This window comes from Paenibacillus sp. GXUN7292, assembly GCF_050864975.1.
In the GTDB taxonomy this organism is placed as follows: Bacteria; Bacillota; Bacilli; order Paenibacillales; family Paenibacillaceae; genus Pristimantibacillus.
Genome location: NZ_JBOZWO010000001.1, coordinates 460,521 through 518,191 on the forward strand (window position 1 = coordinate 460,521; position 57,671 = coordinate 518,191).

60 protein-coding genes (2 of these 60 cut by a window edge) are annotated in these 57,671 nt (G+C 45.3%); 59 read left to right on the forward strand and 1 reads right to left on the reverse strand.

Annotated elements, in window-relative coordinates:
- The 4 genes from ACRRU2_RS02110 to ACRRU2_RS02125 all read left to right on the forward strand — a co-directional run.
- A protein-coding gene (locus ACRRU2_RS02110) for a ribonuclease HII (protein ID WP_331698286.1) crosses the window boundary here: on the forward strand, window positions 1-491 show its 3' portion. It extends 118 nt beyond the left edge of the window; only the last 491 of its 609 coding nucleotides appear in the window; its start codon lies beyond the left edge, outside the window; the stop codon is at window positions 489-491.
- A 1,190-nt stretch (window positions 492-1,681) separates the two neighbouring features.
- Window positions 1,682-3,742, forward strand: coding sequence for a hypothetical protein (locus tag ACRRU2_RS02115; RefSeq protein WP_432499794.1), 2,061 nt, complete (start codon window positions 1,682-1,684; stop codon window positions 3,740-3,742).
- Window positions 3,739-4,056, forward strand: a complete 318-nt coding sequence (locus ACRRU2_RS02120; protein WP_432499795.1) for an EscU/YscU/HrcU family type III secretion system export apparatus switch protein — start codon at window positions 3,739-3,741, stop codon at window positions 4,054-4,056. The genes ACRRU2_RS02115 and ACRRU2_RS02120 overlap by 4 nt, the downstream gene beginning before the upstream one ends.
- Window positions 4,043-4,408: a YraN family protein gene (locus ACRRU2_RS02125; protein WP_432499796.1), complete on the forward strand. Its 366-nt coding sequence runs from the start codon at window positions 4,043-4,045 to the stop codon at window positions 4,406-4,408. The genes ACRRU2_RS02120 and ACRRU2_RS02125 overlap by 14 nt, the downstream gene beginning before the upstream one ends.
- Here the strand turns inward: ACRRU2_RS02125 and ACRRU2_RS02130 are convergent.
- Window positions 4,405-5,964, reverse strand: coding sequence for a YifB family Mg chelatase-like AAA ATPase (locus tag ACRRU2_RS02130; RefSeq protein ID WP_432499797.1), 1,560 nt, complete (start codon window positions 5,962-5,964; stop codon window positions 4,405-4,407). The genes ACRRU2_RS02125 and ACRRU2_RS02130 overlap by 4 nt on opposite strands.
- Window positions 5,965-6,393: 429 nt before the next feature.
- Here ACRRU2_RS02130 and sucC point away from each other — a divergent pair, with 429 nt between their 5' ends.
- The 55 genes from sucC to ACRRU2_RS02405 all read left to right on the forward strand — a co-directional run.
- Entirely contained in the window at window positions 6,394-7,554 is a 1,161-nt protein-coding gene (gene sucC, locus ACRRU2_RS02135; RefSeq protein WP_331698281.1) for an ADP-forming succinate--CoA ligase subunit beta, read from the forward strand.
- A 56-nt stretch (window positions 7,555-7,610) separates the two neighbouring features.
- Window positions 7,611-8,543, forward strand: coding sequence for a succinate--CoA ligase subunit alpha (gene sucD / locus ACRRU2_RS02140; protein WP_331698280.1), 933 nt, complete (start codon window positions 7,611-7,613; stop codon window positions 8,541-8,543).
- Window positions 8,544-8,821: 278 nt separating this feature from the next.
- Complete coding sequence (gene dprA / locus ACRRU2_RS02145) at window positions 8,822-9,964, forward strand: DNA-processing protein DprA (protein WP_432499798.1); 1,143 nt, start codon at window positions 8,822-8,824, stop codon at window positions 9,962-9,964.
- A gap of 42 nt (window positions 9,965-10,006) precedes the next feature.
- Window positions 10,007-12,109, forward strand: coding sequence for a type I DNA topoisomerase (topA, locus tag ACRRU2_RS02150; protein ID WP_331698278.1), 2,103 nt, complete (start codon window positions 10,007-10,009; stop codon window positions 12,107-12,109).
- A gap of 103 nt (window positions 12,110-12,212) precedes the next feature.
- Window positions 12,213-13,529: an FADH(2)-oxidizing methylenetetrahydrofolate--tRNA-(uracil(54)-C(5))-methyltransferase TrmFO gene (gene trmFO / locus ACRRU2_RS02155; protein WP_432499799.1), complete on the forward strand. Its 1,317-nt coding sequence runs from the start codon at window positions 12,213-12,215 to the stop codon at window positions 13,527-13,529.
- A gap of 44 nt (window positions 13,530-13,573) precedes the next feature.
- Window positions 13,574-14,119: an ATP-dependent protease subunit HslV gene (hslV, locus tag ACRRU2_RS02160; RefSeq protein WP_331698276.1), complete on the forward strand. Its 546-nt coding sequence runs from the start codon at window positions 13,574-13,576 to the stop codon at window positions 14,117-14,119.
- A 23-nt stretch (window positions 14,120-14,142) separates the two neighbouring features.
- Window positions 14,143-15,546 carry an ATP-dependent protease ATPase subunit HslU gene (gene hslU, locus ACRRU2_RS02165; RefSeq protein ID WP_331698275.1) on the forward strand — a complete coding sequence of 468 codons (1,404 nt, stop codon included), beginning with the start codon at window positions 14,143-14,145 and terminating at the stop codon, window positions 15,544-15,546.
- 30 nt (window positions 15,547-15,576) lie between these two features.
- Window positions 15,577-16,344, forward strand: coding sequence for a GTP-sensing pleiotropic transcriptional regulator CodY (codY, locus tag ACRRU2_RS02170; RefSeq protein ID WP_331698274.1), 768 nt, complete (start codon window positions 15,577-15,579; stop codon window positions 16,342-16,344).
- A gap of 229 nt (window positions 16,345-16,573) precedes the next feature.
- Window positions 16,574-16,990, forward strand: coding sequence for a flagellar basal body rod protein FlgB (gene flgB, locus ACRRU2_RS02175; protein WP_331698273.1), 417 nt, complete (start codon window positions 16,574-16,576; stop codon window positions 16,988-16,990).
- A gap of 3 nt (window positions 16,991-16,993) precedes the next feature.
- The gene (gene flgC / locus ACRRU2_RS02180; RefSeq protein WP_331698272.1) at window positions 16,994-17,446 is read left to right on the forward strand and encodes a flagellar basal body rod protein FlgC; all 453 of its coding nucleotides are present in this window, start codon (window positions 16,994-16,996) and stop codon (window positions 17,444-17,446) included.
- A 30-nt stretch (window positions 17,447-17,476) separates the two neighbouring features.
- Window positions 17,477-17,782: a flagellar hook-basal body complex protein FliE gene (fliE, locus tag ACRRU2_RS02185; protein WP_331698271.1), complete on the forward strand. Its 306-nt coding sequence runs from the start codon at window positions 17,477-17,479 to the stop codon at window positions 17,780-17,782.
- 41 nt (window positions 17,783-17,823) lie between these two features.
- Window positions 17,824-19,395: a flagellar basal-body MS-ring/collar protein FliF gene (fliF, locus tag ACRRU2_RS02190; protein WP_432499800.1), complete on the forward strand. Its 1,572-nt coding sequence runs from the start codon at window positions 17,824-17,826 to the stop codon at window positions 19,393-19,395.
- Between the two features lie 23 nt (window positions 19,396-19,418).
- Window positions 19,419-20,420, forward strand: a complete 1,002-nt coding sequence (fliG, locus tag ACRRU2_RS02195) for a flagellar motor switch protein FliG (protein ID WP_432499850.1) — start codon at window positions 19,419-19,421, stop codon at window positions 20,418-20,420.
- On the forward strand, window positions 20,413-21,252 hold the full coding sequence (locus ACRRU2_RS02200; protein WP_432499801.1) for a FliH/SctL family protein: 840 nt from the start codon (window positions 20,413-20,415) through the stop codon (window positions 21,250-21,252). Before fliG ends, ACRRU2_RS02200 begins: the two co-directional genes overlap by 8 nt.
- Window positions 21,245-22,564, forward strand: a complete 1,320-nt coding sequence (gene fliI / locus ACRRU2_RS02205; protein WP_331698267.1) for a flagellar protein export ATPase FliI — start codon at window positions 21,245-21,247, stop codon at window positions 22,562-22,564. Before ACRRU2_RS02200 ends, fliI begins: the two co-directional genes overlap by 8 nt.
- 7 nt (window positions 22,565-22,571) lie before the next feature.
- Window positions 22,572-23,018: a flagellar export protein FliJ gene (gene fliJ / locus ACRRU2_RS02210; protein WP_331698266.1), complete on the forward strand. Its 447-nt coding sequence runs from the start codon at window positions 22,572-22,574 to the stop codon at window positions 23,016-23,018.
- A gap of 41 nt (window positions 23,019-23,059) precedes the next feature.
- Window positions 23,060-23,968, forward strand: a complete 909-nt coding sequence (locus tag ACRRU2_RS02215; protein ID WP_331698265.1) for a magnesium transporter MgtE N-terminal domain-containing protein — start codon at window positions 23,060-23,062, stop codon at window positions 23,966-23,968.
- Between the two features lie 38 nt (window positions 23,969-24,006).
- Entirely contained in the window at window positions 24,007-25,365 is a 1,359-nt protein-coding gene (locus tag ACRRU2_RS02220) for a flagellar hook-length control protein FliK (protein ID WP_432499802.1), read from the forward strand.
- A gap of 43 nt (window positions 25,366-25,408) precedes the next feature.
- Entirely contained in the window at window positions 25,409-25,915 is a 507-nt protein-coding gene (locus tag ACRRU2_RS02225) for a flagellar hook capping FlgD N-terminal domain-containing protein (protein WP_331698263.1), read from the forward strand.
- Entirely contained in the window at window positions 25,912-26,289 is a 378-nt protein-coding gene (locus ACRRU2_RS02230; RefSeq protein ID WP_331698262.1) for a TIGR02530 family flagellar biosynthesis protein, read from the forward strand. The genes ACRRU2_RS02225 and ACRRU2_RS02230 overlap by 4 nt, the downstream gene beginning before the upstream one ends.
- 86 nt (window positions 26,290-26,375) lie before the next feature.
- Window positions 26,376-27,191 (forward strand): flagellar basal body rod protein FlgG, encoded by an 816-nt coding sequence (gene flgG / locus ACRRU2_RS02235; protein ID WP_331698261.1) that lies wholly within the window; start codon window positions 26,376-26,378, stop codon window positions 27,189-27,191.
- A gap of 53 nt (window positions 27,192-27,244) precedes the next feature.
- Window positions 27,245-27,472 (forward strand): flagellar FlbD family protein, encoded by a 228-nt coding sequence (locus ACRRU2_RS02240; RefSeq protein ID WP_331698260.1) that lies wholly within the window; start codon window positions 27,245-27,247, stop codon window positions 27,470-27,472.
- Window positions 27,469-27,936 (forward strand): flagellar basal body-associated FliL family protein, encoded by a 468-nt coding sequence (locus ACRRU2_RS02245; RefSeq protein WP_331698259.1) that lies wholly within the window; start codon window positions 27,469-27,471, stop codon window positions 27,934-27,936. The genes ACRRU2_RS02240 and ACRRU2_RS02245 overlap by 4 nt, the downstream gene beginning before the upstream one ends.
- A gap of 36 nt (window positions 27,937-27,972) precedes the next feature.
- On the forward strand, window positions 27,973-28,974 hold the full coding sequence (fliM, locus tag ACRRU2_RS02250) for a flagellar motor switch protein FliM (RefSeq protein WP_331698258.1): 1,002 nt from the start codon (window positions 27,973-27,975) through the stop codon (window positions 28,972-28,974).
- Entirely contained in the window at window positions 28,964-30,190 is a 1,227-nt protein-coding gene (gene fliY, locus ACRRU2_RS02255; protein WP_432499803.1) for a flagellar motor switch phosphatase FliY, read from the forward strand. Before fliM ends, fliY begins: the two co-directional genes overlap by 11 nt.
- 30 nt (window positions 30,191-30,220) lie before the next feature.
- Window positions 30,221-30,583 carry a response regulator gene (locus ACRRU2_RS02260; RefSeq protein ID WP_331698256.1) on the forward strand — a complete coding sequence of 121 codons (363 nt, stop codon included), beginning with the start codon at window positions 30,221-30,223 and terminating at the stop codon, window positions 30,581-30,583.
- Window positions 30,584-30,588: 5 nt separating this feature from the next.
- Window positions 30,589-31,200, forward strand: a complete 612-nt coding sequence (locus ACRRU2_RS02265) for a flagellar biosynthetic protein FliO (RefSeq protein ID WP_331698255.1) — start codon at window positions 30,589-30,591, stop codon at window positions 31,198-31,200.
- 37 nt (window positions 31,201-31,237) lie between these two features.
- Complete coding sequence (gene fliP, locus ACRRU2_RS02270) at window positions 31,238-31,942, forward strand: flagellar type III secretion system pore protein FliP (protein WP_432499851.1); 705 nt, start codon at window positions 31,238-31,240, stop codon at window positions 31,940-31,942.
- Between the two features lie 21 nt (window positions 31,943-31,963).
- Window positions 31,964-32,233 (forward strand): flagellar biosynthesis protein FliQ, encoded by a 270-nt coding sequence (fliQ, locus tag ACRRU2_RS02275; RefSeq protein ID WP_331698254.1) that lies wholly within the window; start codon window positions 31,964-31,966, stop codon window positions 32,231-32,233.
- Between the two features lie 16 nt (window positions 32,234-32,249).
- The gene (fliR, locus tag ACRRU2_RS02280; RefSeq protein ID WP_331698253.1) at window positions 32,250-33,050 is read left to right on the forward strand and encodes a flagellar biosynthetic protein FliR; all 801 of its coding nucleotides are present in this window, start codon (window positions 32,250-32,252) and stop codon (window positions 33,048-33,050) included.
- Between the two features lie 11 nt (window positions 33,051-33,061).
- Window positions 33,062-34,159 (forward strand): flagellar biosynthesis protein FlhB, encoded by a 1,098-nt coding sequence (gene flhB / locus ACRRU2_RS02285; protein WP_331698252.1) that lies wholly within the window; start codon window positions 33,062-33,064, stop codon window positions 34,157-34,159.
- Window positions 34,160-34,180: 21 nt separating this feature from the next.
- Complete coding sequence (gene flhA / locus ACRRU2_RS02290) at window positions 34,181-36,211, forward strand: flagellar biosynthesis protein FlhA (protein ID WP_432499804.1); 2,031 nt, start codon at window positions 34,181-34,183, stop codon at window positions 36,209-36,211.
- Window positions 36,208-37,431: a flagellar biosynthesis protein FlhF gene (gene flhF, locus ACRRU2_RS02295; RefSeq protein WP_432499806.1), complete on the forward strand. Its 1,224-nt coding sequence runs from the start codon at window positions 36,208-36,210 to the stop codon at window positions 37,429-37,431. The genes flhA and flhF overlap by 4 nt, the downstream gene beginning before the upstream one ends.
- Complete coding sequence (locus ACRRU2_RS02300; protein ID WP_432499807.1) at window positions 37,424-38,290, forward strand: MinD/ParA family protein; 867 nt, start codon at window positions 37,424-37,426, stop codon at window positions 38,288-38,290. Before flhF ends, ACRRU2_RS02300 begins: the two co-directional genes overlap by 8 nt.
- Window positions 38,291-38,316: 26 nt before the next feature.
- A complete protein-coding gene (locus ACRRU2_RS02305; protein ID WP_432499808.1) occupies window positions 38,317-39,618 on the forward strand; it encodes a protein-glutamate methylesterase/protein-glutamine glutaminase in 1,302 nt (433 codons plus the stop codon).
- A gap of 16 nt (window positions 39,619-39,634) precedes the next feature.
- Entirely contained in the window at window positions 39,635-41,707 is a 2,073-nt protein-coding gene (locus ACRRU2_RS02310; RefSeq protein WP_432499852.1) for a chemotaxis protein CheW, read from the forward strand.
- Between the two features lie 12 nt (window positions 41,708-41,719).
- Window positions 41,720-42,181, forward strand: coding sequence for a chemotaxis protein CheW (locus tag ACRRU2_RS02315; protein ID WP_331698245.1), 462 nt, complete (start codon window positions 41,720-41,722; stop codon window positions 42,179-42,181).
- Window positions 42,182-42,185: 4 nt separating this feature from the next.
- Entirely contained in the window at window positions 42,186-42,806 is a 621-nt protein-coding gene (locus ACRRU2_RS02320) for a chemotaxis protein CheC (protein WP_331698244.1), read from the forward strand.
- Complete coding sequence (locus ACRRU2_RS02325; RefSeq protein ID WP_331698243.1) at window positions 42,803-43,297, forward strand: chemotaxis protein CheD; 495 nt, start codon at window positions 42,803-42,805, stop codon at window positions 43,295-43,297. Before ACRRU2_RS02320 ends, ACRRU2_RS02325 begins: the two co-directional genes overlap by 4 nt.
- A gap of 1 nt (window position 43,298) precedes the next feature.
- A complete protein-coding gene (locus tag ACRRU2_RS02330) occupies window positions 43,299-43,757 on the forward strand; it encodes a hypothetical protein (protein ID WP_432499809.1) in 459 nt (152 codons plus the stop codon).
- 4 nt (window positions 43,758-43,761) lie between these two features.
- Window positions 43,762-44,547 (forward strand): FliA/WhiG family RNA polymerase sigma factor, encoded by a 786-nt coding sequence (locus ACRRU2_RS02335; protein WP_331698240.1) that lies wholly within the window; start codon window positions 43,762-43,764, stop codon window positions 44,545-44,547.
- Between the two features lie 51 nt (window positions 44,548-44,598).
- The gene (locus ACRRU2_RS02340; RefSeq protein WP_331698352.1) at window positions 44,599-45,996 is read left to right on the forward strand and encodes a DUF342 domain-containing protein; all 1,398 of its coding nucleotides are present in this window, start codon (window positions 44,599-44,601) and stop codon (window positions 45,994-45,996) included.
- Between the two features lie 24 nt (window positions 45,997-46,020).
- Window positions 46,021-46,344: a hypothetical protein gene (locus ACRRU2_RS02345; RefSeq protein WP_331698239.1), complete on the forward strand. Its 324-nt coding sequence runs from the start codon at window positions 46,021-46,023 to the stop codon at window positions 46,342-46,344.
- Between the two features lie 50 nt (window positions 46,345-46,394).
- Window positions 46,395-46,931 (forward strand): DUF6115 domain-containing protein, encoded by a 537-nt coding sequence (locus ACRRU2_RS02350; protein WP_432499810.1) that lies wholly within the window; start codon window positions 46,395-46,397, stop codon window positions 46,929-46,931.
- Window positions 46,924-47,556 (forward strand): hypothetical protein, encoded by a 633-nt coding sequence (locus tag ACRRU2_RS02355; RefSeq protein ID WP_432499811.1) that lies wholly within the window; start codon window positions 46,924-46,926, stop codon window positions 47,554-47,556. The genes ACRRU2_RS02350 and ACRRU2_RS02355 overlap by 8 nt, the downstream gene beginning before the upstream one ends.
- Window positions 47,557-47,741: 185 nt before the next feature.
- Window positions 47,742-48,440 carry a 30S ribosomal protein S2 gene (gene rpsB, locus ACRRU2_RS02360; protein WP_331698235.1) on the forward strand — a complete coding sequence of 233 codons (699 nt, stop codon included), beginning with the start codon at window positions 47,742-47,744 and terminating at the stop codon, window positions 48,438-48,440.
- 209 nt (window positions 48,441-48,649) lie between these two features.
- Window positions 48,650-49,300, forward strand: coding sequence for a translation elongation factor Ts (tsf, locus tag ACRRU2_RS02365; RefSeq protein ID WP_331698234.1), 651 nt, complete (start codon window positions 48,650-48,652; stop codon window positions 49,298-49,300).
- A 127-nt stretch (window positions 49,301-49,427) separates the two neighbouring features.
- Window positions 49,428-50,156 carry a UMP kinase gene (gene pyrH / locus ACRRU2_RS02370; protein ID WP_331698233.1) on the forward strand — a complete coding sequence of 243 codons (729 nt, stop codon included), beginning with the start codon at window positions 49,428-49,430 and terminating at the stop codon, window positions 50,154-50,156.
- Entirely contained in the window at window positions 50,156-50,710 is a 555-nt protein-coding gene (gene frr, locus ACRRU2_RS02375) for a ribosome recycling factor (protein ID WP_331698231.1), read from the forward strand. The genes pyrH and frr overlap by 1 nt, the downstream gene beginning before the upstream one ends.
- 111 nt (window positions 50,711-50,821) lie before the next feature.
- Window positions 50,822-51,586, forward strand: coding sequence for an isoprenyl transferase (locus ACRRU2_RS02380; RefSeq protein WP_331698229.1), 765 nt, complete (start codon window positions 50,822-50,824; stop codon window positions 51,584-51,586).
- A 25-nt stretch (window positions 51,587-51,611) separates the two neighbouring features.
- Window positions 51,612-52,406, forward strand: a complete 795-nt coding sequence (locus ACRRU2_RS02385) for a phosphatidate cytidylyltransferase (protein ID WP_331698228.1) — start codon at window positions 51,612-51,614, stop codon at window positions 52,404-52,406.
- 17 nt (window positions 52,407-52,423) lie between these two features.
- Window positions 52,424-53,563 (forward strand): 1-deoxy-D-xylulose-5-phosphate reductoisomerase, encoded by a 1,140-nt coding sequence (locus ACRRU2_RS02390; protein WP_432499853.1) that lies wholly within the window; start codon window positions 52,424-52,426, stop codon window positions 53,561-53,563.
- Window positions 53,564-53,653: 90 nt separating this feature from the next.
- Entirely contained in the window at window positions 53,654-54,916 is a 1,263-nt protein-coding gene (gene rseP / locus ACRRU2_RS02395; RefSeq protein ID WP_331698226.1) for an RIP metalloprotease RseP, read from the forward strand.
- A gap of 10 nt (window positions 54,917-54,926) precedes the next feature.
- A complete protein-coding gene (proS, locus tag ACRRU2_RS02400; RefSeq protein WP_331698225.1) occupies window positions 54,927-56,375 on the forward strand; it encodes a proline--tRNA ligase in 1,449 nt (482 codons plus the stop codon).
- A gap of 43 nt (window positions 56,376-56,418) precedes the next feature.
- Window positions 56,419-57,671: the 5' portion of a PolC-type DNA polymerase III gene (locus ACRRU2_RS02405; RefSeq protein WP_432499812.1), read on the forward strand. 3,064 nt of this gene lie beyond the right edge of the window; the window shows 1,253 of its 4,317 coding nt (coding positions 1-1,253); it begins with the start codon at window positions 56,419-56,421; the stop codon falls past the right edge of the window.

Genomic DNA, 57,671 nt, shown 5'->3' on the forward strand with positions numbered 1-57,671 from the left:
CGGGATTGATTATTGAAGGCATAAATGATTCCAAAAAGTTAACAGAGCGCAAGCGTGAACAGCTGTATGAAGAAATTATTGCAGAGTGCATCGCTTGGTCTGTAGCAAGAATTGACGCATCGGAAATTGACCGGATCAACATTAAGCAAGCGTCCAGGCTTGCAATGAAGATTGCGGTGGAGTCGCTGGAGCCGGCGCCTGACTATGTATTAATAGATGCTGAAAAGCTGGATATTGCAGCGCCGCAGCAATCTTTAATAAAAGGTGATGCGATCAGCCAGACGATTGCTGCCGCCTCAATTGTTGCAAAAGTGACCCGAGACAAATTATGTGTCAATGAATGGGAAGAGAAATTTCCCGGATATGGGATCGCGGTACATAAAGGATATGCAACTAAGCTTCATCGCGAGCAGCTTCTGCTAAGAGGACCTAGCTCTGAGCATAGAGCGACATTTTTGAAAAAAATTTTTAGCGAGACAAGCAAAGTTTAGCGAGACAAGCAAAGCATAGACTGCGAAAGACTCGTCTGTAATGCTTGCCCATCATGGGGCGGCGTTAGGGGCGAGTTTTTTATAGGTCATTAATATAGTTCGTTAATATAGGTGATAAATGTGACAATGTGGAATTTCTCAGGCTGTTGAAAAACCGCAACACACGCTTTGCGACGACGGCTAACTCTGTTATGTGGTAAGAGCACTCACGCGCTTGTGCTAACTTTTGTGTAACAAGTACTCGCGCGCTAAAGCTAACTGTATTTCATCAGGCTGTTGAAAAAGCTCCGCAACAGCTTAATAGCCCGGAAAACAGACCAAAAGCAGTAAGCGGGGAAGCCGTCGATTCGTTGTAGTAGTTAAATAACCGAGCAAAAGTCGTAATGCCATCTGTTTAGAATTGTAACGGAACTGATAGGCTCTATTTAGCAATAAAAAGGTGTTTTAAAACTGTAACGGAACTGTGGAGCGCTATAGTGATCTTTCCCCCGTTTAGGTAGTGAATTTGAGTAAAAAAGGTTTCTCAGTTCCTTTAGATTTTAGAATAAGCTGATTTCCGTACAATAGCGTGTCTCAGTTCCGTTAGCGTTTTTCAACAGCCTGATTTCATGCGCTTAGATTCAAGAAATTTGGCTTTTTTGTGGTTCTAAGGGGAAGAACTACATCTAGTTTGGCACAATTCGCAAAAAATAGAGTAATTCAATAAAACTAGATGCATGAAATCCATTTAGAATCATTTATTCGATAAAAAAGAAAATCTAGAGCACAAAATGTACTTAGTTTCCACGAGCTGAATGTAGACTTATCTATTCTCCATACTATACTTTATCAATAAGCTCAATTTCGCACAATGAGACTCACGACACGCCTCAGTTGCGCAGTTTATATGGTTTTTCGTACAAAGTGATTCCCGACACGCCTCAGTTGCGCAGTTTGTATGGTTTTTCGTACAAAGTGACTCACGACACTCAACAGCCGCGATAGTTTGTATGTTTTTTAGCACAATAATGTTTTTCGAGTTATTTCGGTTTATTCTATGAAATTTCGAATTAAACTTTCCCCATAAAAGTGTAGCAGTAGTGTTCACTAGGACGGCAGATTTCAACTTGCTTGCAGCTCGCTCTTCATGGAACAGCCTTATAAGCCGATATAAAGATAGAGTGAGAAATGCCTCTGAAAGGAACGAGCTTATGAATATCAGTCACTTAATGAGAAGCTTACTCGGCGAACAGACGGTTGGCGATTCGCGGACGCTGGAATTAAAAGTTGGTCAAACAGTACGCGGCGTAGTATCGCAGCTGCTTGATAATAACGAAGCGATCGTTCAAATACAAGGAGTGCAGGTTAGAGCAAAGCTTGAATCTCCGTTGCAAGCAGGCCAGACTGCCTTTTTGCAGGTTCAGCCGCAGTCAAGCGGCTCTACAATTATTATGAAACAGGTGGATCCGGTTGCCGCCGGCATGCTGGATGATACCTTTAGAGATATTGCTAAAAAGCTTGGACTGCCTGATCAAAAATGGGCTGTCGAGCTAGTAAAGGATTTACGGCAGGAGGGTTTTACTTTTAACCGGGCTACTGCTGCCGCTTTTCAGCAGGCAGCCTCCTTGCTGCCTCCTGGCGCTAATATGGAGCAGTGGATGCAAGCTGCCGCTGCTGCATTTAAACGCGGCATGCCATTGACTGCTGCAACGATCTCCGCCATGCAGCAAATTATGTTCGGCCAGCCGCAGCATGAATTGCTGCAATCATTGCGCAACATGCTAAGCGGGGCTTTGGCCAATCAATCTGCATCACTCGTTTCTTCAGGAGCGGGCTCCGCAGCCTTCCTTCAAGCTGCAGCGAAAGTATTGTCTTTGCTTGATGCCGGTAATTCTTTTTTGCAAGGATTAACGAGTAGTGGAAAAGGTGTAACAAGCGGTATGGCAGCAAGCTTACAGCAAGCTGGCAGCGCGGGTGGTACGCTGAATCATTTCCAAGGTGAGGGCAATGTGCCAGGTCAAGGAGGAGGGACAGCACAATCTGCCCAAGCCAGCCAGTCTCAACCGGCGAACTGGCTTGGCGGCATGATGAAGTGGTTGGGGGTCGATCATGAGCTGCAGCTTGCCAAACAAGCTACGAAGCAATATTCAGAGCAGCTGCAGCAGGCTTCCTCGAGCGGAAGGGGCGGGTTGCAAGCTGCAGCTCAAGCTCCAGCTCAAGCAGCAAACACTCCCAACGCTGCCATTTTGAATAATGGTGCAGCGCAGCAAGCGACCGCAGCAACAGTTCCGCAGCCGCAAGCTGGCCCGCAGGCTCCATCTGCGATGACAGCGCAGATGACAAATCAAGCGGGCGCTTCCTCCAGCAGCGGCGGCGCTCAGCAGTCTGCTTTTCAGCCTCCAGCACAAAGCCTTCAGGCGCAGCCAGGGCAGCAGCAGGCGACTGCTGCTGTACAAGCGAACACGGCGAATACGTCAGCGGTCGCGTCTGGCGGCTCGCAAGCGATGCAGACTGACCTGCAGCCGTCTGCCCCGAGCGGCAGCGTATCACAGCATCAGCAAGCTGCTGCTCCGGCATCGCCTGCGCATGCAAGCGGCCATCCGCTTGCAGCCGATGCGCGTGTGCTGCAGAATAGTCATGAGGCAGCTGCAGTTATGCAGCGCTCAGCAGCACATGCCGAGCCTATTCAAGCTGCTGAATCGCTCAAAGGAGCACTGCTGCAGCTGATTGCTGCGGCCGATGCGCCGGCGGCTGCCAAAGAGCTTGCCAATCAGCTTGTATCTCAAATAACCGGCCAGCAGCTTATGCTGACAGCGGAGCGCAACAATTCCTTATTCACACATATAACGATGTATATTCCGCTCCAGGATCAAGAAGGCGGTCAGACAGCCTCTGTCCATGTTCAGACGAGAAGGGGCCGCAAAGGCGAGCTTGATGCAGAAAATTGCAGACTGTTGTTTAATTTGTCAATGAAGACAATTGGAGAAACGATTATTGACGTATTTGTAGCTGATAGAATGGTAAGCTTGCATATTTGGAATGATCATCCCGCAACGGCTGAATTGACTGAGGCGACCAGGCTGACTATGGCAGAGCGTATGCAGCAGATCGGTTACCAGCTATCCTCTCTTAAGGTAACAGCTATGCCTGATGAGTCGAAGCAGGAGGAAGCTGAGGCTGCAGTTGAGAGCAAGCACAAGCCAAAGCTTGCGCCTCCAGATTCCTCTTTATTCTCGGCAACTCGTTACAAAGGAGTTGATTTCAAAGTATGAGCAAGGAGCAGCTGGATGAAGCAGCAGAAAGAACGGCGCCGCGGAAAGCTGTAGCGCTCAAATACGAGCCGGAGAAAGGTACGGCGCCTGTCTTAATAGCGAAAGGGAAAGGCGAGCTTGCAGATCGAATATTGGCTTTGGCAAGTGAGAATAATGTACCAATCCAGGAGGATGCCTCTTTGGTCGAGGTATTGTCCAAGCTCGATGTCGAGCAAGAAATACCTGCGGAGCTGTTTACATTAGTAGCAGAAATATTATCCTTTGTATACCAATCAGATCGTAAAGCGAGGGATTGGCAGCATGAGCTTGGATAAAAAGCAGACAGGCCAGCTGGGCGAGCAGCTGGCCATAGCTTATTTCATCGAGTCCGGCTATCATATCCTGCATACCAATTGGAGATGCAAGACAGGAGAAATTGATATTATAGCCGAGAATGATGGCAGAGTTATTTTTGTCGAAGTCCGTACGCGAACAGGCAGCGGCAAATACGGCACAGCTGCCGAATCTGTACATAACCGAAAGCAGCAGCGCATCAGATTGAATGCACAATATTATTTGCAATCAAAGAAGTGGAATGACCGCCCTGTAAGATTTGATGTCATTGCAATAGAGCTTGGTAATACTGCTCAATCGCACCAATTGAAACATATCGAAGGAGCATTTTAACGATTGTCGGTTGTTTTTTCTTCCAGTTTTCTATACTGTATCGCTTCGGCAATATGTTCAGCAGTAACGGTCTCCATTTGCTCGATATCGGCTATCGTTCTGGCGAGCCGTAACAGCCGATCATAAGCACGCATGCTGATACTTAACTTTTGGAATGCATAATCAAGCAGGCGGGCTGCGGATATATTCATATTGGCAGCTTTTTTTAATGCTGCTCCGGCAAGCTGGCTGTTATAGCGTACGCCATATATGCTGTTGCGCTGCCAGGCCAGCTCTCTTGCTTGCTCGACAAGTCTTTTCATATCAGCTGAGTTATTATATTGTTTGGCGGTTGAATCTGCGGAAGCCGCTTCTTCTCGCAGGCTGGCTGGGCGGGAAATCTCCAGCTGCAGATCAAAACGGTCAAGCAGCGGACCCGACAGCCTCGATAAGTAACGAGCGATAGCCGCCGGGGAACAGGTGCACAGCTTACTGCCATATTCTTGATTTCTGAACCCGCATGGACATGGATTATACGATGCGGCAAGAATAAAGCTCGCTGGAAATTGAATCGTTGCTCTAGACCTGGCAATCGTCACCTGCCTGTCCTCAAGCGGCTGGCGCAGCATCTCCAGCACACTGCGTGGAAATTCAGCAAGCTCGTCAAGGAACAACACGCCGTGATGAGCTAGTGTAACTTCGCCCGGCTTCGGAATAGAGCCGCCTCCTATTAAACCTGCGGCGGAAATCGTATGATGAGGAGCGCGGAAGGGCGGGGCTGACATTAACCCGCTTATCTTCTGCGGGAGTTTGCCTGAAACGCTGTATATTTTCGTCACCTCGAGTGCTTCTTCCTCTGTAAGTGAAGGTAGAATAGTCGGTAATCTTCTAATCATCATCGTTTTACCAGTGCCTGGCGAACCGCACAGCAGCATATTATGCTTGCCTGCAGCTGCGATCAGCATAGCTCTTAAGGCTAGCTGCTGACCTATAATTTCAGCATAATCCTCCATAGCATTGGCTTCATGACAGTCAGCAGGCTGGGCGAGGCTGTCCAGGCTTTCAATAGCTTCAAACCTGAGTGCAAGCAGCTGCTTCAGATGATGGATGCCGAACAGCTTCATCCCCGATATCCAAGATGCTTCATGAGCATTGGCGGCCGGCAATACTATATTAGTTAACCCGCAGTGCTTGGCCTGCTCAATCATGGCAAGTACGCCGGGCACTGGCTTAACGGTGCCGTCAAGCGACAATTCTCCAATAATAAGCACATCCTTAAGCTGACTGCCAGCGATTTGACCGCTCGCTGCAAGAATGCCTGAAGCGATAGCCAGATCAAAGGCAGTTCCTTCTTTGCGCAGATCAGCCGGAGCCAAGTTGACTGTAATGCGGTCCATAGGAAAGGTGAACCCGCTGTTTTTAATAGCTGCCCGCACCCGCTCAACAGATTCCCGAATAGCAGGGTCGGGCAATCCAACGATTGTGAGCTGAGGCAATCCGCTTGAAATATCAACTTCAACTGCTATTTCTCGGCCGTCTACGCCATATACACTCGCGCTTCGAATACAGGAAAACAAAAAAACACCTCCATGTTGAATCAGAAGGTGCTTCCTTACCGAAACGATATCAAAAAGTTATCATTTAAATCCATTTGCTTGACTGCCGTGAGCTTATGCAAACGCTTCAGTGAATGTAATATTACGCCTATTTAAAGACGGGGCAGCAACACTAGCCAATTGGTAACAATGTTAGAGTATATGTGAAATAATGTCAACGGCATATATGACGGAGTAACTAAATTTTTTCATAAAAATGATTATAAAAGGCAATAATATCGACATAATACCGCTCAATCTGACGTTTGATCTTGTTTCGAGATGATACCCATATCAAAAAGGATGTATTCTTTCGACATGAAAGTGAGGTATTGGACAAGAAAAAGTGTTACAATATGCTTGTATGTGTACATATGACTGATTGAGTCTGTGAAATGGAGGATTTCGACAATGAACATCCATGAGTATCAAGGCAAAGCGGTTCTTAAACAGTATGGTGTAGTCGTACCAGAGGGGAAAGTAGCATTCTCTGTAGACGAAGCTGTTGAAGCTGCCAAGGATCTCGGAACACCCGTAGTCGTAGTAAAAGCTCAAATTCACGCTGGTGGCCGTGGTAAGGCTGGCGGTGTTAAAGTGGCAAAAAGCTTGGATGAGGTTCGTGCATATGCAGGAGAAATTCTTGGCAAGGTGCTTGTAACTCATCAAACTGGCCCAGAAGGTAAAGAAGTTAAACGACTTCTTATCGAACAAGGCTGTGATATTAAGAAAGAATATTACATCGGCGTAGTGCTTGATCGCGGAACTGGTCGCGTTACGATGATGGCGTCTGAAGAAGGCGGAACTGAAATTGAAGAGGTTGCAGAGCATTCTCCGGAGAAAATCTTCAAAGAAGTTATCGATCCGGCTGTTGGCATGCAAGCATTCCAAGCCCGCAAGCTTGCTTATGCGATCAATATTCCTAACGAACTGGTTAATAAAGCAGTTAAATTTATGCTTGCACTATACACAGCATTCGTTGAAAAGGATTGCTCCATTGCAGAGATTAACCCTCTTGTAGTTACAGGAGACGGTAATGTAATGGCGCTTGATGCAAAGCTAAACTTTGATTCCAATGCGTTGTACAGACACAAGGACATCGTAGAATTGCGCGATTTGGAAGAGGAAGATGTAAAAGAAATCGAAGCGTCCAAGTTTGATTTGAGCTACATTGCACTTGATGGCAACATCGGCTGTATGGTTAACGGTGCGGGCCTTGCAATGGCGACAATGGACATTATTAAATATTATGGCGGCGACCCAGCTAACTTCCTTGATGTTGGGGGCGGTGCTACAACTGAAAAAGTAACCGAAGCGTTCAAAATTATTTTGTCCGACGAGAAGGTTAAAGGCATTTTTGTTAACATTTTCGGTGGTATTATGCGCTGTGACGTAATTGCTAACGGCGTTGTAGAAGCGGCTAAACAAATTAGTCTAGACAAACCGCTTGTTGTGCGTCTTGAAGGTACAAACGTTGAGCTTGGCAAAAAAATATTGAATGAGTCGGGATTGAATATAGTAGCTGCAGATTCCATGTCGGATGGCGCTCAAAAAATTGTCGATCTCGTGAAATAAGAATGCTTGCTATGCGACTTGCGCGCATATGAATTCAATCAGGGGATGTGAGTTAGTTGAGTATTTTGGTTAACAAAGACACAAAAGTTATCACTCAAGGGATTACTGGCGCTACTGGCTTATTCCATGCCAAAGGTGCTTTGGATTACGGTACTCAAATGGTTGGCGGTGTTACTCCGGGTAAAGGCGGAACAAACGTTGATATTACACTTGAAAACGGTTCTGTAGTTTCCTTGCCTGTTTTTAATACAGTTGCTCAAGCTGTAGCAGCTACTGGTGCTACTGCTTCAGTAATTTATGTGCCACCTGCTTTTGCAGCTGATGCGATCATGGAAGCAGTTGATGCAGGTCTTGAGCTAGTTATTTGTATCACTGAAGGAATTCCTGTCCTTGACATGGTTAATGTGAAGCGTTACATGGAAGGAAGCAAAACCGTTCTAATCGGACCAAACTGCCCAGGTGTTATTACTCCTGGCGAGTGTAAGATTGGCATTATGCCAGGCTACATTCATACAGTAGGCCATGTAGGTGTAGTTTCCCGTTCTGGAACACTTACTTATGAGGCTGTTCATCAGCTAACCACTCGCGGCATTGGTCAGTCCTCTGCAGTAGGTATCGGCGGCGACCCAGTAAAAGGCTCTGAGTTTATTGATATTCTTAGCCGTTTTAATGATGACCCTGACACTTACGCTGTTATTATGATCGGTGAGATCGGCGGAACTGCTGAAGAAGAAGCAGCTGAGTGGATCAAAGCAAACATGAAAAAGCCAGTTGTTGGTTTTATCGGCGGTGCAACAGCTCCTCCGGGAAAACGTATGGGTCATGCTGGCGCAATTATTTCCGGCGGCAAAGGTACTGCAGCTGAAAAGATTGCTACACTTGAAGCATGCGGAATCAAAGTTGCTCCTACTCCTTCGGATATGGGATCTACTTTGGTCAGCGTTCTTGAAGAGCAAGGCCTTCTTGAAAAATGTATCACGCATAAATAAGACCCTAGGTCTAGGTAAGCAGCCTATTCTCATTATGAGAATAGGCTGCTTTTTTATATAAGTTTCACACTTTGCCTGTTCTTAACTTTCAATGTGCTATGGTTCAATTTCGGATGAAATACGTTTAAAATAAACCGTTAAACTGCAAATTACTGCCGAAAAGAATGAAATTCAGCTAAAAAACCTATAATTTTGGGAGAGTCTACTTGCATTATAAGGCGCAGTAACGCACAATAGAAAAGTATGCAAGCAGGCCTCCGTTCAGGAGGATGGTTACGATGTCAATCAATCAAACCGATTTAGAGCTTGCCAAACAAATGGTTATAGCGCTTCATCAACTGCCGGGCATTGGCTGGCATGCGATTAATAAGGCTGTATCCAGCAGATTGTGGACAAGGCGATATTGGAAAGAACAAATGCTATTGGAAGCGGGAATGAGCCGTGTGCAAGCGCAAATAATTTTACGCGCCAACGAGCATGAAGATTGGACAAGTCAGCCGGCTATTCCGGCAGAGCACGAACATAATGGAATAAAGGTTTTGACTCCTTTTGATTATAGCTATCCACAAAAGCTTCAAGAAATTTCACAGCCTCCTTGGGTGTTATATGCGCTGGGCAGAATGGAGCTGCTGACAAGACCTGCTGCAGCTGTCGTCGGAACCAGAGTGCCTACAGCTTATGGGAGGCATGCTGCGCGTAAGCTTGCTCAGGAGCTGTCAGACGGTGCTGTAACGGTCGTTAGCGGCTTGGCGAGAGGCATTGATTCAATCGCTCATGAAACAGCGCTAGCGGGCATTGGAGGAACGATAGCGGTGCTGCCTACAGCTATCAATGAATGCTACCCTCCTGAAAACCGTCATTTGTATGCCAGACTATCTAATGAAGCGTTGCTGCTTTCAGAAACCCCATTCGGCATGAAACTTCATCCTGGTCAATTCCATCAGCGCAATCGAATAATTGCAGCAATGTCTGCGGCAACTGTTGTCATAGAATGTGCGGCAAAGAGCGGATCACTTATAACAGCAAAGCATGCTTTTGAAATGAATAGAGAGCTGTTTGCTGTCCCCGGACCGATTCATTCGCCTAAAAGCGAAGGAGCCAATGAATTGATACGCAATGGAGCAGCACGCTTGATCAGCAGTGCGCATCAAATATTCGAAGAGCTTCCTTGGCTGAAGACGGAAGCTGATTCGATTATGAATAATCGTCAACATAAGAAGGATACTGAAGCTATTAGCATTGAACAGCTTTCATCGGATGAACAAAAGATCATCGGATTGCTGCAAGTGGAATCATTGACTTTTGATGAAATATTTGAAAGATCCTCAATTCCGTTTGGACATTTGAACGCAGTTCTGCTAAATTTATGTATAAAACAAAAGATTGAGCTTCATCCTGGTTCAGTATATATGATTTTGTAATATATAAATTGCAGTTTGATATAGAGAGAGGAGGCACCTCGCATGGCAGATTCATTGGTTATTGTAGAATCACCTGCCAAAGCCAAGACCATTGGTAAATATTTGGGAAGCAAATATATAGTGAAGGCTTCAATGGGCCATATTCGTGATTTGCCAAAAAGCCAGATCGGCGTTGAAGTGGAGAACGATTTTGAACCAAAATATATTACGATTCGCGGCAAGGGCAGCGTGCTGAAGGAATTAAAGGATGCCAGAAAAAAAGTAAAACATGTTTATCTGGCGGCTGACCCTGATCGCGAGGGCGAGGCAATCGCATGGCATTTAGCACATTATTTGGAGCTCGATGAGCGTGCAACATGCCGCGTCGTATTTAATGAAATAACGAAGCAGGCTGTGAAGGATGCTTTCAAGACGCCGCGGGCGATTAATATGGATTTGGTTAATGCACAGCAGGCGCGAAGAATTTTGGACCGGCTGGTGGGCTATAAAATAAGTCCGTTGCTTTGGAAAAAGGTTAAGAAAGGCTTGTCCGCAGGCCGCGTGCAATCGGTAGCAGTTAAGCTTATCATTGATCGCGAGAACGAAATCGATGAATTTATTCCTGAGGAATATTGGTCGATCACGGCAAAGCTATCTTTTGACAAATCGGTTTTTGAAGCCAGATTCCATTCTATTAACAATGAGAAGCGAGAGCTTGGCAACGAAGACCAAATGAATGAAATATTAAAGGCGATGGACCGAAAAAACTTCACGGTTGAGCAAGTGAAGGAGAAAGAGCGGCAGCGTCATCCGGCTCCGCCGTTCATAACGAGCTCGCTGCAGCAGGAAGCCGCCAGAAAGCTTGGCTTTAGAGCATCCAAAACGATGTCAGTCGCTCAACAGCTTTACGAGGGTGTAGAGCTGGGCAAAGAAGGAACCGTCGGTTTAATTACGTATATGCGTACAGACTCGACGAGAATTTCGCCTGTTGCACAAGAAGAGACAAAAACATTTATCGAGCAGAAATACGGCGCGGACTATGTCCCGGAGCAGCCTAGAGTGTATACTAAGAAGAACAGCAATGCCCAGGATGCTCATGAAGCGATTCGTCCTACATCCGCCTTGCGCGAGCCTGATGCAATGAAATCTTTTTTAACAAGAGATCAATTTAGGCTGTATAAGCTGATTTGGGAACGCTACATTTCAAGTCAAATGTCTTCAGCAGTCCTTGATACGATGACTGTTGATCTAAAAACAGGCGACGTGATGTTTCGCGCAGCAGGCTCAAAGATCAAATTTGCTGGATTTATGAAGGTTTATGTGGAAGGCAACGACGATGAAACAGTAGAAGAGCATAAGTTTTTACCGCCGCTTGCTATTGGCGATAAGGTTAAGGCAGAATCGATCGAGCCGAAGCAGCATTTCACGCAGCCGCCTCCACGCTATACCGAAGCGCGACTTGTACGCACGATGGAGGAGCTTGGCATAGGGCGTCCAAGCACGTATGCGCCAACGCTGGAAACCATTCAAAAACGCGGCTATGTCGCAATTGAGGAGAAAAAATTTATTCCTACGGAGCTTGGAGAGCTTGTTATTCAACTGATGGAAGAATTTTTCCCTGAAATACTAGATGCGGAGTTCACTGCCAACATGGAAGGCAATCTTGACCATGTAGAGGATGGCGAGGGCAATTGGGTTCAAGTGCTTGGCGAATTTTACAAGCAATTCGAAAAACGTCTGGAAGTAGCAGAAGAGGAAATGAAGGAAGTTGAGCTGCAGGACGAAATATCTGATGAGCTTTGTGAAAAATGTGGCAAGCACATGGTATACAAGCTAGGCCGCTTCGGCAAGTTTCTGGCTTGCTCCGGATTTCCGGATTGCCGCAATACAAAACCAATCATTAAAGATATAGGCGTAACTTGCCCGAAATGCCACGAAGGCAAAATTATAGAACGCCGCAGTAAAAAAGGAAGAATTTTTTACGGCTGTGACCAATACCCTGGATGCGACTATGTGTCATGGGATAAGCCTACGGATAAATCCTGTCCGCAATGCGATACCAAAATGGTTGAGAAGCGCAATCGCAGCGGTGCAAAGCTGCTATGCCCTTCTTGCAGCTATTCAGAAGAAATCGTGGAAGAAGCCGATATGGAGATAGAAGAATAAAGAAAGCTTTAACTAGGAAGCTTACTCGGTCGACACCCTCCCACTTATGGAGGGTGTCGACTGTCATCTTACTATATATAATGAAGAGAGAGGAAAAGTTGCTATGTCACAACAACGAGTTACAGTAATAGGCGCCGGGCTTGCAGGCAGTGAGGCGGCATGGCAAATTGCCCAGCAGGGAGTGCCGGTTACATTGTATGAGATGCGTCCGGTCAGACAGACCCCGGCTCACCATACATCCCAATTCGCTGAATTAGTATGCAGCAATAGTCTGAGAGCGGCTGGACTTGCCAATGCGGTAGGCGTATTAAAGGAAGAGATGAGAAAACTGGACTCCATTATTATAGACAGTGCAGATACGCATGCCGTACCGGCAGGCGGCGCACTCGCAGTCGATCGTGAAGGCTTTTCTGCTGAGGTTACCAGCAGGCTGAGAGAGCATCCGCTAGTGGAGATTCGCAATGAAGAAGTGACAGAGATTCCGAAAGACGGTATTGTAGTAATCGCTACAGGCCCGCTTACAGCGCCGGAATTATCGGCTTCTATCCAGGAGCTTCTTGGCGAGGAATATTTTTATTTTTATGATGCGGCAGCACCTATCGTTGAGAAGGATTCAATTGATATGAGCAAGGCCTACTTGGCCTCGCGCTATGACAAGGGAGAAGCTGCCTATTTAAATTGCCCGATGACGGAAGAGGAATACGACCGCTTCTATGAAGCTTTGATTACTGCAGAAAAAGCAGCTATTAAGGATTTCGAAAAGGAAATGTATTTTGAAGGCTGCATGCCGATCGAGGTAATGGCTGAAAGAGGAAAGCAAACGGCGTTGTTTGGTCCGATGAAGCCGGTTGGACTAGTTGATCCTCATACGGGCAAGCTTCCGCATGCTGTTGTACAGCTGCGCCAGGATAATGCAGCTGGGACGCTATATAATATGGTAGGATTTCAAACACATTTGAAATGGGGAGAGCAAAAGCGTGTATTCTCCATGATACCTGGGCTTGAAAATGCGGAGTTTGTCAGATTTGGCGTTATGCACCGCAATACTTTTATTAATTCTCCACGCTTGCTGAATGCATCCTATCAATTTAAATCGCGTGATACCTTGCTGTTTGCTGGTCAAATGACCGGAGTCGAAGGATATGTTGAATCGGCTGCCTCAGGACTTATTGCAGGCATCAACGCGGGCCGCATCGCTCGCGGGCTTGAACCACTTATATTCCCGGAGGCATCAGCGATAGGGAGTCTTGCGTATTATATAACAACGGCTGACTTCAAGCATTTTCAGCCTATGAATGTCAATTTCGGCTTAATGCCGCCATTGGGCAAAAAAATACGCAACAAAAAGGAAAAAAATGAAGCCGTCGCATTGAGAGCACTTGAACAAATAGATTCATTTATAAAGGAACATTTGGAGTAACTTGCCGTACAGTAATGAGAAAAGAGCTATAAGGAGGTATACGAATGGAAATGCAATTCCATGCAACAACAATATGTGCAGTTCGCCATAATGGAAAAGGTGCAATCGCCGGAGACGGGCAGGTCACATTTGGAAATAACATGGTTATGAAAAATTCTGCCAAAAAGGTAAGGCGGTTATACCGCGGTCAGGTTGTAGCAGGCTATGCCGGATCAGTTGCGGATGCGATTACGTTGTTTGAAAAGTTTGAAGGGAAGCTTGAAGAGCATCATGGCAATTTGCAGCGTGCTGCTGTTGAGCTGGCCAAGGAATGGCGTTCGGATCGTGTTTTGCGCAAGCTGGAGGCGATGATGCTTGTCATGGATAAGACTGGATTGCTGTTAATCTCCGGTAATGGTGAACTTATCGAGCCTGATGACGGCATATTGGCTATCGGCTCCGGAGGCAGCTTTGCGCTTTCGGCCGCACGAGCAATGCAGCGTCATGCCTCTCATATGGATGCAGCTGAAATTGCCAAATCGGCATTGACCATTGCTGCTGAAATTTGTGTATATACGAATCATAATATTATTGTTGAAGAAATCAACTGAAATAGAATGGAGGAGATGAAGTGATGAGCAAGGATGCATTGACACCGCGTCAAATTGTTGCGGAGCTTGATAAGTATATTGTCGGTCAGAAGCAAGCTAAGCGCTCAGTCGCGGTTGCTCTGCGCAATCGATATCGCAGAGGCAAGCTGGATGAAGCGATAAGAGATGAAATCGTCCCTAAAAATATATTAATGATCGGTCCTACCGGCGTCGGTAAAACGGAGATTGCACGCAGGCTAGCCAAGCTCGTTAGAGCACCTTTCGTCAAGCTGGAAGCAACAAAGTTTACAGAGGTAGGCTACGTAGGCCGCGATGTTGAATCGATGGTTCGAGATTTGATTGAAACAGCTATCCGCATGGTGAAGTCTGAAAAGACAGAAGAAGTGAAGGAGAAGGCGGAGCAACTAGCTAATGAAAGAATTGTATCGCTGCTTGCACCATCGCCAGTAAAAGCGAAGGCATCCAAAAATCCATTTGAAATGCTGTTTGGCAGCAGCCAGGAGGAGCAATCCGAGCCGGAGGCGCCTGAGGCTGATCAGCAACTGCAGCAAAAGCGTTCCACTTTGCGCCAACAGCTACAAGCAGGCGAATTGGAAAATGAAATTATTGAAATTGAAGTCGAGGATACGACGCCTAATATGCTGGATATGCTTGCGTCTGGGCAAGGACCTGAAGGCATGGGCATGAATATGCAGGAGCTGTTTGGGCAATTAATGCCTAAAAAGCCTAAGAAGCGCAAGCTGGCGGTTCGCGAGGCGCGCAAAGCGCTTATTCAAGAGGAAGCGAATAAGCTCATTGACATGGACGATGTAATAGCGGAATCTATTCAACGCGCAGAACAGAGCGGCATTATTTTCATCGATGAAATAGACAAAATTGCGAGCCCTTCCCGCGGATCGGGACCAGATGTTTCACGCGAAGGGGTTCAACGGGACATCCTTCCAATTGTCGAGGGATCGACTGTAATGACAAAGTATGGGCCGGTTAAAACAGATTATATATTATTTATTGCTGCTGGAGCGTTTCATATTGCCAAACCGGCTGACTTGATTCCTGAGCTGCAAGGGCGTTTTCCGATTCGGGTAGAGTTTACAAGCTTGAGTCTGGAGGATTTTGTCCGGATATTGACAGAACCTAAAAACGCTCTGACAAAACAATATACCGCTCTTCTTGAAACGGAAGGGATAGAGGTTGAATTCTCAGAGGATGCCATTAAGGAGCTGGCTTCGATTGCTGCAGATCTTAATCGCAATACAGAAAATATTGGTGCCCGCAGGCTGCACACCATTTTGGAGAAGCTGCTGGAGGATCTATCGTTTGAAGCGCCGGAGTTGTCGCTTGAGCACCTATTGATTACGCCTGAATACGTAAAAGAAAAACTGGGAAGCATTGCGCAAAATCGAGATTTGAGCCAATATATATTGTAGCGGTTATGAGTTGTAGGAGGCAATAAGCACATGAGTTTATTATCAAAGACAAGGACGCTGAACCGGCTGCTGCAAAGAGCAGCCGGCAAAGCAGTTAATTTCAGGGAAATGGCAGAGGTGCTCAGCTCAACGATATCGGCAACTGTGTTCGTTGTTAGTCGCAGAGGCAAAATATTAGGCTGCGCCGCTGCTGATCCGTATGACCATGATTATTTTCGTTCGCTGCCTGCTGAAGAGCTTCGTTTTGCACAGCATATTAATGACCGATTTTTGGACATGCAGGAGTCGATGCCGAACGTAGCGCCTGATCCGGGGCTGAAGGAAACGTTTCACACTCTGATGGATCAGCAGATTATGACGGTAGTGCCGATTATAGGCGGAGGCGATCGCCTTGGCACGCTTGTCATTTCACGCGCTGACGGGCAGTTTGACGAGGACGATCTTGTGCTTGCGGAGTACGGTTCGACAATAGTAGGCATGGAAATTTTGCGCGAGCGTGCGGAAGAGATTGAATTGGAAGTGCGCAGCCGCGCAGTTGTAGCTGTTGCGATCGGCTCGCTGTCATTTAGCGAACTGGAAGCTGTTGAACATATTTTTGAGGAGCTCGACAGCAAGGAAGGGCTGCTCGTTGCATCCAAAATTGCAGATCGGGTTGGCATTACACGATCTGTGATCGTAAATGCGATGCGCAAATTAGAAAGTGCCGGCGTCATAGAGACTCGTTCTCTCGGCATGAAAGGAACATACATTAAAATTTTGAATCAGCAGCTTTTACTGGAATTAAATAAAAAGAAGTGAAAAATCATTTATAGCACTAAAGTTCTACTCGAGACCTGTCTTTCCACAAAAAGACAGGTCTTTTTTCTTATTGCCAAAAACATGAAAATTAGGACCATTTTTTACATGTTTGATAAATCGACAAAAAAATCAACTTTATAATAAATTTATGTCGAACTAAGCAGGAATGAGAGAAATTCTGTTGAATACATTAAATTAAGATTTTCTAATTGAAAGTGGTGAGATAGTGATGAAGTTATTGAATAGCGCGTCATTCCAACGGTTGGAAGCAGCTGTTCAAGCCGCAGAAATGAGACAGCGTATCATTTCCAACAATATTGCTAATGTGGATACACCTCATTTCAAAAGGTCAGAAGTATTATTTGAATCGATGCTAGAGCAGTCTCTTGGTAACAGTAGGAAATTGCAATTTGCAGGAAAAAGGACTGATGATAGGCATATAGCCTTTGGTTCTGAAGTAGCTAAAATTCCTGTAGCAAAGGTTATAACGGACCAGTCAACCTCGATGGGAAATAATAACAATAATGTCGATGTTGACAGTGAAATGGCTTTGCTGGCAAAAAACCAGCTGAACTACAGTTTTTACATTCAACAATTGAACCATGATATGAAAATGATGAACATTGCAATTGAAGGGAGAGGCTAGTAGTTGAAAATTTCTAACGGCTTTGATGTAAGTGCCTCAGCTTTAACTGCACAGCGTATGCGTATGGACGTTATATCGTCGAATATCGCTAATGCTGAATCCACTAGAGGAAGCTTTGTTGATGGGAAATTTGAGCCATACAAAAGAAAAATGGTCGTATTAGCACCGAATGGCCAAACCTTCTCTTCTATGTTCAACCAGCAGCTAGGCCAGACCAATCAAAAACATGGCGTAAAAGTGGCAAAAATCACAGAAGACAGCTCTCCGGATAAGCTAGTATATAATCCGACGCATCCCGATGCTGATGAAGCCGGCTATGTACGAATGCCAAATGTAGACGTGACGAAGGAAATGATCGATATGATATCCGCATCCCGTTCCTATGAGGCTAACGTAACCGCAATTAACGCTTCAAAATCAATGTTTGTCAAAGCGCTGGAGATTGGCAAGAAATAGTGACTTTCACATTAGACTGGAGGGATATTAATGATTCAAGCAGTATCACTTAGTCAGATTGTTCCAATTAAGCAGATGGAATCCAATCCGGTAGCGGATAAGACTCCTGCTCAATTGACGCAGTCTTTCGGTGCATATTTGCAAAGGGCTCTTGAAGGCGTAGAAGCTCAGCAGGTAAATGTTCACAAATTAAACGATACATATATGGCAGGACAAATCGATGTAACCGAAGTACTTATTGCTTCTGAACAAGCCCAGCTCAGTTTGCAACTTACTGCACAGGTGCGCAATAAAATGGTTGAAGCGTACCAGGATATTATGAGGATGCAAATTTAATGAACTTTATACTCAGCAGAGAGATTGGGTGAGGTGACAACGTGAACGAGAAATTCGCCCAATATCGAGAAAGGCTCACACAATTTTGGGGCCAGATGGGCAGAAAACAAAAAATATGGTTAGGAGCCTCTGTTTGCGGAATTTTGGTGGCCATCATTTTAATGACGGTTATATTTACAAAAACCGAATATGAATTAGCCTTCAAAAACCTCGATGCAACAGATGCGGCAGCAGTTATTCAATATTTGGATGACAACGGAATCGAGTATCAAATAAGCTCGAACGGCAAAAACATATCTGTGCCGAGCAAGGTAGCTTCAAAAGTTAAGATCGATGCGGGCTCACAAGGCCTCGTACAAAACGGATCAATCGGTTTTGATTTGTTCAGTAACAAATCGTCTCAGCTGGGCACCACTGAAAATGAATTTAATGTCATGTATCAGAGCGCTTTTAACGGCGAGGTGCAAAAGCTGTTGAACGGCTTGCAGGGGGTAGAGAGCAGCAAGGTGCTGATCAATCGCCCGGAGGAAAGTGTCTTTCTAAGACCTGAAGATACTAGTAAAGCAACTGCGAGCATTAGAATTAACTTTGTTCCAGGCTATCGTCCTTCGCAAAAAGAAATCGACGGTTACTATAATTTAGTTAAAGTGGCTGTTCCGGATTTAGAGCTTAAAGATATTGTTATTGCGAGCCCGCAAGGCGTGCTGACCTCATCTGAAGCAGGGGGCAATGATACAAGCGGAATGGATGCGATAGCGCTGCAATTCCAAATTCAGCAAAAATTCGAGTCCGAGGTAGCAAAAAGTGTTCAGCAATTTCTAAGCTCCTTTGTAGATATCGATAAAACGGTAGTCAGCGTATCCAGCAGCATCAACTTTGACAAAAAGGTCAGCAAGGAAGATTTGGTCAAGCCGCTGGAAAACAACAATAATAACGGGATTATCATAAGCGAGGAGCTGAATAACAGCAGCTTTACTGGAAGCGCAGGAGCTGCCGGCGGTGTTGCAGGAACTGGCGAGACGGATATACCTTCTTACGACGCAGCCTCTCAAAACAGCGGAAGCTCTGAAACGAGCAGCCAATTTCGCAACTATGATGTGAACCGCATTACGAATAACATCGAATCTGCTCCTTTTGTATTAAGGGATTTAAGCATTAACGTAGCTATTGATGAATCAGCAATAAGTGATGAAGCTAGCCGAACGCAAATTATGAATTATTTGACTACATTTGTACGCGGCAAGCTGGCGGATTCCGGACAAGATGTTAATAATGATCAATTAATTGAAAAGAAAGTTTCCCTGATCGCACGCAAGTTTTCTGAAGGGAATGCTACAGCTTCTGCAGGCGGAATTTCTACAACTTGGGCAATTGGCATCGGTGCAGCATTGCTGGCATTAATCGGCGGCTTAGTTGTTATGCTCGCACGCAAGCGAAAACAGCCGATTGAGGAACAGATGGAGATGGCTCCTCCGGCGAAAGTGGAATATCCAACGCTTGATCTGGAAACTGTCAGCAGCGAAAATCAAGCGCGCAAAAATCTTGAAACACTTGCCAAACGCAAGCCTGATGAGTTTGTTAATCTGCTTCGTACTTGGCTTGTGGATGAATAGGGGTGCACGAATTGGCAAGAACGATGCAAGGATTGACTGGTCGGCAAAAAGCAGCCATTTTATTAATCACGCTGGGACCAGAAGTATCCGCCCAAATCTTCAAGCATTTGCGAGATGATGAGATCGAACAATTGACGTTGGAAATTGCTAACGTACGTAAGGTAGATAGCGAAGAGCGAGAGACGATACTTTCTGAGTTTCATCAAATTTGTTTAGCTCAGGAATATATTTCACAAGGCGGTATTACTTACGCCAAGGAAATATTGGAGAAGGCTTTGGGTGCTGAAAAGGCGCTGGATGTTATTAATCGACTTACTGCCACGCTGCAGGTTAGGCCGTTTGATTTTGCCAGAAAGGCTGATCCATCACAAATTTTGAATTTTATTCAAAACGAAAATTCTCAGACGATTGCTCTCGTCCTATCCTATTTGCAATCTGATCAATCGTCGCAAATATTATCATCCTTGCCTCAGGACAAGCAGGCGGATGTCGCTCGCAGAATAGCGCTTATGGACAGTACCTCCCCTGAAGTTATTTCTCAGGTTGAGCGCGTTCTGGAGCAGAAGCTGTCTGCTACTGTGACGCAGGATTACACAAATGCAGGCGGTATCGATTCCATTGTACAAATTTTAAACGGGGTAGACCGTGGTACAGAGCGTACGATTCTCGATGCGCTTGAAATTCAGGACCCTGAGCTGGCTGAAGAAATCAAGAAGCGGATGTTTGTATTCGAGGATATTGTCAATATCGACAATCGTTCTATCCAGAGAATTATCCGTGATATTGAAAATGCAGATTTGCAGCTTGCTCTTAAAGTGGCGAGTGAAGAAGTGCGAGAAGCTATATTCCGCAATATGTCCAAGCGCATGGCGGATACGTTCAAGGAAGAAATGGAGTTTATGGGACCTGTTCGTCTGCGTGATGTCGAAGAAGCCCAAACTCGCATCGTAGCAACGATTCGCAGGCTGGAGGAGTCTGGCGAAATCATCATTGCTCGCGGCGGGGGAGATGATATCATTGTCTAATCTTATTAAATCTTCCAGAGTTATACCTGTAGGCGAGCATAAGCAGCTTGAAAGAATTCATCAATATGAAGCAGCTTTACAACCAGTGGATTTCGAGACTCAACAAGCAGAGCAGGAGCCGGATGCAGAGACGATTTCGCTGAGGGATCAAATATTGAATGATGCTCAATTTGTAGCGGAAGAGAGAGTTAAAGAAGCTACGATAGAAAGCAATAGACTGCTGGAGGAAGCAGAACAGCAAATCGATGTATGGTGGCTGCAAAAGCGCGAAGAGGATCAAGTGATCGCCGAAGCTGCCCGTCAGGAAGGCTTGGAACGCGGTTATGCGGAAGGGCGTGAACAAGTAAAACACGAGCTTTCACAGCAGTGGGAAGGCAAGTTTCAGGAAGCAGCCCAATTATTGCAATCAGCCTATGAAATGAAAGAGCAGATTATTCAAGAAGCCGAGCCTTTTTTGGTCGAACTAAGCTGCTCAATCGCTGAGAAAATTATTGGGAAACAGCTGGCTGATACGAATGATCTTGCCCTTGAGCTGATTCGCAAGTCGCTGTCCAGAAGGCGGGAGCAAGGCGTTATAACATTATGTGTATCGCCTTCTCAGCTTGCTTTTGTACAAGCGGCCAGGGAAGAATTGCAGCTATCGATCGATTCACAAGCTGAGCTGCAAATATTGCCTGATTCAACTATTACAGATCACGGCTGTGTTATACGTTCAGCCTTTGGCAGCATTGATGCGCGCATTGATACACAGCTGGAAGAAATTAAACGTGAGCTGCTCCAGCTTGCCAATCAAAGCCTCGAAGAGAATCGTGAGCGTGATGGGTATGAGTAAGCTTGATGCCATTAAATATGTAGAACATTTGCAAACCGTAGATCCAGTGCGAATCAACGGTAAAGTAACACAGGTTATAGGACTTACGGTTGAGTCCGAGGGACCGGATGCCAGCATTGGAGATGTATGTCATATTTACCCTACTAAAGGCGCAAAACCGTTAATAGCAGAAGTAGTAGGGTTTAGGGAAAATAAAGTAATTTTGATGCCGCTAGGCGATTTGCATGCGATAAGTCCAGGATGTGATGTCGTTGGCACAGGCAAGCCGCTTACGGTCCAGGTAGGCTCAGAGCTGCTTGGCAAAGTGCTTGACGGGCTGGGCAATCCGCTTGACGGCTCGTTCCTGCCTAGCCGTATGCCTCATTATTCGACTCATAATGAGCCGAATAATCCGCTTCAAAGACCGCGTGTAACAGAACCGCTTAGTATAGGCGTAAGGGTTATCGATGGTTTGCTTACAGTAGGGCAAGGCCAGCGCGTCGGTATATTTGCCGGTTCAGGCGTAGGAAAGAGTACGCTGCTCGGCATGATCGCGCGTAATACATCAGCGGATGTCAATGTTATTGCACTAATTGGCGAGCGCGGCCGCGAGGTGCTCGAATTTATCGAGAAGGACCTTGGTCCTGAAGGCTTGGCGCGATCGGTTGTTATAGTAGCGACTTCTGATCAGCCTGCACTTATTCGAATGAAGGGCGCACTCATTGCAACGACGATTGCTGAGTATTTTCGTGACCGCGGCTTGAATGTCATGCTCATGATGGATTCCGTTACGCGTTATGCAATGGCGCTTCGCGAAGTTGGGCTTGCGATAGGCGAGCCGCCTGCGACGCGGGGCTACACGCCTTCCGTGTTTGCAGCGCTGCCGAAGCTGTTAGAGCGCGCAGGTACTGGTCCGACAGGTACGATAACCGCTTTTTATACCGTGCTTGTTGACGGTGATGATATGAATGAACCGATCGCAGACGCCGTCCGCGGTATTCTCGACGGACATATTGTGCTGAGCAGGCAGCTGGCCCATAAAGGACATTTTCCTGCTATTGATGTGCTGGCTTCCGTAAGCCGCGTTATGAATGCGATTGTGCCTGAAGAGCAGCAGGATGCTGCTAATGAATTAAAACGGCTGCTTGCCATCTATCGCGAGTCAGAGGATTTAATTAATATCGGCGCCTATCAGCAAGGCTCCAATAAAGATATTGATCAAGCTATCGCTTATATAGAAGAGATTAATAGCTTTACAAGGCAAAAGACGACTGAGAAAGTAAGCTATGACGAAGCACAGCAAAGGTTGCGAAATGATTTTATTGGGAGTTGAGTAATCAGTGGCAGCTTTTCATTATTCATTCCAAAAGGTAGTCGATTTGAAAACAAGCGAGAAAACGCAGGCGGAATGGATTCTCTCCAGCGATCTGAGCGTTCTTCATTCCGAGGAGCTTTCCTTGAAGGAGCTTGAGGAAGCAAAAAAGCACTGGGAGGACAAGCTTCACGAAGCCTCGCATGGCGGAGCCTCGTTATCGGAGCTTCAAATGATCCAGCAATATACGGAGTATTTACATACCAGAATTGAAGCGAAGCTGAAAGATGTTAGAAAAGCGCAAATTGCCGTTGACAAAAGCAGAAGCAAGCTAGCGGATCGCATGAAGGATGAGAAGGTATGGCTTAAAGCCAAGGAAAATGCCTACGAACGGTTCAGGCATGATGTGCAGCTAAAGGAACAGAATGAGCTTGACGAGCTTGCAACCGCCCGATTCATGGTGACTGTCCCGTAATAATGAATCATTGCTATGCCGGCTAGAGGGAGTGAATAGAATTGGCGGAAACGAGTGTGGAAAAAGAAGGTTATGGTGGCTTTGCAAGATTTATGATGCTGATGGTGCCAGTCGTCATGGTCGTTATTTTGCTTGTCATTCTTGCTGCCTTTGTGGATGTCGATTTTCGAAATCGCGTTTTTACAATCGGACAATCGATTCCGGTTGTGAAAAACATAGTTCCTGATCCTAAAGTTAAAGGGAACTCCATGGATGATGATCAAATTAGAACAATTAAGATGTCAGAGAAAATCGAAGAGCTTCAAAAAAAGGTTTCTGAGCTGGAAAGTGAATTGCTCGCAGCTAATGAAAGCAAAGGAGCTTCCGAGCAGACGCTTAAAAATTTGGAAAGTGAAAATGCGCAGCTGAAGGCTTTGAGTGAAGAGACATTGCTGGATGCTGAACAGTATGAAGCGAAAATTCAAGAGCTGGCAAGTATGTTTTCCAAGATGACACCAAGTAAAGCAGCGCCAATTATTCAGAATATGACAGTGGAAGAGTCGGTGCTGTTATTCTCATCGATGAGACCGGATGATCGAGTGCGCATTATGGAAAAGATGAATCCCAAGCGTGCTGCGGACGCTACAATGATGCTGAAAGACAACGTCCTTTCAAAAGATATGCAAATATCGGCGTTGCAGTCCCGCCTGCAATTAAATGAAGATGCGCAGCCTGGAGCCCCGGTGAAAGGTTTGGAATCTGACGAGCTGGCAGCGACATTTAATGTAATGGAAGCTAAGAGCGCAGCAGAGCTGCTGCTCAAAATGAATGAAATTAGCTCAGCTAAGGTGCTAAGCCTGCTAGAGTCACTGAATGATGCGGCAAGATCAGGCATTCTTACAGAAATGTCTAAACGCAATCAAACGACAACCGCTCAAATTGTATCCAAACTATTAAATGATAACAAATAAAATGCTTGCAAATTGTACTAGGAAAGGAGGTGAAAGAAATGGAAATGGCTACATCAACTCTTCCATTTGCAGCTGTCCCGGCTGCGTCAGCAGCATCGGGAAATAGTGCGAATGGCGCAATGAAGAGCACCGGTAATGCACTGTTCTCCAAAGTGCTGTCCAGTCAAGTCAACACACCTGCCGCATCCGCTGCAACAGACACAAGTCAGCCAGTCGGAATAGTTGAACAAATCATAAACAGCACAGTGACAGCTGGAGCTTCAAATGAACTGCAAATATCCGCAGAGGAATTGCTGAAGCAGCTGGAGCAGCTGCTAGATAAGCTGGACGAGGCAATCGCAGCTGAAGAAGCAGCAGCAGTTAGCGAGGACGAACTTGCAGCTATGCTGCAGCATAGCTATGCACTTATGGCTTTGCTAGGCGTGCAGGTGCAAGCGACACAAGTACAGCAGCCGCAGGAAGCAAATGACCCGGCAGCATTAGGAGCAGAGAAAGTATCGAATAAGGCAGCGACTATTATTCAACTGCAAGATGCGTTGCTGAATTTGCAATCTGCTTTGCAGCATGGAGAAATAAAAGCTGGCAAGCTTCAGGATCCGTTTCCGCTTCTAGCCCAATTCGTTCAAAAGCTAGATGAGCTATTAGCTAACAAATCGGTAACTGAAGCCAAACTTCCAACTGAAGCTGCTGATAATAAACTTCTAGACTGGGCAGTAGCGAAATCGAATGGAAGCGACGCCGATAAGCATTTGGAGAAATTGCATCAGCAATCCAATCGCGTTAGCTTGACAGCAGAGCAGCAGGCAGTGTCAAGCTCAGCCAACCAAGCGGTAGCCGTGAATAGTGGCGCTGAAGAGAATGCTGCTGTTCCGGTTAATCAGCTGATGCATGCCCGCACAGTTCCGGTATCGGCTCCGTCCAATCAGGCTGCAACGACTTTCGTATTTGCTGACAAATTTGCAGACACGATGTCCGGCATGATTGTTCAAAAATTCAGTATCGCAACCTTCAATGGCATTTCGGAAGCAAAGCTTAAGCTTTATCCAGAGCAGCTGGGACAAGTCGATGTCAGAATTACGATGCAAAACGGTCAGCTTACAGCAGTATTTCAAACCGATACATCGATGGCCAAGGAACTGATCGAGAATCAAATGGCGCAACTGCGTGCTGCATTGCAGGCGCAAGGCATAAACGTGGACAAATTGAATGTCACGCATGAGCAGGCTGCAACGCTTGAATTTGATCAGCAGCAAGAGAAACAGAGCGGAGGCCGCTTTACTAATCAGGAAGATCAGTCAGACAATAGCCATGGCGAAGCAAGCTTCGAAACTGAGCTGATCGAGCAGGTCGTCATCCAGCAGCTGGGCTTTGGGCGAGCTGTTAATGAAACGGTATAAAATGCAGGGCCTGAAAATTGGCGTCGAACGGAGGTGACTAGCGTTGGCAGACAACATATCGACAAGGAATGTTTGGCCGAACTACCATCAATCTAATGTACAAACGGCTTCCAAGCGTAATACAGGGGATACGATGGGTAAGGATCAATTTCTAAAAATTTTAGTGACGCAGCTGAGCAATCAAGATCCGATGCAGCCTATGCAGGATAAAGATTTTATCGCGCAAATGGCTCAATTTACGTCTGTTGAGCAGTTGATGAATATGTCTAATGAGCTGGCTTTGCTGCGGCAGAATATCGGATCCGCCTCTAATATAATTGGAAAAGCGGTAGAGTGGTATGAGTATGATGAACTGGGCGAAGTAATTACTCTAAGCGGTATTGTAGACGCAGTAGTAGCTAAGGATGGCAAGCTGCTGGCCAAGATAGGCAAAAATGAAGTGGCGATTGATTACTTGATTTCCATTTCTGAGCCAAAAGCTGACGGCGGCGAAGAAGAAGTTGAGGATGGCGATAACAGCAACCCAGGCGGCGAGGATGAAACGCCATGAATAACAGCATAAAAATTGGACAATTGTTTCCTGTTACTCATGCCCCGCTGCAAAGCGATAAAAGCCGGAAAGTAGTTTCGGAGCCAGCCTCCTCATTCAAGCAAATGCTGGATGACAAGCTCATCAAATTCAGTCACCATGCAGAAACAAGGCTGGAGCAAAGAGGAATTAAGCTTATGCCTGAATCTATCAGCAAAATCAGTGATGCGGTGGATGCAGCGGCTCAAAAAGGAGCCAAGGATTCGCTTATCGTCTATCGCGATATTGCAATGATAGTAAATGTGCCAAGCCGGACGGTAGTTACAGCAATAGAAGGCAAGCAAATGCAAAGCAATGTGTTTACACAAATTGACAGTGCCATTATTTTATCATAGGGCTGGACCTTGCAGGAGGCCCGCAGCTGTGGACCGATTGAAGCAGCTGCTCCATGTACTTAATCCGTTTTAAGGAGGAAAATAAAATGTTGAGATCCATGTATTCCGGCGTATCCGGAATGAGAGGCTTTCAAACGAAGCTGGATGTAATCGGCAATAACATTGCAAACGTAAATACTGTAGGCTTTAAAGCTGGTCGGGTCATGTTTCAGGATATATTAAGCCAGACTGTTGCAGGCGTAACTGCCCCAGAAGAAGGAACACGCGGCGGTGTGAATCCTCGCCAGATCGGATTAGGCGTTTCGATCAGCAGCATCGATACGATTCATACGCCAGGAAGTGCAATGACAACTAATATCGCGACAGACTTGCGCATTGACGGCGACGGATTTTTTGTAGTTTCACCTGGCGGCGACGCTGAGACGCAATTTTTGACAAGAGCGGGTAATTTTACGCTTGATGCAAACAGACAGCTTGTTACGGCCGAGGGCTATTTTGTATTAGGACAAGACGGTGCTCCAATCGTACTTGAAGAAGAAATTACGGCCTTTACAATTAGCCAAACAGGTCAAATTATCGGAATTACAGCTGACGGTCAAGTGGAAGCAGGAACGCTTGGTATCGCAAAGGCTGTCAACCCTGCCGGTCTTGAAAAAATTGGCGGCAATATGTACCGTATGACAGTTAACGCAAACCCGGATGGCGAGTTTGAGCTGTTTACAGCAGGCGACGCTGAAGTCGGCACAGGTTCAATTATTTCAGGTCAGCTGGAAATGTCCAACGTTGATCTTACTGCTGAATTTACTGAAATGATCGTAGCACAGCGCGGCTTCCAAGCGAATTCCAGAATAATCACCACTTCTGACGAAATATTGCAAGAGGTTGTTAACCTGAAGCGTTAAGTTCGTAATGAATAAGGGAGGCGGAAGCCTCCCTCCATAAGAGGGGGCCAATAATGATTACCGTTACACGCTTAAACGGAACAAAAATAACGATTAATGCTCTTCTTATCGAAACTGTGGATGAGGCTGCAGACACTATAATTACGCTAACGACAGGAAATAGAATTGTAGTGAAGGAAAAAGCTTCCGAGCTTGTGAAGCTTTGTCAGCAATATTTTCAAGAAATAGGTGTTGTGGGGATAGCTCGCAGCAGTAAACAAACGGAGGGGCCTTTGACATGAAGAAGATGCTGCCGTGGATGATTACTATTTTGTTATCCATTACATTAATAGCTATTGTGTCATTCATTTTGTATAACAAGTTCTTTTCGGATCAGAGCAATAAAGGAGAAGCAAGCAACAAGCCTGTTGCAGTAAAGGTTCTAAGCGCCAAAGAGCGTGTGGAAGTTACCTCTGAGCTCAAGGATTACCGAAGAAATCTGAAAGATCCAGATTACATAGTGATTATGAACTTCGCATTCCAGCTGGACAGTAAAAAGACAAAAGAAGATTTTGATAAAATTATTGAGTTTGAGGTTAAGCCTATTATAAGCCGTACTTTGGCTGATATGATGCCAGAAGATTTGGAAGGCTCAGTTGGTGAGGATATGCTGGAGTCAAAGCTGCTTAATCTTATCAATCCGGTATTGCCAAAAGGAAAGCTCGTGAAAGTGGAAATTACTGACTTTATGATTTCACAAATCTAATGCACAAATGCAACATTCCTCGAAGGAGGTGAGATAATGGTTGATGTTTTATCGCAAAATGAAATAGACGCATTGCTAGCTGCGCTATCATCCGGTGAAATGGATGCGGAGGATTTAAAAAAGGAAGAGGTTACACGGAAGGTTAGTGTATATGACTTTAAGCGGGCAGTTCGTTTTTCAAAGGATCATATTCGCAGCTTAACTCGTATTCATGAAAACTTCGCGCGATATTTAACAACCTATTTCTCAGCACAGCTTCGTACTTTTGTTCAAATTAATGTTGTTGACGTGGAGCAGCTTCCTTACGATGAATTTATTCGCTCTATACCGAAAATGACGATCTTGAATATATTTGAAGCCGAGCCTTTAGAAGGCCGGATGGTGCTTGAGGTTCATCCTAACGTAGCCTATGCGATGCTTGACCGCATGCTGGGGGGCCAAGGAGTAGCACCTTCTAAAATTTCGAATTTAACAGAAATTGAAACGACAGTAATGGAGCGTATTTTTGCACGCACATTCGAAAGTTTGCAGGAAGCCTGGAAAACAGTTGTAGACATTTCGCCGCGATTGGAAGCGCTGGAAACGAATCCGCAGTTTATGCAAATTGTATCTCCTAACGAGACGATCGCATTAATTTCCTTTAGCACAAAAATCGGCGATACGACTGGGATGATCAATCTTTGTATCCCGCATGTTGTGCTGGAACCAATTATGCCAAGATTATCGGTTCATCATTGGTTTGTTTCACAGAAAAAGGAACGCATACCGGAGGAAGTTAGAACATTAGAGCAGCGTGTCCAGAAGGCGAAGCTCGATATCATCGCTGAGCTAGGAGAAACCTCTATTACAATCAAGGAGTTTCTTAGCCTGTCGGTTGGAGATGTGCTATCGCTTAATAAGCCGATTGATGAAGGATTGAAAATAAAAGTTGGTGAAAAGCTTAAATTTATTGGCAGCCCGGGTTCGACAAAAGATAGGCTGGCCATACAGGTTGACGAGATTGTAAGTGAAGGAGCGGAAGAAGAGTATGATGAGTAAAGACTATTTATCACAGGAAGAAATTGACGCCTTGCTTCGTCAATCCTCTAATGAGCCAGATGATGTGCCAGCACCCGCTAATGAGGTTCAATTATCCGATTTCTTGTCTTCAATAGAACAGGATGCGCTCGGTGAAATTGGAAATATTACATTTGGCAGTGCTGCTACTGCTTTGTCGACTCTATTAGGCAAAAAAGTAGATATTACAACTCCGCATGTTACGCTAGTAAAGCGCTCTGAGCTGGGAGATATATTTCCTAAGCCTCACGTGGCAGTCAGCGTACAGTATGTCGATGGCTTTGAAGGGATTAATTCACTCGTAATCAGAACAAAGGATGCTCAGGTTATCGCCGATCTTATGCTGGGCGGAGAAGGCGAAGTAACAGCAGAAGAATTAAATGAAATACATATAAGCGCTGTACAAGAAGCAATGAATCAAATGATGGGTTCTTCGGCGACATCGATGTCGACGATTTTCAATCGTATGGTTAATATCTCGCCTCCCGGCATTGATATTTTAGATGTTAACAATGGAGATGGCATGAACCATTTGCCGCCAGTAGATGTATTTATTAAAATCTCTTTCCATCTTACGATTGGGGACTTGATAGATTCTACAATTATGCAGCTGCTTCCAGTGTCGTTTGCGAAGCAGATGGTGTCTACGCTAATGGGAGATGTGGAGGAGGAGCATGCTCATGCAACGAGTCAGACTGCGGCAGCTGCCGAGCAGCAAAGCCCGTCTGTTGCCCCTGCTCCAGCGCCGGCGCCAGCAGCGGAGATGCCTGCAGCTCAGCCAGCCATGAATGCGCCTCAGCATGCTGCAGCAGCGCCAATATACGAACAGCAGCCGGTCTATCATGATCCATATGCGCAGTCAAACATTAATAGAAATGTGAATGTACAGCCCGTGCAATTTGCCAATTTCAATCAGAATGGCTACGCTCAAACCGATCAAACAAATCTAAATTTATTACTCGACATTCCGCTCAAGGTCACTGTAGAATTAGGAAGGACCCAGAAGCAGATTAAAGATATTTTAGAATTGTCGCAAGGCTCGATTATTGAACTTGATAAGCTGGCCGGTGAACCGGTAGATATTCTAGTAAATAACAAGCTCATTGCAAAAGGCGAAGTCGTAGTCATTGACGAGAATTTTGGTGTTCGTGTAACCGATATCGTAAGCCAATGGGATCGTATTCAGAAATTACAATAATAACTTGAACCACCTAGGAGGATATGAAAAATGGCAAATCGTATTTTAATTGTTGATGACGCAGCGTTCATGCGAATGATGATCCGCGATATTTTATCGAAAAACGGATATGAAGTAGTAGGCGAGGCACAGGATGGTGCTCAAGCTATTGAAAAATTTAAAGAAGTAAAGCCAGACCTTGTAACGATGGATATTACTATGCCAGAGATGGACGGTATTTCCGCGCTCAAAGAAATTAAAAAGATGGATCCTAATGCCAAGGTCATTATGTGCTCTGCAATGGGACAGCAGGCAATGGTAATCGATGCGATCCAAGCTGGCGCTAAGGACTTCATCGTGAAGCCATTCCAAGCAGATCGTGTTATTGAAGCGATCAAGAAAACTCTTGGGTAAGCTTTATGGTCGCAAAACTAGGTAGTGTTGGACTGTGGTTGGCCGCTAGCAGTGAAACAAGCGGCCTTCCTGAGGAGCCGACCTTTAAACAAACGTCTCCGGGCGAATTGCTGGGAAGCATCGTTTGGATCATGGTAGCACTTGGGATTGTAATCGTACTTATCGTTTTATTACTGAAATGGATGTCTAATCGCAATAAATTATGGGGGGTTAATCGCGCACTTCGTTCATTAGGCGGAACGTCTCTTGGACAACATAGCTCGCTGCAGGTTATCGAAGTAGCTGGTCGTATATATATCGTTGGTGTAGGTCAAAACATTACGCTGCTCGATAAGATCGATGATCCGCTGGAGGCCCAGGAAGTGCTGGCTGCTTTTGAGCGAGATGCAGATCAAGGCTGGAGCTCCGGTCAATTCGGACTAGCCTTTATAAAAAAATGGCAGACTTCCAAAGCAGCCAAGCAGCAGGAAGCTGACAGCAGTACAGCCAATTCAGATTCCAGCTTTGAAGATTTGCTGCAAAATCAGCTGAACCAGCGAACTATGCGCAATGAACAGCTTAAGCAATTAATAAAGGATGCAAAATCAAACGAACGGTTGATGGATGATGAAAAGTAAAAGGTTAGTTTCCTTCGTAGCAATCTTGCTGTTGTCTATGTTTGCCGCTCAGATTGCTTCAGCGGAACCTTTGCCTGATATTTCAATAAATATTGGCGGCGGAGATGAGCCAGCAGGCACTAGCGCTTTGTCCTTGCTCTTAATAATTACGGTGTTGAGCGTTGCGCCAGCTATTCTAGTGCTGATGACCAGCTTCACACGAATTGTAATCGTATTGGGGTTTGTCCGAACATCGCTGGGCACACAGCAAATGCCTCCAAACCAAGTATTAATTGGACTTGCCATGTTCCTTACTTTTTTTATAATGGCTCCGACTTTTGGCCAAGTAAACGATGTGGCGCTTCAGCCATACTTAAAGGGAGAAATATCACAGACTGAAGCATTTGAAAAAGCTGCAGTTCCGATGAAAAAATTCATGTTCTCCCATACAAGAGAGAAGGACCTGCTTTTATTTATGAATTACACCCAAACGGAAAAGCCGACAAACTATGAGGATATTCCGATCACCGTGCTTATTCCGGCTTATGCTGTCAGTGAACTGAAAACAGCCTTCCAAATGGGCTTTATGATTTTTATACCGTTTCTCGTTATTGACATGATTGTAGCCAGTACATTAATGGCGATGGGGATGATGATGCTTCCGCCAATAATGATTTCACTTCCTTTCAAAATATTGTTGTTCGTGTTAGTGGACGGCTGGTATTTAATTGTCAAATCATTGCTTCTCAGCTTTAACACTTGATAGGGTAAGGAGGGAACAAAGATGAGTGCTGATTTTGTTATCGGACTAGCAGGCTCGGCAGTATATACCGTACTAAAAGCTAGTGCACCGATGCTTGTACTTGCGCTGGTTGTTGGCTTGCTCGTCAGTGTTTTTCAAGCAACTACGCAGATTCAAGAGCAGACGCTCGCTTTCGTTCCAAAAATTGTGGCGGTATTTGTATCAATCATTATTTTTGGACCATGGATATTAAACACGGTTGTCGACTTTGCCTATCAGCTGCTGAATAATTTACATCATTACATCGGTTAGGTTGTGAGTAAAGTTGATGAATGCAATCGTACACGGTTTTCCTATTTTTTTGTTAATATTTTGTCGAATTACAGCATTTTTCGTCGTGACGCCGATATTTTCTTCGCGCAGCGTACCGGCAACTTTCAAAATCGGATTAGGCTTTATGATTTCGCTGCTAGTATTTCTGTCCTATGGCTTGCAGCAAAACATAGTGCTAGGGCCTGAATATATACTGCTTGTACTGCGAGAAATTTTGCTGGGAGTTTTGCTGGGCTTCGTCGTATATTTATTTTTCTCAGTTGTTCAGACAGCAGGCGCCCTCATGGATATGCAAATCGGATTTGCAATGGCTAACGTGATTGATCCCAATACAGGGACATCGGCTCCGCTTCTAGGTAACTTCAAATATATGGTATTAATGGTATTGTTTCTGATGCTTAATGGCCATCATTACTTGCTGGCGGGGCTTATGAACAGTTATGCATGGATGCCGCTTGATAATGAGCTGTTTGCAAGGGTGATGAGCGGAAATGTGAGTGTTTTTCTCACGAAGGCGCTTAGCATGACCTTCTTGCTTGCCATTCAAGTTGCTGCTCCAATGATGGTAGCCCTTTTTTTGACGGATGTAGGGCTTGGTTTTTTAACAAAGACAGCCCCCCAATTTAACGTATTTGTCGTTGGGATCCCCTTGAAAATTATCGTCGGCTTATTTCTTTTAGTTGTATTGATACCAAGCCTGGCGGTCTTGTTTGAAAATCTGTTTTCTATTTTATTTTCTTCGCTTGAGCAGTTGTTTGGTATTTTACAGCAAGCTCCCGCGGCGGATGGGCAATAGGAGGCGGGAGCATGAAAACATTTCGTTTGCGGATGGATTTACAGCTTTTCAGCCAAGAAAAGACGGAAAAGGCAACGCCGAAGAAGCGTAGTGAATCGAGGAAAAAGGGGCAAGTAGCCAAGTCTTCAGATTTGCCAGGAGCATTTATTTTACTATTTGTGTTTGCCTCTTTTCTCATGCTGGGCAACTACTATAAGCAGAATATATTGCATTTATTCGGCAGCTTCTTTCAGGATTGGCTTCTGCTTGAAGTAACAACGAGCAATGTGCTGGATTTTTTTATAACCGTTGTTTCCAAGATCGTCATTTTGATGCTTCCTATTTTTGCTATCGCCGTCGTTTTTGGCGCTGTAGGGAATATCGTACAATTTGGTTTTCTGTTTACAGGTGAGCCATTAAAACCGCAGCTGAAAAAGCTGAACCCGATAGAAGGATTCAAGCGAATCTTTTCTGTAAGAAGCTTAGTAGAGTTTTTAAAAAGCGTACTAAAGGTGCTTATTATCGGAGTCATTGTTTATTCTACTATAACAAGCGAATGGGATCATATGATAGTCCTTTCGACTCAGCCTATTGAGCATATTTTTTCATATGCCGCAGGAATCACGATTAATTTAGGCATTCAGATAGGCGCTGTACTTGCAGTTCTGGCCATTGCCGACTACATGTATCAACGATATGAGCATGAAAAAAGTATTAAAATGTCAAAGCAGGATATTAAAGATGAGTTCAAAAAATCCGAAGGCGATCCGCTCATTAAAGGAAGAATTCGGGAAAAGCAGCGCCGAATGGCTTTACAGCGCATGATGCAGGATGTACCGACAGCAGATGTTGTTATTACGAATCCGACTCACTTTGCAATAGCACTGAAATATGACGCTTCCCAAATGGAGGCGCCAACCGTTGTAGCAAAAGGGATGGATCACCTTGCTCTTCGTATAAAAGAGGTTGCGAAGGAACATGGTGTCATAACGATGGAAAACAAGCCGCTTGCCAGAGCGCTTTACGAACAGGCAGAGATTGGCGATGTGATACCCGGTGACCTGTTCCAAGCTGTGGCTGAAATACTGGCATATGTATATAAAATTAAAGGTCGGAGACGAACGACATAACAGGTGGGAGGAGGGAACGTCATGAAAGCAAGAGATCTGGTCATCATACTTGGAATAATTGGTATCGTACTCATGATGATCATCCCAATCCCATTATTGCTTATCGATATACTTCTGATTCTTAACATTTCGATAGCGCTCATGATTTTGCTAGTTGCGATGAATACAAGAGAAGCGCTGGATTTTTCGATTTTTCCAGCTATATTGCTTATTACGACGCTGTTCCGCCTTGCTTTGAGCGTATCTACTACACGGAGTATTTTATCTCGCGCAGAAGCTGGCGATGTCATTCAGACATTTGGGGGCTGGGTAGGCGGCGGCGAAGTCGTTGTCGGCTTTATCGTATTTCTCATTTTGGTCGTCGTGCAATTTATCGTTATTACGAAAGGTTCAGAGCGTGTTGCAGAGGTTGCTGCCCGCTTTACGCTCGATGCGATGCCGGGCAAGCAGATGAGTATCGATGCGGATCTGAACTCTGGGCTGATTAATGAGCAGCAAGCAAGAGAGCGCCGCTCCAAAATTGAACGAGAGTCAGATTTTTACGGGGCAATGGATGGTGCGAGTAAATTTGTCAAAGGTGACGCAATTGCTTCTATTATTATCGTTATCATTAACTTAATCGGCGGCTTTATCATTGGTATGTCCATACATAATCTAAGCTTTACAGAGTCTCTCGCCAAGTTTTCCATTTTAACGATTGGTGACGGCCTCGTTACACAAATTCCGGCGCTGCTGATTTCCACTGCTGCTGGCTTGATCGTGACGAGAGCGGCATCAGAGGGCAATTTGGCAGAAGATGTCACCTCTCAGCTATTTAAGTATCCAAAAATGCTGTATATAGCAGCAGGTACTGTAGCGATGCTGGGACTTACGCCAATCGGCATTTTAAAAACATGGCCGTTTGCGATTGTTATCGCTGTTGGCGCGTATATTATGCAAAAATCCTTACATAAAAAGCAAGCACAGGAAGAGCTGCTTGTTGAAGAGCAGCAAATTGAAGAGGTGCGAAGTCCGGAAAGTGTTATTAGCCTGCTGCAGGTTGATCCGATTGAATTTGAATTCGGCTATGGACTTATCCCGCTTGCAGATACGCAGCAAGGCGGAGATTTGCTGGACCGCATCATTATGATTCGCAGACAATGCGCGCTTGATTTAGGTCTTGTTGTACCAGTCATCCGCATTCGCGATAATATTCAGCTTAAGCCGAACGAGTATGTCATCAAAATTAAAAGCAATATGGTAGCTCGAGGCGACTTGCTGTTAAATCACTATTTGGCGATGAGTCCAGGATTCGAGGACGACTCGGTTATCGGTATAGAAACGACTGAACCGGCCTTCGGCTTGCCGGCCATATGGATTGACGAAGGCATGAAGGAACGCGCCGAGCTGTCGGGCTATACCGTTGTCGATCCGCCTTCAGTAGTAGCAACTCATTTGACTGAAATTATTAAAAGACATGCTCATGAGCTGATTGGCAGACAAGAAACGAAAATGCTGGTTGAAAATGTCAGGGAAACTTATCCTGCACTAGTAGACGAGCTTATCCCTAATATTCTTACCATCGGAGATATTCAAAAGGTGCTTGCCAAGCTGCTGCGTGAAAAGGTGTCGATTCGCGATTTGGTTACTATATTTGAAACGCTGGCAGATCATGGCCAATATACAAAAGATCCCGATGTGCTTACTGAATATGTCAGACAATCGCTATCGCGTCAAATTACTCAGCAGTTTGCTCCATCTGGAGAAACGCTTCGCGTAATTACAGTAGGACCGCAGCTTGAGAAAAAAATTGCGGAATCCGTACAGCAAACAGACCATGGCTCGTATATTGCGATGGATCCGGTAACGACACAAAGCATGTATCAGATGATGAATGAACAAGTGAATCGTCAAATACAATCGGGCCATCAGCCAGTTATATTGGCATCGCCGACGATTCGAATGTATTTGCGCCAACTGTTGGAACGAACGATGCAGGAAATTCCTGTATTGTCTTACAGCGAGCTTGAGCCTAGCGTTGAGGTGCAAAGTGTTGGGGTGGTGAATCTATGAGAGTAAAGCGTTATGTAGTTGATCAGCTACCTGAAGCGGTTGCGCTCATTCGTTCAGAGCTGGGCAAGGATGCTGTAATCTTGGAATCGAGACCTGTTGCAGTTGGCGGCTTTATGGGCTTGTTTCGCAAAAAAAAGATTGAAGTGACTGCGGCGGTAGAGGAAAATCCTGCCGCCAGTGAGACCGTCAGCAAGCCAAGTGCAGCCGATGTAAATCAAATTCTAGAGCAAATATTGAAAAGCTCTTCCCGGACGGCGGCACCCCCGCCGGAGCCGGCACCAGCAGTAAAGGATAATCCGGTCAATCCGGCGCATATGCCTGTTGCTGACCGCGGCATTTCTGATAAGCAAATTCTAGAAGAACTACAGGAAATGCGGCAGCAGATGATGAAATTATCGAAGCAGCAAGCAGGTCATAGCGCGTTTTCCGATGCAGTGCTTGCGCTTAGGCGGAGATTGCTGGATCAGGAAGTTGAGCTGGAATGGATTGAAAGGCTCACTAATGAATTGCTTGAACAGTATGATACTGAATTGAACAAGCTTTCGCCAGATGAGCTGTGGCGGGCAGCAGCAGATCGATTAGAAGAGTGGCTTGCAAGCTTCAGTCCTAATCAAATTCATCCGGAAGCATCGGTTGTCCATTTCGTCGGTCCAACGGGAGTCGGCAAAACAACGACAATTGCCAAGCTTGCGGCAGAATACAAAATTAAAAATAATAAACGAGTAGGCTTCATTACTTCCGATACTTACCGAATAGCAGCTGTCGATCAGCTGCGCACGTATGCGACAATTTTGGATATTCCGCTTGAAATTGTATTTTCGCAAGGCGATCTTCATAAAGCATACGATAATTTAAGCCAGTGCGATATTATTTTGATGGATACGGCAGGCAGAAATTACCGAAGCGAGCTTCATGTATCCGAAGTTAACAGCTTATTTCAGTCATCCAGGCCGAGCGAGACGATATTGGTGCTTAGTCTGACAGGGAAAACGAAGGATATGGAAATTATTACGGAGCGTTTCACCAAGTATGGCATTACGAAGGTACTATTTACAAAGCTTGACGAAACGACCGTGTATGGGGCAATTTTGAATCTTATTTTAAAATACAGTCTTATTCCAACCTTTGTAGCTGGAGGTCAAACCGTTCCGGATGATATCGAGCGATTTGATCGTTCAAGTTATATACAGTTACTGCTAGGAGAAGTAAGCGATGAATGATCAGGCAGAAGCATTGAGACAGCTAGTCAAACAAAATAATTCGCAAAGCCAGCTTAAAAACACGCGTGTCGTTACGGTCACTAGTGGCAAAGGTGGTGTTGGCAAATCCAATTTTAGCTTGAATTTTGCTCTTTCCTTGCAGCGTCTAGGTCAAAAGGTTCTCGTATTTGATGCCGATATCGGCATGGCGAACATTGATGTGCTTATGGGACAAACGACCCCCTACAATCTGTATCATTTGCTCACTCAGGAAAAAACAATTTGGGACATTATAGCTGTCGGCCCAGAGGGGCTGCATTATATTGCTGGCGGATCGGGCTTTAAGGATTTGCTGGAGCTGACGGCAGAACAGCTGGAAAGGTTTGCAGGCGAAATTGAAAAGCTGCACGGCAGGTATGATGTCATATTGTTTGATACAGGCGCCGGGCTGTCAAAGGAGACAGTAAAGTTTATTACTGCCGCGGATGAAACAATCGTCGTCACAACGCCTGAGCCTACTTCAATAACGGACGCTTATGCTTTAATCAAAATGGTAAGAGCGATGCATATCGATGTGTCCTTCAAGCTCGTTGTCAATCGGGCAACCAACCGCAAGGAAGGACAGCAGACATTGGACAAGATCAGCTTGGTAGCGAAGCGATTTTTAGATACGGAATTGCCTACGCTCGGCATTATGTTTGATGATGGCAACGTGTCAAGCGCAGTTAAGAAACAAATTCCTTTTTCAATATGCTATCCTTCTACAGCTGCCTCAAAAGCTGTGATGGAAATTGCTAGGTCGTTTCTAGCAATTCAAGCGCCTGTGCAACAGAGTAGTGGTATCAAAGGGTTTTTAAGTAAAATGTTCAGACTAGCGTGATAATCCTTTGGAACGGGGGTAATGGAATGGCTCCTTATCGAATACTCGTTGTTGATGACTCTGCATTTATGCGTAAAATTATTTCAGATTTAATCGCGCAGGATAGACAATTTGTAATTGCTGGTACAGCGGTCAATGGGGCTGAAGCTTTACAAATGATTCAACAATTAAAGCCTGACGCTGTAACCCTTGATTTGGAAATGCCGGTTATGAACGGCATCGAGGCGCTGCAGGCGATTATGAAGCAGAGTCCGGTACCGGTTATTATGCTTTCTGGCATTAGCGAAGACAATACGCGAGAAACGATTAAAGCCTTGCAATATGGTGCTTTTGATTTTATAAGAAAGCCTTCGCTCGGCGCAATTTCGCAGCATGTAAGCGAAGTAGGCGAGCTGCTGCTAGAAAAGCTGAGAATTGCAGTAGTATCTAAACGCTCCATGCCGGCAGGGCTGCAGACTGCTGAAAAGCCAAAAGCCGTTTTGGGACATAAGCGCACGTTAGATTATCGCAAGCCCGAGGAGTCCGGCAAAGAGGCAAAGCCTTTCATGCGAGACAACGAGCAAAAGCAGGCTGCAGAAACTTCTATAAAAAAGCATGCGAATAATCCGTTAATAAAGAAAAAATTGCCAAGTGCAGAACCGATCAAGCAGCCTGCTTCTATCATAAAGCCTGTACTGCAAAATCAGAAGCTGCAGAAAGCAACTCAAAAAAGTGCCGACAAAATTGATTTTACTCATTTGGTTGCAATCGGCACCTCTACCGGCGGGCCGCGTGCTTTGCACGAAGTCATCAGCTCCTTGCCGTCTGACTTTGCAGCGCCGGTACTTGTCGTACAGCATATGCCGCCTAAATTCACCAAATCGCTGGCGCAGCGGCTTAACAATTTCAGTTCCTTGCAGGTAGTAGAGGCGGAGCAAGGGGAGCGCGTCTTTGCAGGCAAGGTGTATATAGCGCCAGGCGGCTCGCATATGGGACTTGAGAAGGATAAAGACGGATACTGCATCAAGCTTTCTAGTGAACCGCAGCGCAACGGTCACCGGCCATCGGTGGATGTGCTGTTTGAATCTCTCGTTTCTTTTACCGAGCTGCAGCGTCATGCCGTCATTATGACAGGGATGGGCAGCGATGGCACTTTAGGGCTGAAGCAGCTTGTAGCCAGCGGAGCGGCATCAGCAGTGGCGGAGGCGGAGGAAAGCTGTATCGTATATGGTATGCCGCGTTCGGCAATTGAAAGCGGCGCAGCTAATAAGGTGCTGCCATTAAGCCAAATATCCGCCTATCTTGAACAAGCGATTTTAACTAAAGGAAGCGTAATTCAGACCGATTAACAGGGGGTGCGAGATGATGGATATGAATGCATATTTATCCATGTTTATTGACGAATCAAATGATCACCTGCAAGCATTGAATGAAAATTTACTGCAGCTTGAAAGCAATCCTGAGGATCTTACTATTGTACAATCCATTTTCAGATCAGCGCATACGCTAAAGGGCATGTCCGCTACTATGGGCTTTGAAGATTTGGCATCGCTGACGCATGAAATGGAAAATGTGCTGGACCTTGTTCGCAACAGCAAGCTGCAAATGGATAGCTTTATATTTGATACCTTGTTTAAAGGTCTAGACGCTTTGGAAGCGATGGTTCAGGATATTATTGGCGGAGGAACGGGCCAGGCTGACGTTTCTGCAATTGTAGCTTCATTGCAGGCCATTACAAAGAGCGATTATAAAGCTGGCGGAGTCGCGCAGCCCGCAGCTGCAAGCAGCGCCGAGTCTGCTCCAGCTGCTAATTCTTCAGCAGGCGGCCTGCTTGATCAATTTCAAGCATCCGTTCTGGAGCAATCGATAGAAAGCGGGCATAAGGTTTATTTTGTCCAAGTATCTGTGCTGGAAAGCTGCTTGCTTAAAGCAGCCAGAGCATATATGGTATTTGATTTAATAGAACGCAACGGCGAGGTTATCCAATCCAATCCTTCTGTGCAGGATCTGGAGCAAGAGAAATTTGACCGCTCCTTTACTATTTTTACAATTTCAAGCCTGTCTGAGCCAGAATTAAAGGAACAGCTGCTAGCTATTTCTGAAATTGAATCGGTTGATGTCGCACTTATGGATAAAGAAACGCTTTCTAGCCTTATACAAGGTCCAAGCAGCGCTTCAGTTGCAGCGGCAGTAGAAAGTCCGGCAGCTCCATCGCCGAAAAGCTCGGCGCCAGGCAGCGAGGCTGCACCTGCTGCCAAAAAGCAGGCGCCGCCGTCAAATGGCGCGGTATCCCGTACGATACGTGTTGATATAGACCGCTTGGATACATTAATGAACTTATTTAGCGAGCTGTTGATAGACAGGGTCAGACTCGAGCAGCTATCCAGCGAAATTAATAGAAACGACTTGACCGAGACAGTCGAGCATATGGCCAGAGTCAGCTCCGATCTGCAAAATATCGTATTAAAGCTGCGTATGGTGCCGGTAGATACTGTATTCAGCCGCTTTCCGCGCATGATTCGCGATCTGGCAAAATCTATGGACAAAAAAATCGAGCTCGTCATAACCGGTGCAGATACAGAGCTAGACAGAACGGTTATTGATGAGATCGGTGATCCGCTAGTCCATTTGCTGCGCAACTCGATCGACCATGGCATTGAAACGGTGGAGGAAAGAATTGCAGCCGGGAAGCCTGAGACCGGAACGATTCAATTGCGAGCTTTTCATAGCGGCAATCATGTATTTATTGAGGTTGAGGAAGATGGCCGCGGAATCAATACGGATAAAGTGCGTCAGATTGCGATTAAAAATAAGGTATTGACAGAAGAGGAAGCGAAGAAGCTTTCAGTCGATCAAATTAATATGCTTATTTTTGCAGCTGGTTTCAGTACAGCTGATAAAATATCAGATATATCAGGACGCGGCGTAGGGCTTGATGTCGTCAGAAGTAAAATTACTTCCTTAGGCGGCAACGTTTCGATCAGCTCCGAGCAAGGCAAGGGCACTAAGTTTTCCGTCCAGCTTCCTCTGACGTTATCTATTATTTCGGCGATGCTTATTCAGATGGGGTCTGAAAAATATGCAATGCCGCTGTCATCAATTGTAGAAACGGCCATCATTAAGCGTGAACAGATTACGCTTGTACATGGACAGCCTATGATCCAATTCCGCAATACTGTAATTCCGATCGTTTCGTTAAGCAAGGTGCTGGAATGTCCTGATTTTGACGATTCAACAGAAGAGGAAAGCGAAATTATCGTCGTACGCAAAGGCGACAAGCATGCAGCTATTATTATTGACGAATTTATTGGCCAAAGCGAAATTGTCCTGAAGTCTCTGGGCAAATACTTGACTAATATTCATGCCGTAAGCGGCGCAACTATTCTAGGCGATGGCTACGTGGCGTTAATTATTGATCCAAATGCTTTAATTAAATAAGGAGGGATACAGATGGGAGAAGAATTGAAAGTAATTGTGTTTGCTCTGAATCATGAAGAATACGGTATCGAAGTTGATAAGGTACAAACGATCGAACGGCTGTCTCCAATTACTCGCGTGCCAAAAACTCCAGCTTTTATTAAAGGGGTCATTAACTTAAGAGGCGCTGTAGTGCCAGTTATCGATTTGCGCGGCAGATTTAATCTTGAAGAAACAGAGTTGAATGAAAACTCCCGTATTATCGTAGTGGCTGTAAATGATATCGAGGTTGGCTTTATCGTTGATTCGGCAAATGATGTCATCGATATTGATACGGATGAAATCGATTCTCCACCTGAAATTGTTGGTGGGATACGAGCGAAATATTTGCATGGCATTGCCAAGCTCGGAGAAGGCAGGCTGCTCATTATGCTTAATTTGAATGAAGTGTTGAATAAGCAAGAAATCATTCAGCTCGAAGGGTTAGAGGTGTAGCAAATTGGGTGTCTACAATCGCTTTGAAGCATTTGAACTCGATGTATTGCGAGAGGTTGGCAATATCGGGGCTGGCAATGCGGTTACTGCACTATCAACTTTATTGAACAAGCCGGTAGATATGGCAGTTCCCAAGGTAAGCCTGCTTCCGTTTGAAGAAGTTGCCGAGCGTGTAGGAGGCTCTGAAAAAATAGTGATCGCGGTGTTCCTCCGAGTAGAGGGGGAAGCGCCGGGGAATATGTTTTTTATAATGGATGATCATGCAGCCGATCGGCTGCTTATGCATCTATTAGTGCAAGAGGCGAGAACAGAAGGATCGTATTCGGAGATGGAGCTATCAACCCTATGCGAGATTGGCAATATTTTAGCTGGATCTTACTTATCTTCCCTTGCTGATTTTACTCAGCTTGCTTTGCAGCCTTCTGTGCCGCTTATTGCACATGATATGGCAGGCGCTATATTAAGCTATGGCTTAATGCAATATGGTGAAATGGGAGATTCAGCGCTTCTAATAGAAACTTCTTTTTTAGAAGGCTATCAATCGTTGGAAGGCCAGTTTTTCCTCATTCCGGATCCACATTCTTTTGACAAAATTTTTGGAGCATTAGGAGTCGGTTTGGAATGATACAGCACAATCTGGTGAAGGTCGGTATGGCTGATCTGAATATTGCGTTGAACGGCGATGTGCTTAAAACAACTGGACTAGGTTCATGTGTCGGATTAACCTTGTTTGATCCGCTGCGCAAAATTGCCGGAATGGCTCATGTTATGCTGCCTTCATCGAATATTGCTCGCGATTTGCAATTTAATGTTGCAAAATATGCGGATACAGCTATACCTGATTTGCTTCAAAAAATGATAGAGAGCGGCGCTAAGAGAGACAGGCTTCAAGCTAAAATGGCAGGCGGCGCCCAAATGTTTACATTCGCAGGCCAAACGGATTCCCTTCGCATTGGTCCGCGCAACGTAGAGTCATGTATGCATTTGCTTCAGGAGCTGGGCATACCTGTTTTAGGACAGGATACGGGTGGAAGCTATGGACGAACGATCGAATTTGACAGCAGCAGCGGAATTCTTTCTATTAGAAGCGTTCAGCATGGTATAAAGGAGATTTGAAATGATAGGAAGTTGGCGGTGGAACGTTGCGTTTGGCTTAGTAGGTGCAGTATTGACGATTATATTTTCTTTAAGCAGTAATTTGATAGACGTCGTACTGCTCCGCAGCCTATACGCTTTTATTTCATTTTTTGTGGTGGCATATGCGGTGCGGTTGATTTTCGCTCAGATTGTTAAGCCGCCTTCTTTGACTCCCTCGCTGCATGCGAAGGAGGAGGATAAAGGGGCTCAGCTAGACCTTGTGACGCCGCCTCAAACGGATGACTTAAATGATTTGCTTAAGTCCCAATTAACAGACACTGACGTTCAGCAGACAGAGGATGAAAAGTCTATTAAAAAGGAACAGGAGCAGCAGAAGCAGGCTGAGTTCAAGCCTCTTAATCCACCACAATTTGTTTCATCCAAAAATACAGAGCCTGAGGAATTGGCGAAAGCAATTCGTCACCTGACAGGGGAGTGAGCTGATGACTGAGCTAAAGACACCTCATTTGATAAACCTTCAGCTGTGGAAAGAATGGCGTGAGCAAGGTGATCTAGAAGCGAAGAAACAGTTGATTGAAACGTATTTGCCGCTTGTCGATTATGTAACGAATCGCATGGCTATCGGTTTGCCCAAAAATATTATCCGCGATGATCTTGCAAGCAACGGAGTAATGGGGCTGATTGATGCTATAGAGAAATTTGATTATTTGCGCGGGCTGCAATTTGAAACTTACGCATCCTGGCGTATTCGAGGCGCAATTATTGACGGCCTGCGGCAGGGGGATTGGGTTCCTCGCTCGGTTAGAGAAAAAGCTAAACGAATTGAGGATGCCTATCAGCTTTTAGAGCAGCAATATATGCGTTCTGTGACAGATGCGGAAATTAGCGCCTACTTGCAGGTTTCAGAGAAAGAATTTGTTAATATGCTGCAGGATATATCTGTAGCTACCGTATGTTCTTTGGAGGATCCTATTCGCGAAGAGGATTCCGAGACCAGAATGTCGCTTTTAGTGGATGATAAAGCTAAAAATCCGGATTATAAGGTGCATGAGTTTTATTTAAAGGAATCATTGGTTAAAGGAATTGAACGATTGACCGAGAAAGAGAGAATTGTTGTGTCGTTATTTTATTACGAGGAATTGTCATTAAGTGAAATTGCTGAAGTAATGTCTTTGTCGCCATCGAGAATATCGCAGCTGCATTCCAAAGCGATCTTAAGGCTTAGGGGTGTATTAGCCAAGCATAAGGACCAGCTAATGCAGCATTAATCTATAGACTAAAAGTAAAAACGTGAGAAGTAAGGAGGAAATCAAGTGGACGTGGAAAAGCTGGATTCATACTTGCGCATCCATGTATCTTCTGATAAATTATCTGCTTTCGTAACCTTTAATCGTTTGTCTGATGATTTTGTTGTTACGCCTGAACAACTTCAATCGTTTTTAGAAGCAAAAGGAATTGCGTATGGCTTGCTGCCAGATGTGCTGAAGCAAATATGCGCCAACCCGATCGCTTATTTCAAGGATCAAACTTTAGTGGCTGCCGGCAAAATAGCGAGGCCCGGTAAAGATGGCTATATCCGATTTTTTTATGATCTGGAAAGCGGACAAGAAAAACGCCCTGCCGAAGGCCAGGATGGAACCATTGATTTTAAAGAGATTACCAAGCTTAAAAATGTAAAGAAAGGCCAGCCTATAGCCGAGCTTGTGGAACCCATGCAGGGGGAGCCAGGCAGGACAGTCGATGGAAATGAGCTTGAAGCGGTATTTGGCAAGAAAGCACATTTTAAGCTGGGAAAGAATGTCGTTGTAGCGGGAGAAAAACCGATGCTTTACGCTGCAATTGATGGTATGATTTCGATAACGGATAAAGAAAAAATTAATGTTTTTCCGATCTATGAAGTAAATGGAGACGTAGATTATCGGGTCGGCAATATTGATTTTGTCGGGACGGTTATTGTACGGGGAAATGTGCTTAATGGTTTTAAGATTAAGGCTTCCGGAGATATTCGCGTTATTGGCGGCGTTGAGGGCGCAGAAATCGAAACAGGGGGCTCGATTGAAATTACCGGCGGCATTATGGCCAGCGGGAAAGGCTTTATTCATGCCGGACAGCATGTGAAAAGCTCTTTTATTCAAGATGCTAATGTTGTAGCTGGAGCCGATGTTACCGTCACGCAAAGCATTATGCATTCTAATGTGAAGGCAGGCCAGCATATTGTATGCTCAGGCACAAAAGGCTTGATTGTAGGCGGCCTCATTCAAGCTGGCGAGACGGTAACTGCAAGAATTATTGGCAATGCAATGTCTACTGCAACTACGATCGAGGTAGGCGTGCAACCTCAGCTGCGCGAGGAATTCCAGGGTTTGAGAAAATCTATCCGGGCTGCTATGGAAAATTTGGACAAAACAGAAAAAGCGCTCGTTATACTGGATCAAATGGCAGCAGCCGGCCAATTGACGCCGGACCGCCTGGCGATGAGAGTAAAGCTCACCGCTACCCGAAGACAAACCTCACTCGATATCGATCAGCAGAAAGAACGTATGCTGGAAATTGAAAAATCGCTTGAAAATACGGAGCTTTCGCGAATTAATGTAAGCGGCATAATTTTCGGTGGAACGAAAATCGTAATCGGCCGGTATACTAAATTTATAAAAGACAGCTCTGAGCATGTTTATTTCAAATATTATGAAGGCGACGTCGCGATGTTTCCATTATAATGGCAGTGCAAGGAGGAGATAGTATTGGCATTCAAATCGCTTGATCTGCAAATGTCCATTCCAAGAACACAGGATGTAAGCATTTTACAAAGTCAAGCTGCCCAAAAGCCGATAGTTGATCAAAACTTACTTGCGAATCAAACAGAAAGAGAAACAGAGGAAAAGAGGACGCAAAGCAGCCAGCTTGAAAAGTCGGCAAAAGCGCAAGTCCAAACGAGTGATCAGGGGAAAGCGCAGCAGGAAGGGCAAAAAGGGCCGCGCAGCAAAAGGCGCGATGCAAATGATGCTGACCCTAACGAAGCCCCTGCCCATCCCTACAAGGGACATCATTTGGATATTTCATTATAATAATCGCAGCTCGAGGGCAGCAAGCTAAGGTAGGAAAGGCGGTTAAACCTGTGTCGGAGCCATGGCATTATATTGTACTTCTAGGTGCTGCTATCGCAGTTATTGCTTATGCTATGCCGCGTGCGAAATCAAAAGCTGCAGCTGATGCTGCAAAAACTAAAGATATGGAGCAGCTGCTTGAGCAGTATATGTTTACGGCTGAGCAAGAGCATGAAGCGCTTGTTCAGCTAGTAAAGGAAGCTCAACAAAGCTCTAAACAAACAGCTTCTGCGCATGAGAGCAAGGTTTCTCAGCTGGAGACGCAACTGGCTGCGCTGATGAACGAGCTGGAGCAGCAAAAGAAAAGCCGGGCGGAGCAGCATCTGCAAGCTCAACCAGCTGCTGCTGCACAGAACTTGCCAGCACAACAGGAGTCTATTGAGGAGAAGCCTGCTCCGACATCTTTGGAGCAGCGCTATGAGCAATTATTTCAGCTGCATAATAGCGGAAAATCTATAGAAGCGATAGCGAAGAAGCTTCAGCTTAACAAGGGCGAGGTCCAGTTAATTATACAGCTTGCCAAGCAGGAGGCGAGTGCTCGTGGATAAACGTTCGTTCCTGTTAGGGCTTGGAATCGGCATCATTGTTGGTGCGCTATTGCTTCAATTGATTTCGCTCGGCAATGACAGCAAGGAAAAGCTGAATGAGAAGTCACAAGAAATAAACGGTAATTCTCAACTGCTTGGTGATGGACAAGCCGATGGAGGAACAGTTGGAATGGCTGGCCCGCAGGCTCAGGCTGACACGGACAATGGGACTGCTGAGCCGAGCAAGGAAGTTGAAAACAATACAGAAAACGTTGAAAACAATGCAGAAACCGCTGAAATCGATACGGAGCAGGACGCGCAGGGACAGCCTTCTGTGACGGCTGCTCCTGCTGTGTCTCGGGAGCAGCTTATTCTGCGTATCGAGCCGGGTTTCACGCTATCAGCAGCTGCCAAGCTTTTGCATGAGCAAAAGGTGCTGGAGGATACGGAGTCTTTTGTTGCAACGATGAAGAAAAAAGTAAACGGCAGCATCAAAAAAGTGCGAGCCGGCTGCTTCCTGTTCGAAGAGCAAATGAGTCCGGACGAGGTCGCTCGTATCGTTACGAGCCAACCCTTGTCCAAGGAGCAGGCACGTGAATACGCAGCCGAAAATAACGGAATGAACGTTCCAGAAATTTGCCTGTAGCGTGAAAAACTATAATTTTTAATTGTTTCCTTGCACCTGGGCATTATCTATGATATATTAATTGACGGTGTTAAAAACACACGCTTAGTCAATTTTACCAATGGTGCTTATGCTCGGCATAAGTTTTGGTAGAAGATGCGACGAGCGGAGGAAATCAAAAAACCATATCAGGAGGTGTTGAAGAAATGGCGGTTATTTCCATGAAACAGCTACTAGAAGCTGGGGTACACTTCGGTCATCAGACTCGTCGCTGGAACCCTAAGATGGATCGTTATATCTTCACAGAAAGAAACGGAATTTATATTATTGACTTGCAAAAAACGGTTAAGAAAGTTGACGAAGCTTACAACTTTGTTAAATCCGTAGCTGCTGAAGGCGGCACAGTACTATTTGTTGGTACTAAGAAGCAAGCTCAAGATTCAGTTAAAGAAGAAGCTGAGCGTTGTGGAAACTTCTACATCAACCAACGTTGGCTTGGCGGTACTCTAACTAACTTCCAAACAATCCAAAAGCGTATCGATCGTTTGAAGCAGCTAGAGCAATGGGAAGAGGACGGCACATTCGAAGTTCTTCCTAAGAAAGAAGTAATCATTCTTCGCAAAGAAAAAGATCGTTTGGAGAAATTCCTTGGCGGTATTAAAGGAATGAAAGGTCTTCCAAGCGCATTGTTCATTATCGATCCACGCAAAGAGCGCATTGCAGTTGCAGAAGCTCGCAAGCTTGGTATCCCAATCGTTGGTATCGTAGATACTAACTGTGATCCGGATGAAATCGATTATGTAATCCCTGGTAACGATGATGCAATTCGTGCCGTTAAGCTGCTGACTTCCAAAATGGCTGATGCTATTGTTGAAGCTAATCAAGGCGAGCAAACAACAGCTTAATAAATAATTCATTCAGCTAAACGAAAAGAAATATAAGCCCTTGCATTTCATCGGTGAACGCACCTTTTTGAAGGACAGCAAAGCCGTTTATCCTTAACGGATAACTTGTAATATCTTATATTTCACACAAAGGGTGGTCAGATGGTGAAAACCTCTCACTGCCCTTTTTTTGAACAAAATTCAGATGTTAATTTATAGGAGGGTTTTTCATGGCAGTTACTGCAAGCATGGTTAAAGAACTTCGTGAAAGAACAGGAGCAGGAATGCTCGATTGCAAAAAAGCATTGGATGAGACAAACGGCGATATCGATAAAGCGGTAGCCTTGCTTCGCGAGAAAGGCCTTTCTGCTGCAGCTAACAAGGCTGGACGCGTTGCAACTGAAGGCGTTGTTGAATCGTATATTCATGCTGGTGGCCGTATCGGCGTTCTAGTTGAAATCAACTGCGAAACAGACTTCGTTGCAAAAACAGACCAATTCCGCGAGTTTGCTAGAGATGTAGCTATGCATATTGCAGCATCCAATCCGAAATTCGTTCGCCGCGAGGAAGTTCCTGCTGACGAAATCGAAAAAGAACGCGAAATTTTGAAAAATCAAGCACTAAATGAAGGCAAGCCTGAAAAAATCGTTGAAAAAATGGTTGAAGGCCGCATTTCTAAATATTACGAAGAATATTGCTTGCTTGAGCAATCCTTCATTAAAGACCCAGACAAAACTGTGGCAACTCTTGTTAATGAGAAAATTAGCACTATTGGTGAAAATATCTCCATCCGTCGCTTCGTTCGTTACGAGCTAGGTGAAGGCCTTGAGAAAAAAGTAGATAACTTTGTAGAAGAAGTTATGGCACAAGCTAAACTTTAATCCGAACGCACAGGCGGGGCGGGGCGTTCGCCCCGCCTTCTTTTCTTAAAAATTAGTTGATCTTGCATTTTCAAAAACATTTTAATTGCCTCATGCTTGCATGAGGTGCATGATGGAGGTATTTCAGTTGGCACATCCAGTATTTAAACGCATCGTTTTGAAAGTAAGTGGCGAATCATTGTCGGGGCAAGAAGGTTACGGAATCGAAGCTTCCGTCATTTCTTCCATTGCCAATCAGGTGAAAGAAGTGATCGACCTTGGAGTAGAGGTGGCTATCGTTGTCGGCGGCGGCAACATTTGGAGAGGAATTGCCGGCTCTGCAAAAGGGATTGATCGTGCAACTGCTGACTATATGGGCATGCTGGCTACAGTGATGAATTCACTTGCGCTTCAAGACGCGTTGGAACAAATTGATGTCCCAACTCGTGTACAAACTTCAATTGCGATGCAGCAAATTGCTGAGCCGTACATTAGAAGACGTGCTATTCGCCATTTGGAAAAAGGCCGTGTCGTTATTTTTGCAGCTGGAACCGGTAATCCATTTTTTTCAACGGATACTACTGCTGCGCTTCGTGCTGCTGAAATCGAAGCTGAGGTTATTCTGATGGCTAAAAACAAAGTGGATGGCGTATATTCTGCAGATCCATTCAAAGACAAGTCTGCTGAGAAGTTTGAAGAGCTGACATATATGGATATGCTTAATCGTAATTTGGGAGTTATGGACTCGACAGCATCCTCCTTGTGCATGGATAATAATATTCCGCTTATCGTATTTTCGATTACTGAAAATGGAAACATTAAGCGTGTTGTATTGGGTGAAAAAATTGGAACAATTGTGAAAGGGAGTGCTAAGTAATGCCTCAACAAGTGAAAAAGAATGCGGAAGAGCGTATGGAAAAAGCGATAAGCGCCCTGAAGAGAGAACTAGCATCGCTTCGCGCGGGTAAAGCTAGTCCAGCGCTGCTTGATCGTATTCAAGCTGAGTATTATGGTGCAATGACACCTCTTAATCAATTAGCAAACATAAATGCTCCTGATTCCAGAACCCTTCTTATTCAGCCTTGGGATAAGTCCTCGCTGGCTGCAATCGAGAAGGCGATTTTGAAATCTGATTTGGGACTAACACCTTCCAACGATGGTTCAGCGATAAGAATCGGTATTCCGATGCTTACGGAAGAACGCCGCGCTGATCTTGTCAAGGCTTCTAAAAAGTTCGGCGAGGATGCTAAGGTTGCGATCCGCAACATTCGCCGTGACGCAAATGACGATGTTAAAAAGCTTGAGAAGACGGATATTTCTGAAGATGAATCACGTCGTCATCAGGAAGATATTCAAAAATCGACAGATAAATTTATTGCTGAGGTCGATAAAGTGCTTGCAGCAAAAGAAAAAGAAATTATGGAAGTCTAACATACAATCGCCCCTCTGGGAGGCGGAATTGGTCTTGAAATTCTTGAAGAAACCGCGCATCTTAAGATGGCGTTGTTTCTTCTTGTTGATTTCGGTTTGGGGGGAAGCAGGATGATTAAGCGACTTCTGGCCAAGTTAGGCATTTCGTCCTTGCCGCAGTCGAAATCGCAAGCAATGGATAATGTGCCGCAGCATGTTGCTATAATTATGGACGGAAATGGCCGTTGGGCTAAAGATCGCGGTCTGCCTCGCGTTGCGGGTCATCATTCCGGTATGAAGACAGTGAAGCGCATCACGATGGAGGCAAACAGGATTGGCGTTAAATATTTGACGTTGTATGCTTTCTCAACAGAAAACTGGAAACGACCCAGGGATGAAGTGGAATTTTTAATGAAGCTGCCTCAGCAATTTTTGGAAATTGAGCTAAAAGAGCTTATTTCTAATAATGTACAGGTCAGAATGATGGGTTATAGGGATGATTTGCCTGAGCACACCTTGAAGGCTGTGGAAGAAGCTATTGCCAAAACGGCTGGAAATACAGGGCTTGTATTAAATTTTGCTCTAAATTATGGCAGTAGAATGGAAATGCTTGCAGCCGTTCGGGATATTGCCGCGGATGTTAAAAATGGAAAACTGCAGCTTGAGGATATTGATGAGCAATCCATGTCACAAAGGCTGTTAACAAAAGAGATGCCTGATCCGGATTTGTTGATCAGAACGAGCGGGGAGCTGCGACTTAGCAACTTTATGCTTTGGCAGTTGGCCTATAGTGAGCTTTGGTTTACAAATGTATATTGGCCGGAGTTCAAGGAAGCTCATTTTCTTGAAGCAATTGAACAGTATCAGCGACGCATTCGGCGTTATGGCGGATTATAAGCTCAAAGACGGAGTGTGACGACAGTTGAAACAACGTATCATTACAGGTGTCCTTGCCGGCGCATTTTTTATTGCTGTAGCAGTTGCAGGCGGAAATTGGTACGCAGCTTTAATGATTTTGCTTGCTGTTATCGGCTTTTATGAGTTCGCCCGGATGAACGGACATAAGTGGTATGACAGCATGACGCTGCTTGGTTATGCGGCCATGCTATATGTTGTGCTTCCATGGGAGCATTGGGGACTTGCAGCCCCATCCGCGATGCAAATGATTTGGCTGCTAGTTTGTTTATTGCTGGTTGTCACAGTAATAACTAAAAATCGCAAAACGATAGACCATGCAGCGCTTATGCTGCTTGGCGCCATCTATGTGGGTTATGGCTTCAATGCTATGATTGAAGTGAGATTAATCGAGAATGACGGTTTATTTTGGGCGTTTATCGCATTTGGATCGATATGGTCCTCTGATGTAGGCGCATATTTCTCAGGCAGAGCGTTTGGCAAAAACAAGCTGTGGCCCGAAATAAGTCCTAACAAAACGATTGAGGGTGCAATTGGCGGTGTTGCGCTTGCTGTTATTGTTGCTGTTATCTTCTCGCTATGCGCTCCTTCTATCGTATCTATCGGACATGCCGTAATCATTGGTTTGCTAGCTGCAATTGCCGGCCAGCTTGGCGATTTGATGCAGTCTGCCTATAAGCGAGTAAAGGGCATTAAAGATACTGGCACTTTGCTGCCGGGACATGGCGGAGTGCTGGATCGCTGCGATAGCTGGCTGATTGTGTTCCCGCTGCTTCTGCTTACGGGATTAATCCCTTTATAGAGGAAGGAGAAGCAATGATGAAAAAAATTGCACTGCTCGGCTCGACAGGTTCTGTAGGAACGCAAACATTAAATATTGTATCGCATCATCCTGAACAATTTCAGGTAACCGCTTTGACGGCGGGGAATAATATTGAACTGCTTATTAAGCAGGCTAAACAATATAATCCGGATCTGGTATGCCTGGCAACGAAGGAGCTGGCAGAGGAAGCGCGGCTTCATTTGCCGGCTTCAATGCGTATCGTGTACGGTGAGGAAGGTCTGATTGAAGCTGCCTCGATTGAAGACGTGGATGTCGTTGTAACCGCAATCGTGGGCAGCCGCGGTTTACCCGCCACACTGGCGGCGATTGATGCAGGCAAAACTGTTGCGCTTGCAAACAAGGAAACATTAGTTACAGCGGGGCATCTGGTAATGAAGCGTGCTCGCGACCGCGGAGTGGCAATTGTCCCCGTAGACAGCGAGCATTCGGCATTGTTCCAGTGCTTGAACGGTGAGCCAAGAGAGGCTGTTAATACATTGACGCTGACTGCATCAGGCGGTTCATTTCGCGATCGGTCGCGTGATGAACTTGCGAATGTTACTGTTGCAGACGCACTCCGGCACCCTAATTGGTCCATGGGAGCAAAAATTACAATCGATTCTGCGACGATGGTGAATAAAGGGCTGGAGGTCATCGAAGCGCACTGGCTTTTTGATATGCCTTATGATCGTATACAAGTACTCATGCATCCTGAAAGTATTATTCATTCCTTTGTAGAGTTTAAGGATCACAGTATTATTGCACAGCTGGGAGACCCGGACATGCGCGTGCCGATTCAGTATGCTCTTACTTATCCAGAGCGTTGGGCAACGCCTACCAAAAGACTTGATCTAGCAGCTATTGCCAAGCTTTCTTTTCGTGAGATGGATTACATAAGGTTTCCTTGTCTTAAGCTTGCCTATGATTGCGGAATAATGGGGCAGTCTGCTCCAACTGTTTTTAATGCTGCCAATGAAGTGGCTGTCGCAAGATTTTTGCGAGAGGAAATTTCGTTCCTTGATATAGAACGAGTTTTGGAGACCGTTATTAGCCGTCATGAAGCTGTTGATCTTCCTGATGTGCAAAGTATTGCTGAAGTAGATCTTTGGGCGAGACGACTAGCGTCAGAGATTTAAGCCGATCCTGCAATTATGGTTCTCTTGTATCGGATAGGAGAATAATGATAATCTATGTACAGGCCGTAATGAACAGGAGGCTATACCTATATGCATATGATTCAAATTGTATTTTTGACAGTGGCCGTATTTTTTGTCATTGTGACGATTCACGAGTGGGGTCATTTTATATTTGCTAAGAGGGCAGGCATTTTAGTTCGTGAGTTTGCCATTGGCTTTGGTCCTAAGCTGTTGTCAATTAAACGCGGAGAAACAAAATATACACTGCGGCTTATACCAGCTGGCGGATTTGTCAGAATGGCTGGAGAAGACCCCGAAATTGTCGAAGTGCAGCCAGGCCAAACGATAGCAGTCCGGATAAAAAACAATGAAGTAACGGCTATATATCTTGATCGCTTGGATGAGCGCAGCAATGTAATGCGCGGCGAGGTGCAGGCTGTTGATTTGGAGAAAGAGCTTTCGCTTACTTTGCTTGTAGACGGGGAAAGTGAAACCTTTGCCGTACAGCGTGAAGCACACATTATTGCTAGAGGATCGGAAACGCAAATCGCTCCAATCGATCGACACTTTAACAGCAAAACGCTGCCGCAGCGCGCCATGACTATTTTTGCCGGTCCGCTTATGAATTTTATTCTAGCTTTTTTGCTGTTTGGCACTTACATTCAAATGGCTGGCGTAGCAGAGAAGCTGCTTATTAATCAGGTTTCTGATGGGATGCCGGCCCAATCGGCTCAGCTTCAGTCAGACGATGTGATCGATGCCGTCAATGGCGAGAAGATCGGTACGGATTTCGGAAGAATGATTGATATTATCGGAGATTCTGCCGGCGTACCGATTACACTTGATATTATTAGAGCCGGCCAGCCGATGCAAGTGAAGCTGACGCCGGTGCCGGATGAAGCAGGAGTCGGCAAAATAGGCGTTACCTCCAAATATGCCACACGTCCTGCGACTGCGGGTGAGACTGTATCCAAATCAGCTTACCTTATGAAAGAAATGTCGATCAACATTTTTAAAAGCTTGAAAATGCTCGTTACCGGACAGTTTAAGCTGGATGATTTGGGCGGACCTGTAAGGACTGCCGAAATGACTAGCCAAATTGCTAGGCAAGGAATCGTACAATTAACACAATGGACCGCATTGCTCAGCTTATATATTGGAATATTCAACCTGCTGCCAATCCCTGCTCTGGATGGAAGCCGATTAATCTTCCTTGGCCTTGAAGCCGTCCGCCGCCGTCCGCTTGACGCTTCCAAGGAGAGCTTAGTTCATTTTGTAGGTTTTGCGATGCTGATGCTGCTGATGCTTGTCGTGACCTATAATGATATTTTACGGTTAGTAAGAGGGGAGTAGTCAATAGAACATGTCCAAAGATAAACAGTTTGTTACAGAAATTACACCGCAAAGCGAAGACTTTTCGAGATGGTATATCGATGTCATCAAAAAAGCTGAGCTAATGGATTATTCTCCAGTACGCGGCTGTATTGTATTTCGTCCGGAGGGATATGAGCTTTGGGAAAATATTCAGCGTGATTTGGATCGCCGTTTCAAAGAAACGGGTCATCGCAACGCTTATTTTCCATTGTTCATTCCCGAGAGCTTTTTCCAGAAGGAGAAGGAGCATGTTGAGGGCTTTAATCCCGAATTGCCATGGGTAACCGAAGCAGCTGGCGAAAAGCTGGAGGAAAGACTGGCTATTCGTCCGACCTCAGAGACGATGATTGGACATATGTATGCGAAGTGGATTCAATCGTATCGCGATCTGCCTGTTTTGATCAATCAGTGGGCTAACGTTGTGCGTTGGGAGAAGCGTACTCTTCCATTCCTTCGTACAAGCGAGTTTCTATGGCAGGAAGGACACACAGCGCATGAAAACGAGGAAGAAGCGCGCGCCGAAACGATGCAAATGCTCGACGTATACACTTCCTTTGTCGAAGAGTTTCTTGCTATCCCTGTTATTAAAGGGGAAAAAACGCCGTCTGAGCGGTTTGCAGGGGCTGTAGATACGTTCTCGATTGAAGCGATGATGAAGGATGGGCGGGCAGTTCAAGCCGGGACATCCCATTATTTGGGCACAAAATTTGCAGATGCTTTTGATATCAAATTCCTTGACCGTGAAAACAATTTGCAATTTTGCCATACCACTTCATGGGGCGTAAGTACAAGATTGATCGGTGCGTTAATTATGGTGCATGGCGATGACCGCGGATTGGCATTGCCGCCGAAGGTTGCGCCGACACAGGTTATTATGATTCCAATTGGACCAGCCAAAACAAGAGAACAAGTCGTAGGCAGAGTAGACGAGCTTTACGCGGAGCTGAAAAAAGCAGGTGTTCGCGTTAGAGTCGATGACCGCTCCGATGTAAGCCCTGGCTGGAAGTTCAACGAATACGAAATGCGCGGCATTCCGCTCCGTCTCGAGCTTGGACCAAGAGATATGGAAAATGGACAAGTTGTACTTGTCTCCCGCATTACCGGTGAGAAGCGTATAGTAGAACAAAGCAGGCTCGTCCAAGAGGTTGAAGCAATGCTGGCGGAAACCCAGCAAGAAATGTATAATCGCGCCAAGCAATTTATGGCTGATAATTCACAGGTTGTAGATACGCTTGACGAGATGAAGCAATTGTTCCAGGAAAAGCGCGGTTTTGTTGAAGCAGGCTGGTGCGGATCTGCGGCATGCGAAGCGCAAGTGAAGGAAGAGACGGGAGCGACAAGCCGTAATATACCGTTTAACCCAAGCGTTCAAAAATCTTCTTGTCTTGTTTGCGGTGATGAATCGAAGCATACTGTAGTTTTTGCTCGTGCTTATTAAGAGCTGATTGGTATTCAGCTCGGATTGATGGGAGAGGAATGGAATGAGCCTATCCACTGAGAAGCGGCAGCGGTTTGAGCTGCTATTGCAGCATACGGGCCTGCCGCAGGATCTAATTCAATCTTATTATCAAGATGGTTATATTAATCAGGTTATAGTAAGCAAGAACAATCGCGAATGGACGTTTTGCATAAGCAAAACGTCCATAGTGCCATTAATGGCTTATCGCGCGCTTGTACAAGCTGCCGAATTGAAATTCAAAGATATAGCCTCTGTTTCCTTTCAATTTACTTATGATCCTATTGTTGAAACAGGAAACATAATGCTGCAGTACTGGCCGCTGTTTCTGGAATGGATTCAGCAGCAAATTGCATCTGTGAATGGCTGGCTGCATAAAAGCACCCTGGAAGCCGAAGGGGATCTGCTTACCATATCATTGCTTGATAATACAGGACTTGAATTAGCTAGAAAAAAACAAATTGATGAATTTATTATTCGTTTTTACAGGCAATTTTTTATGCGAGAGTGCCGGGTCAAGCTGGTGGTTGGCGAGACGAGAGAAGAAGTTTACGAACAATTTATGCAAAAGATTGAACAGGAAGAACGGGAAACTGTTCAGCAGCTAATGGCCGAGGCCTATTCGGAATCAACGGCTGCCGATGGCGATAGCGATGAAGCTGTACGGCTTGCCGTAGGTTATGACATTCGCGAAGAGGCTACGCCTCTTATGAATATTCACGATGAAGAAAAGAAAATAACGGTACAAGGTTCCGTGTTCGGGCTGGATGTGAAGGAGCTGCGCAACGGGAGCACGTTATTTGTTTTTAATATAACTGATTTTACAGATTCCATAGCGATGAAGATGTTTGCCAAGACGAAGGAAGATGTGAAGGTTCTTTCGCAGCTGTCTAACGGCAAATGGATAAAAGCGCGGGGCCGCATAGAATACGACCGTTTCATGCAGGAGCCTGAGCTGGTCATGATGCCGAATGATTTGCACGAAATCGGCTCGCCGCCAGATCGGATGGATCGTGCCGAGCTCAAGCGAGTGGAATTTCACTTGCATACGACGATGAGCACGATGGATGCGGTCGCTTCTATCGATGCCTATGCGAAGATGGCTGCCAAGTGGGGGCATAAGGCGATTGCTGTGACAGATCACAGCAATGTGCAATGCTATCCGGACGCCGTTAAGGCTGCTAAAAAACACGGCATTAAGGTATTGTTTGGACTTGAGGCCAATGTCGTTAATGACGCGGTGCCAATGGTGATCAATTCGCGTCCTGAGCCGCTTGC

Excerpts from the sequence above, each read along its gene's own strand:
- ACRRU2_RS02115 (WP_432499794.1), top strand. The coding sequence starts at position 1,682 with ATGAATATCAGTCACTTAATGAGAAGCTTACTCGGCGAACAGACGGTT.
- ACRRU2_RS02120 (WP_432499795.1), top strand. The coding sequence starts at position 3,739 with ATGAGCAAGGAGCAGCTGGATGAAGCAGCAGAAAGAACGGCGCCGCGG.
- ACRRU2_RS02125 (WP_432499796.1), top strand. The coding sequence starts at position 4,043 with ATGAGCTTGGATAAAAAGCAGACAGGCCAGCTGGGCGAGCAGCTGGCC.
- sucC (WP_331698281.1), top strand. The coding sequence starts at position 6,394 with ATGAACATCCATGAGTATCAAGGCAAAGCGGTTCTTAAACAGTATGGT.
- dprA (WP_432499798.1), top strand. The coding sequence starts at position 8,822 with ATGTCAATCAATCAAACCGATTTAGAGCTTGCCAAACAAATGGTTATA.
- topA (WP_331698278.1), top strand. The coding sequence starts at position 10,007 with ATGGCAGATTCATTGGTTATTGTAGAATCACCTGCCAAAGCCAAGACC.
- trmFO (WP_432499799.1), top strand. The coding sequence starts at position 12,213 with ATGTCACAACAACGAGTTACAGTAATAGGCGCCGGGCTTGCAGGCAGT.
- hslV (WP_331698276.1), top strand. The coding sequence starts at position 13,574 with ATGGAAATGCAATTCCATGCAACAACAATATGTGCAGTTCGCCATAAT.
- hslU (WP_331698275.1), top strand. The coding sequence starts at position 14,143 with ATGAGCAAGGATGCATTGACACCGCGTCAAATTGTTGCGGAGCTTGAT.
- codY (WP_331698274.1), top strand. The coding sequence starts at position 15,577 with ATGAGTTTATTATCAAAGACAAGGACGCTGAACCGGCTGCTGCAAAGA.
- flgB (WP_331698273.1), top strand. The coding sequence starts at position 16,574 with ATGAAGTTATTGAATAGCGCGTCATTCCAACGGTTGGAAGCAGCTGTT.
- fliE (WP_331698271.1), top strand. The coding sequence starts at position 17,477 with ATGATTCAAGCAGTATCACTTAGTCAGATTGTTCCAATTAAGCAGATG.
- fliG (WP_432499850.1), top strand. The coding sequence starts at position 19,419 with ATGCAAGGATTGACTGGTCGGCAAAAAGCAGCCATTTTATTAATCACG.
- fliI (WP_331698267.1), top strand. The coding sequence starts at position 21,245 with ATGAGTAAGCTTGATGCCATTAAATATGTAGAACATTTGCAAACCGTA.
- ACRRU2_RS02220 (WP_432499802.1), top strand. The coding sequence starts at position 24,007 with ATGGAAATGGCTACATCAACTCTTCCATTTGCAGCTGTCCCGGCTGCG.
- ACRRU2_RS02230 (WP_331698262.1), top strand. The coding sequence starts at position 25,912 with ATGAATAACAGCATAAAAATTGGACAATTGTTTCCTGTTACTCATGCC.
- flgG (WP_331698261.1), top strand. The coding sequence starts at position 26,376 with ATGTTGAGATCCATGTATTCCGGCGTATCCGGAATGAGAGGCTTTCAA.
- ACRRU2_RS02240 (WP_331698260.1), top strand. The coding sequence starts at position 27,245 with ATGATTACCGTTACACGCTTAAACGGAACAAAAATAACGATTAATGCT.
- ACRRU2_RS02245 (WP_331698259.1), top strand. The coding sequence starts at position 27,469 with ATGAAGAAGATGCTGCCGTGGATGATTACTATTTTGTTATCCATTACA.
- fliM (WP_331698258.1), top strand. The coding sequence starts at position 27,973 with ATGGTTGATGTTTTATCGCAAAATGAAATAGACGCATTGCTAGCTGCG.
- fliY (WP_432499803.1), top strand. The coding sequence starts at position 28,964 with ATGATGAGTAAAGACTATTTATCACAGGAAGAAATTGACGCCTTGCTT.
- ACRRU2_RS02260 (WP_331698256.1), top strand. The coding sequence starts at position 30,221 with ATGGCAAATCGTATTTTAATTGTTGATGACGCAGCGTTCATGCGAATG.
- ACRRU2_RS02265 (WP_331698255.1), top strand. The coding sequence starts at position 30,589 with ATGGTCGCAAAACTAGGTAGTGTTGGACTGTGGTTGGCCGCTAGCAGT.
- fliP (WP_432499851.1), top strand. The coding sequence starts at position 31,238 with ATGTTTGCCGCTCAGATTGCTTCAGCGGAACCTTTGCCTGATATTTCA.
- fliQ (WP_331698254.1), top strand. The coding sequence starts at position 31,964 with ATGAGTGCTGATTTTGTTATCGGACTAGCAGGCTCGGCAGTATATACC.
- fliR (WP_331698253.1), top strand. The coding sequence starts at position 32,250 with ATGAATGCAATCGTACACGGTTTTCCTATTTTTTTGTTAATATTTTGT.
- flhB (WP_331698252.1), top strand. The coding sequence starts at position 33,062 with ATGAAAACATTTCGTTTGCGGATGGATTTACAGCTTTTCAGCCAAGAA.
- flhA (WP_432499804.1), top strand. The coding sequence starts at position 34,181 with ATGAAAGCAAGAGATCTGGTCATCATACTTGGAATAATTGGTATCGTA.
- flhF (WP_432499806.1), top strand. The coding sequence starts at position 36,208 with ATGAGAGTAAAGCGTTATGTAGTTGATCAGCTACCTGAAGCGGTTGCG.
- ACRRU2_RS02300 (WP_432499807.1), top strand. The coding sequence starts at position 37,424 with ATGAATGATCAGGCAGAAGCATTGAGACAGCTAGTCAAACAAAATAAT.
- ACRRU2_RS02305 (WP_432499808.1), top strand. The coding sequence starts at position 38,317 with ATGGCTCCTTATCGAATACTCGTTGTTGATGACTCTGCATTTATGCGT.
- ACRRU2_RS02310 (WP_432499852.1), top strand. The coding sequence starts at position 39,635 with ATGGATATGAATGCATATTTATCCATGTTTATTGACGAATCAAATGAT.
- ACRRU2_RS02315 (WP_331698245.1), top strand. The coding sequence starts at position 41,720 with ATGGGAGAAGAATTGAAAGTAATTGTGTTTGCTCTGAATCATGAAGAA.
- ACRRU2_RS02325 (WP_331698243.1), top strand. The coding sequence starts at position 42,803 with ATGATACAGCACAATCTGGTGAAGGTCGGTATGGCTGATCTGAATATT.
- ACRRU2_RS02330 (WP_432499809.1), top strand. The coding sequence starts at position 43,299 with ATGATAGGAAGTTGGCGGTGGAACGTTGCGTTTGGCTTAGTAGGTGCA.
- ACRRU2_RS02335 (WP_331698240.1), top strand. The coding sequence starts at position 43,762 with ATGACTGAGCTAAAGACACCTCATTTGATAAACCTTCAGCTGTGGAAA.
- rpsB (WP_331698235.1), top strand. The coding sequence starts at position 47,742 with ATGGCGGTTATTTCCATGAAACAGCTACTAGAAGCTGGGGTACACTTC.
- tsf (WP_331698234.1), top strand. The coding sequence starts at position 48,650 with ATGGCAGTTACTGCAAGCATGGTTAAAGAACTTCGTGAAAGAACAGGA.
- frr (WP_331698231.1), top strand. The coding sequence starts at position 50,156 with ATGCCTCAACAAGTGAAAAAGAATGCGGAAGAGCGTATGGAAAAAGCG.
- ACRRU2_RS02380 (WP_331698229.1), top strand. The coding sequence starts at position 50,822 with ATGATTAAGCGACTTCTGGCCAAGTTAGGCATTTCGTCCTTGCCGCAG.
- ACRRU2_RS02390 (WP_432499853.1), top strand. The coding sequence starts at position 52,424 with ATGAAAAAAATTGCACTGCTCGGCTCGACAGGTTCTGTAGGAACGCAA.
- rseP (WP_331698226.1), top strand. The coding sequence starts at position 53,654 with ATGCATATGATTCAAATTGTATTTTTGACAGTGGCCGTATTTTTTGTC.
- proS (WP_331698225.1), top strand. The coding sequence starts at position 54,927 with ATGTCCAAAGATAAACAGTTTGTTACAGAAATTACACCGCAAAGCGAA.